Annotated in this window: 55 protein-coding genes (1 of these 55 cut by a window edge); 40 read left to right on the forward strand and 15 right to left on the reverse strand. The window is 43.5% G+C overall.

Annotation, left to right across the window (positions count from 1 at the left end):
• Window positions 1–61 precede the first annotated feature (61 nt).
• From HQR03_RS00715 to HQR03_RS00725, 3 genes are read left to right on the forward strand one after another with little or no spacing between them, the layout of a single operon-like run.
• Window positions 62–460, forward strand: coding sequence for a DoxX family protein (locus HQR03_RS00715; RefSeq protein WP_025652372.1), 399 nt, complete (start codon window positions 62–64; stop codon window positions 458–460).
• Between the two features lie 32 nt (window positions 461–492).
• On the forward strand, window positions 493–1,053 hold the full coding sequence (locus HQR03_RS00720; RefSeq protein ID WP_173238804.1) for an NADPH-dependent FMN reductase: 561 nt from the start codon (window positions 493–495) through the stop codon (window positions 1,051–1,053).
• A 13-nt stretch (window positions 1,054–1,066) separates the two neighbouring features.
• Complete coding sequence (locus tag HQR03_RS00725; protein WP_336217747.1) at window positions 1,067–1,798, forward strand: YoaK family protein; 732 nt, start codon at window positions 1,067–1,069, stop codon at window positions 1,796–1,798.
• Between the two features lie 224 nt (window positions 1,799–2,022).
• On the opposite strand, the gene HQR03_RS00730 is transcribed toward HQR03_RS00725, so the two are convergent.
• A complete protein-coding gene (locus HQR03_RS00730; RefSeq protein ID WP_025652375.1) occupies window positions 2,023–2,349 on the reverse strand; it encodes a GNAT family N-acetyltransferase in 327 nt (108 codons plus the stop codon).
• A 301-nt stretch (window positions 2,350–2,650) separates the two neighbouring features.
• Here HQR03_RS00730 and HQR03_RS00735 point away from each other — a divergent pair, with 301 nt between their 5' ends.
• The 3 genes from HQR03_RS00735 to HQR03_RS00745 all read left to right on the forward strand — a co-directional run bounded on the left by HQR03_RS00735 (window position 2,651) and on the right by HQR03_RS00745 (window position 4,414).
• Window positions 2,651–3,358, forward strand: coding sequence for a pirin family protein (locus HQR03_RS00735; protein WP_101212313.1), 708 nt, complete (start codon window positions 2,651–2,653; stop codon window positions 3,356–3,358).
• A gap of 56 nt (window positions 3,359–3,414) precedes the next feature.
• On the forward strand, window positions 3,415–3,579 hold the full coding sequence (locus HQR03_RS00740) for a pirin-like C-terminal cupin domain-containing protein (RefSeq protein ID WP_173238806.1): 165 nt from the start codon (window positions 3,415–3,417) through the stop codon (window positions 3,577–3,579).
• 226 nt (window positions 3,580–3,805) lie between these two features.
• Window positions 3,806–4,414 carry a nitroreductase family protein gene (locus HQR03_RS00745; protein WP_173238807.1) on the forward strand — a complete coding sequence of 203 codons (609 nt, stop codon included), beginning with the start codon at window positions 3,806–3,808 and terminating at the stop codon, window positions 4,412–4,414.
• Window positions 4,415–4,572: 158 nt separating this feature from the next.
• On the opposite strand, the gene HQR03_RS00750 is transcribed toward HQR03_RS00745, so the two are convergent.
• The 3 genes from HQR03_RS00750 to nadR all read right to left on the reverse strand — a co-directional run bounded on the left by HQR03_RS00750 (window position 4,573) and on the right by nadR (window position 7,078).
• On the reverse strand, window positions 4,573–5,013 hold the full coding sequence (locus HQR03_RS00750) for an Mpo1 family 2-hydroxy fatty acid dioxygenase (protein WP_173238808.1): 441 nt from the start codon (window positions 5,011–5,013) through the stop codon (window positions 4,573–4,575).
• Window positions 5,014–5,170: 157 nt separating this feature from the next.
• Window positions 5,171–5,911, reverse strand: a complete 741-nt coding sequence (gene pnuC / locus HQR03_RS00755) for a nicotinamide riboside transporter PnuC (RefSeq protein ID WP_173238809.1) — start codon at window positions 5,909–5,911, stop codon at window positions 5,171–5,173.
• Window positions 5,912–6,031: 120 nt separating this feature from the next.
• The gene (gene nadR / locus HQR03_RS00760) at window positions 6,032–7,078 is read right to left on the reverse strand and encodes a multifunctional transcriptional regulator/nicotinamide-nucleotide adenylyltransferase/ribosylnicotinamide kinase NadR (RefSeq protein ID WP_173238810.1); all 1,047 of its coding nucleotides are present in this window, start codon (window positions 7,076–7,078) and stop codon (window positions 6,032–6,034) included.
• Between the two features lie 569 nt (window positions 7,079–7,647).
• Between nadR and HQR03_RS00765 the strand changes: the two genes are divergently transcribed.
• From HQR03_RS00765 to HQR03_RS00780, 4 genes are all read left to right on the forward strand, one after another.
• Window positions 7,648–7,860: a PspC domain-containing protein gene (locus HQR03_RS00765; RefSeq protein ID WP_101212324.1), complete on the forward strand. Its 213-nt coding sequence runs from the start codon at window positions 7,648–7,650 to the stop codon at window positions 7,858–7,860.
• 539 nt (window positions 7,861–8,399) lie between these two features.
• On the forward strand, window positions 8,400–9,386 hold the full coding sequence (gene glyQ / locus HQR03_RS00770) for a glycine--tRNA ligase subunit alpha (RefSeq protein WP_025652383.1): 987 nt from the start codon (window positions 8,400–8,402) through the stop codon (window positions 9,384–9,386).
• 9 nt (window positions 9,387–9,395) lie between these two features.
• Entirely contained in the window at window positions 9,396–11,489 is a 2,094-nt protein-coding gene (gene glyS, locus HQR03_RS00775) for a glycine--tRNA ligase subunit beta (RefSeq protein WP_173238811.1), read from the forward strand.
• 108 nt (window positions 11,490–11,597) lie between these two features.
• Window positions 11,598–11,930, forward strand: a complete 333-nt coding sequence (locus tag HQR03_RS00780) for a hypothetical protein (RefSeq protein WP_336217744.1) — start codon at window positions 11,598–11,600, stop codon at window positions 11,928–11,930.
• 96 nt (window positions 11,931–12,026) lie between these two features.
• On the opposite strand, the gene HQR03_RS00785 is transcribed toward HQR03_RS00780, so the two are convergent.
• Entirely contained in the window at window positions 12,027–12,488 is a 462-nt protein-coding gene (locus HQR03_RS00785) for a cell division protein ZapA (RefSeq protein ID WP_025652386.1), read from the reverse strand.
• A 271-nt stretch (window positions 12,489–12,759) separates the two neighbouring features.
• A complete protein-coding gene (locus tag HQR03_RS00790; protein ID WP_025652387.1) occupies window positions 12,760–13,200 on the reverse strand; it encodes a hypothetical protein in 441 nt (146 codons plus the stop codon).
• Window positions 13,201–13,407: 207 nt separating this feature from the next.
• Between HQR03_RS00790 and HQR03_RS00795 the strand changes: the two genes are divergently transcribed.
• The 4 genes from HQR03_RS00795 (at window position 13,408) to HQR03_RS00810 (ending at window position 16,778) form a co-directional block, all read left to right on the forward strand.
• Window positions 13,408–14,073 (forward strand): UPF0149 family protein, encoded by a 666-nt coding sequence (locus HQR03_RS00795; RefSeq protein ID WP_173238812.1) that lies wholly within the window; start codon window positions 13,408–13,410, stop codon window positions 14,071–14,073.
• Between the two features lie 59 nt (window positions 14,074–14,132).
• A complete protein-coding gene (locus HQR03_RS00800; RefSeq protein ID WP_025652389.1) occupies window positions 14,133–14,615 on the forward strand; it encodes a nucleoside deaminase in 483 nt (160 codons plus the stop codon).
• A gap of 33 nt (window positions 14,616–14,648) precedes the next feature.
• The gene (argE, locus tag HQR03_RS00805) at window positions 14,649–15,899 is read left to right on the forward strand and encodes an acetylornithine deacetylase (RefSeq protein ID WP_244951945.1); all 1,251 of its coding nucleotides are present in this window, start codon (window positions 14,649–14,651) and stop codon (window positions 15,897–15,899) included.
• A gap of 141 nt (window positions 15,900–16,040) precedes the next feature.
• Window positions 16,041–16,778, forward strand: a complete 738-nt coding sequence (locus HQR03_RS00810; protein ID WP_173238813.1) for a LysE family translocator — start codon at window positions 16,041–16,043, stop codon at window positions 16,776–16,778.
• Between the two features lie 101 nt (window positions 16,779–16,879).
• On the opposite strand, the gene miaB is transcribed toward HQR03_RS00810, so the two are convergent.
• Window positions 16,880–18,373: a tRNA (N6-isopentenyl adenosine(37)-C2)-methylthiotransferase MiaB gene (gene miaB, locus HQR03_RS00815; protein WP_173238814.1), complete on the reverse strand. Its 1,494-nt coding sequence runs from the start codon at window positions 18,371–18,373 to the stop codon at window positions 16,880–16,882.
• Between the two features lie 667 nt (window positions 18,374–19,040).
• Here miaB and HQR03_RS00820 point away from each other — a divergent pair.
• The 4 genes from HQR03_RS00820 (at window position 19,041) to HQR03_RS00835 (ending at window position 24,188) form a co-directional block, all read left to right on the forward strand.
• Window positions 19,041–21,065, forward strand: a complete 2,025-nt coding sequence (locus HQR03_RS00820; protein ID WP_244951953.1) for a lytic transglycosylase domain-containing protein — start codon at window positions 19,041–19,043, stop codon at window positions 21,063–21,065.
• A 514-nt stretch (window positions 21,066–21,579) separates the two neighbouring features.
• Window positions 21,580–22,371, forward strand: a complete 792-nt coding sequence (locus HQR03_RS00825) for a T2 family ribonuclease (protein WP_244951946.1) — start codon at window positions 21,580–21,582, stop codon at window positions 22,369–22,371.
• A 373-nt stretch (window positions 22,372–22,744) separates the two neighbouring features.
• Window positions 22,745–23,734 (forward strand): malate dehydrogenase, encoded by a 990-nt coding sequence (locus tag HQR03_RS00830; protein ID WP_173238815.1) that lies wholly within the window; start codon window positions 22,745–22,747, stop codon window positions 23,732–23,734.
• Window positions 23,735–23,948: 214 nt separating this feature from the next.
• Complete coding sequence (locus HQR03_RS00835) at window positions 23,949–24,188, forward strand: DUF2789 family protein (protein ID WP_101212337.1); 240 nt, start codon at window positions 23,949–23,951, stop codon at window positions 24,186–24,188.
• A 149-nt stretch (window positions 24,189–24,337) separates the two neighbouring features.
• Here the strand turns inward: HQR03_RS00835 and ribF are convergent, their stop codons facing one another.
• Window positions 24,338–25,378, reverse strand: a complete 1,041-nt coding sequence (gene ribF, locus HQR03_RS00840; protein ID WP_173238816.1) for a riboflavin biosynthesis protein RibF — start codon at window positions 25,376–25,378, stop codon at window positions 24,338–24,340.
• A gap of 277 nt (window positions 25,379–25,655) precedes the next feature.
• On the opposite strand from ribF, the gene HQR03_RS00845 reads away from it, so the two are divergent.
• A complete protein-coding gene (locus HQR03_RS00845) occupies window positions 25,656–26,258 on the forward strand; it encodes a GNAT family N-acetyltransferase (protein WP_173238817.1) in 603 nt (200 codons plus the stop codon).
• A gap of 84 nt (window positions 26,259–26,342) precedes the next feature.
• Here HQR03_RS00845 and HQR03_RS00850 read toward each other — a convergent pair whose 3' ends face one another.
• From HQR03_RS00850 to ampD, 3 genes are all read right to left on the reverse strand, one after another.
• Window positions 26,343–26,975: a hypothetical protein gene (locus HQR03_RS00850; RefSeq protein WP_173238818.1), complete on the reverse strand. Its 633-nt coding sequence runs from the start codon at window positions 26,973–26,975 to the stop codon at window positions 26,343–26,345.
• 127 nt (window positions 26,976–27,102) lie between these two features.
• Window positions 27,103–28,653 carry a murein biosynthesis integral membrane protein MurJ gene (gene murJ / locus HQR03_RS00855; protein ID WP_025652401.1) on the reverse strand — a complete coding sequence of 517 codons (1,551 nt, stop codon included), beginning with the start codon at window positions 28,651–28,653 and terminating at the stop codon, window positions 27,103–27,105.
• A 175-nt stretch (window positions 28,654–28,828) separates the two neighbouring features.
• Window positions 28,829–29,419 (reverse strand): 1,6-anhydro-N-acetylmuramyl-L-alanine amidase AmpD, encoded by a 591-nt coding sequence (gene ampD / locus HQR03_RS00860; protein WP_173238819.1) that lies wholly within the window; start codon window positions 29,417–29,419, stop codon window positions 28,829–28,831.
• Window positions 29,420–29,596: 177 nt separating this feature from the next.
• On the opposite strand from ampD, the gene HQR03_RS00865 reads away from it, so the two are divergent.
• From HQR03_RS00865 to lpxC, 13 genes are all read left to right on the forward strand, one after another.
• Window positions 29,597–31,792, forward strand: coding sequence for an Lnb N-terminal periplasmic domain-containing protein (locus tag HQR03_RS00865; protein ID WP_173238820.1), 2,196 nt, complete (start codon window positions 29,597–29,599; stop codon window positions 31,790–31,792).
• Between the two features lie 108 nt (window positions 31,793–31,900).
• Window positions 31,901–32,740: an SDR family oxidoreductase gene (locus HQR03_RS00870; protein ID WP_173238821.1), complete on the forward strand. Its 840-nt coding sequence runs from the start codon at window positions 31,901–31,903 to the stop codon at window positions 32,738–32,740.
• Window positions 32,741–32,797: 57 nt separating this feature from the next.
• Window positions 32,798–33,811, forward strand: a complete 1,014-nt coding sequence (locus tag HQR03_RS00875) for a hypothetical protein (protein WP_173238822.1) — start codon at window positions 32,798–32,800, stop codon at window positions 33,809–33,811.
• A gap of 61 nt (window positions 33,812–33,872) precedes the next feature.
• Window positions 33,873–34,607, forward strand: a complete 735-nt coding sequence (gene pyrE, locus HQR03_RS00880; protein ID WP_472853193.1) for an orotate phosphoribosyltransferase — start codon at window positions 33,873–33,875, stop codon at window positions 34,605–34,607.
• Window positions 34,608–34,664: 57 nt separating this feature from the next.
• The gene (gene gshB, locus HQR03_RS00885; RefSeq protein WP_173238823.1) at window positions 34,665–35,636 is read left to right on the forward strand and encodes a glutathione synthase; all 972 of its coding nucleotides are present in this window, start codon (window positions 34,665–34,667) and stop codon (window positions 35,634–35,636) included.
• Window positions 35,637–35,892: 256 nt separating this feature from the next.
• Window positions 35,893–36,336, forward strand: a complete 444-nt coding sequence (locus HQR03_RS00890; protein WP_025652408.1) for a DUF2147 domain-containing protein — start codon at window positions 35,893–35,895, stop codon at window positions 36,334–36,336.
• A 221-nt stretch (window positions 36,337–36,557) separates the two neighbouring features.
• Window positions 36,558–37,643 carry an undecaprenyldiphospho-muramoylpentapeptide beta-N-acetylglucosaminyltransferase gene (gene murG, locus HQR03_RS00895; protein WP_173238824.1) on the forward strand — a complete coding sequence of 362 codons (1,086 nt, stop codon included), beginning with the start codon at window positions 36,558–36,560 and terminating at the stop codon, window positions 37,641–37,643.
• 79 nt (window positions 37,644–37,722) lie between these two features.
• Complete coding sequence (murC, locus tag HQR03_RS00900; protein WP_173238825.1) at window positions 37,723–39,159, forward strand: UDP-N-acetylmuramate--L-alanine ligase; 1,437 nt, start codon at window positions 37,723–37,725, stop codon at window positions 39,157–39,159.
• A gap of 31 nt (window positions 39,160–39,190) precedes the next feature.
• Window positions 39,191–40,291, forward strand: a complete 1,101-nt coding sequence (locus HQR03_RS00905) for a D-alanine--D-alanine ligase (RefSeq protein ID WP_217271507.1) — start codon at window positions 39,191–39,193, stop codon at window positions 40,289–40,291.
• 523 nt (window positions 40,292–40,814) lie between these two features.
• A complete protein-coding gene (locus HQR03_RS00910) occupies window positions 40,815–41,609 on the forward strand; it encodes a cell division protein FtsQ/DivIB (RefSeq protein WP_173238826.1) in 795 nt (264 codons plus the stop codon).
• A 162-nt stretch (window positions 41,610–41,771) separates the two neighbouring features.
• Complete coding sequence (gene ftsA / locus HQR03_RS00915; protein WP_198015442.1) at window positions 41,772–43,064, forward strand: cell division protein FtsA; 1,293 nt, start codon at window positions 41,772–41,774, stop codon at window positions 43,062–43,064.
• Window positions 43,065–43,369: 305 nt separating this feature from the next.
• Window positions 43,370–44,569 carry a cell division protein FtsZ gene (gene ftsZ, locus HQR03_RS00920; RefSeq protein WP_025652414.1) on the forward strand — a complete coding sequence of 400 codons (1,200 nt, stop codon included), beginning with the start codon at window positions 43,370–43,372 and terminating at the stop codon, window positions 44,567–44,569.
• 446 nt (window positions 44,570–45,015) lie between these two features.
• Complete coding sequence (gene lpxC, locus HQR03_RS00925; protein WP_025652415.1) at window positions 45,016–45,933, forward strand: UDP-3-O-acyl-N-acetylglucosamine deacetylase; 918 nt, start codon at window positions 45,016–45,018, stop codon at window positions 45,931–45,933.
• A gap of 298 nt (window positions 45,934–46,231) precedes the next feature.
• On the opposite strand, the gene HQR03_RS00930 is transcribed toward lpxC, so the two are convergent.
• Window positions 46,232–46,747: a hypothetical protein gene (locus HQR03_RS00930; RefSeq protein ID WP_101212361.1), complete on the reverse strand. Its 516-nt coding sequence runs from the start codon at window positions 46,745–46,747 to the stop codon at window positions 46,232–46,234.
• A gap of 253 nt (window positions 46,748–47,000) precedes the next feature.
• Here HQR03_RS00930 and HQR03_RS00935 point away from each other — a divergent pair, with 253 nt between their 5' ends.
• Entirely contained in the window at window positions 47,001–47,726 is a 726-nt protein-coding gene (locus HQR03_RS00935) for a CHAP domain-containing protein (protein WP_025652418.1), read from the forward strand.
• A gap of 385 nt (window positions 47,727–48,111) precedes the next feature.
• On the opposite strand, the gene HQR03_RS00940 is transcribed toward HQR03_RS00935, so the two are convergent.
• The gene (locus tag HQR03_RS00940) at window positions 48,112–48,885 is read right to left on the reverse strand and encodes a DOMON domain-containing protein (RefSeq protein WP_173238827.1); all 774 of its coding nucleotides are present in this window, start codon (window positions 48,883–48,885) and stop codon (window positions 48,112–48,114) included.
• Between the two features lie 246 nt (window positions 48,886–49,131).
• Window positions 49,132–49,443, reverse strand: coding sequence for a YhbY family RNA-binding protein (locus HQR03_RS00945; RefSeq protein ID WP_025652420.1), 312 nt, complete (start codon window positions 49,441–49,443; stop codon window positions 49,132–49,134).
• Window positions 49,444–49,792: 349 nt separating this feature from the next.
• Here HQR03_RS00945 and HQR03_RS00950 point away from each other — a divergent pair, with 349 nt between their 5' ends.
• The 7 genes from HQR03_RS00950 (at window position 49,793) to HQR03_RS00980 (ending at window position 57,641) form a co-directional block, all read left to right on the forward strand.
• On the forward strand, window positions 49,793–50,425 hold the full coding sequence (locus HQR03_RS00950; RefSeq protein ID WP_101212365.1) for an RlmE family RNA methyltransferase: 633 nt from the start codon (window positions 49,793–49,795) through the stop codon (window positions 50,423–50,425).
• A gap of 346 nt (window positions 50,426–50,771) precedes the next feature.
• On the forward strand, window positions 50,772–52,667 hold the full coding sequence (gene ftsH / locus HQR03_RS00955) for an ATP-dependent zinc metalloprotease FtsH (RefSeq protein WP_025652422.1): 1,896 nt from the start codon (window positions 50,772–50,774) through the stop codon (window positions 52,665–52,667).
• 166 nt (window positions 52,668–52,833) lie between these two features.
• Window positions 52,834–53,730: a dihydropteroate synthase gene (gene folP, locus HQR03_RS00960; RefSeq protein ID WP_173238828.1), complete on the forward strand. Its 897-nt coding sequence runs from the start codon at window positions 52,834–52,836 to the stop codon at window positions 53,728–53,730.
• A 149-nt stretch (window positions 53,731–53,879) separates the two neighbouring features.
• On the forward strand, window positions 53,880–54,161 hold the full coding sequence (locus tag HQR03_RS00965; protein ID WP_025652426.1) for an FAD assembly factor SdhE: 282 nt from the start codon (window positions 53,880–53,882) through the stop codon (window positions 54,159–54,161).
• A 141-nt stretch (window positions 54,162–54,302) separates the two neighbouring features.
• Window positions 54,303–54,761, forward strand: coding sequence for a hypothetical protein (locus HQR03_RS00970; protein ID WP_173238829.1), 459 nt, complete (start codon window positions 54,303–54,305; stop codon window positions 54,759–54,761).
• A gap of 205 nt (window positions 54,762–54,966) precedes the next feature.
• Window positions 54,967–55,680: a YidB family protein gene (locus tag HQR03_RS00975; RefSeq protein ID WP_173238830.1), complete on the forward strand. Its 714-nt coding sequence runs from the start codon at window positions 54,967–54,969 to the stop codon at window positions 55,678–55,680.
• Between the two features lie 503 nt (window positions 55,681–56,183).
• On the forward strand, window positions 56,184–57,641 hold the full coding sequence (locus HQR03_RS00980; protein ID WP_173238831.1) for an anion permease: 1,458 nt from the start codon (window positions 56,184–56,186) through the stop codon (window positions 57,639–57,641).
• Window positions 57,642–57,663: 22 nt separating this feature from the next.
• On the opposite strand, the gene HQR03_RS00985 is transcribed toward HQR03_RS00980, so the two are convergent.
• Window positions 57,664–57,671: the 3' portion of a regulatory protein RecX gene (locus tag HQR03_RS00985; RefSeq protein WP_173238832.1), read on the reverse strand. It continues 1,099 nt past the right edge of the window; only the last 8 of its 1,107 coding nucleotides appear in the window; the start codon falls outside the window, past its right edge; its stop codon occupies window positions 57,664–57,666.

A 57,671-nucleotide genomic window follows, 5' to 3' on the forward strand; every position in this document is an offset into this window, starting at 1 on the left:
ATATATACAATGGCGCTATTACTTAGTCAAACACTAACAAACACTTTACTGGAGAATACTTATGAACAATTTACAGAATCTTAGCGCACCAATTGGTCGCCTATTTTTATCGATGATTTTTATCTTTTCAGGCTTTGGTAAAATCTCAGGTTATGCAGCGACGCAAGGTTATATGGATTCGATGGGTGTGCCTGGTATGCTATTACCGCTAGTCATTGCGCTTGAATTGCTAGGTGGTATCGCTATTCTAATCGGCTTCAAAGCTCGTTTGTTTGCTGTCTTAATTGCAGGTTTCAGTATTTTATCAGCGTTTATGTTCCACCAATTTTGGTTGGATGAGTCACAAATGAACCCATTCATGAAAAACATTGCGATGGCTGGTGGTTTCCTAATGATATTTGCTCATGGTCCGGGGGCTTATTCAATTGATAATAGCCATACTCGCAAAACCTCAGTATAGTCATTGAAATTTCATCACAAAAAGGAGTCGCTATGAGCGCAGCAACGACCATTGCCTTAGTCATCGGTAGTTTGCGAGAAGAGTCGATTAACCGCAAGTTTGCAGAATATATTGTGTCGCAGTTGCCAGAAAGTGTCACGGTAAATGAAGTCAATATTGCAGACTTGCCCCTTTATAATCAAGACTATGATGACACAACGATTGAAAGCTATGAGCGGGTGCGTCAGCAAATTAAAGATGCTGATGCTGATGCCGTGTTGATGGTGACACCCGAGCACAACCGTACGATGCCAGCAGCGCTGAAAAATGTGATAGATATCGGTTCACGTCCGTATGGTAGTAGCGTCTGGACTGACAAAAAAGTCGCTGTGGTCACGGCTTCTCCAGGTACTTATGGTGGTAGAAGTAGTGGCCTTGATGTGCGCAAGAGTATGCAGATGCTATCCGCAAAAATGATGATTAGCCCTGAAGTTTACTTGAGTCATGCTACTGAAAGCCTTGATGAAGAGGGTGTCAGCAGTGAGCGCACGCAGAAGTTTTTGCAAAAATTTGCTAGTGAGCTGGCCAAATTTGCAGAAAACAGCGGTGTCTAATTCAGTACCTGACATCAGCGCCTCTAAGCATAGCGCGCACGGCAATAATCAACCAGCGCCGTTAAGTTTTTGGCAGCGTTATCAAGCGCCTGTTTTATTAACGCTGGTTGGCGGTGCTATTGATACGATTGGTTTTATCACCTTGTTCGGCTTTTTTACGGCCCATGTCACAGGTAACTTGGTGATGGCTGGTAGTGGATTGGTCAACGGTGAAGACGGGCTTTGGATCAAGCTTGCAGCTTTACCGTTGTTTATTTTGACGGTGATGGTAACCAAGGTATTTATCGATAAAAGTCATAAACCACAGTTGATGTTGAGCCATTTGTTTTTGGCAGAGGCGCTTTTCTTAACTGCATTTATGGTAGCCGGTCTATATTTCCAGCCTTTTACAGATGCTGGTGATATCACGGTTGCCATGACTGGCGGTTTAGGCTTGATTGCTTTGGCCATTCGCAATACAGCCAGTAAAACGGTGATCAAACATATGAGTCCGACGGTATTGATGACCGGCAACACCACACAGCTTGGTATCAATCTGACGGATTATTTGCGTAATCGAACGCCTGACAATGCCAAAAAACTGGTGAATAGCTCAGCGTTGGTATTGAGCTTTTTGCTGGGGGCGCTAGTGGGCGCGCTGTTATATCTCAAGTTGAGCTTTTGGGCCGTTGGCTTGTTCGTGCTACCCGTATTATATTTATCGGTTATGGCACGTGATAAAGACTTTTTAAGTCATATCGGTTAAGTGTTTTTACGCTATTAACAGTCGATCGCTGTTTGACTAATTGTTTTGAAGTCCATACCGTGCTAGCAGTATTGAAACTGTAAAAACAAAAAACGCCTTATCTAGCAGATAGGGCGTTTTTTGTTTTCAAGTTATAGTCAGTGAAAAGCAATATCGATATATCAGCAATACCGTCGCGCTTTTAAGATATTTTAACTATATATGGATTTCAGCATAGTAAACACTTAAGGCGTTGCGTTATGGAACACAGAGTTGTCTTGGTACTCTGGATGTTTATCAATATAAGCTTTTACATAAGGGCAAGTTGGTTTGACTCGTAGGTGCTTAGCCGCGGCATCGTCTAGGATAGTCTTGACTAAATAGCCTGCAATACCACGTCCGCCAAGCGCTTCTGGCACTTCAGTATGTTTATAATCAATGCCTTTTTCGCCTTGACTGGTAGTAAAAAACTCATAGTCTTCAAAGGCGATATGACCATCCACGTCAATTTCAAAACGTTGTTGTTCAGTGTTATCGACCACTTCATAATCCAATGGTTGCTTGGTTGACATACGTAAACTCCTTTGTATAGTAACGCTTATTTTTTTAGTGTTTTATTAATATTTTTGATTATCACTATTCAACAGACCCTAACGTTTCTGAGTCGCCCTCAATCATAGTAACAGTTAAAAATACTGTCTCTGTTATGATTATCTTACCTTATCTAAACCGCTTTATTGTTCTCTAAATTAGAATAGTCATTTGCGATTATCTTGGTTTATCTATGCTTAGACAACAATTATAATAGCTCCATTGTTTAAATACATTCACTAATAATAAATTTATAAACCTATTGATAACCAAGGATAACTTATGAAAACTATCTATCATGCAGCAGATTCTCGTGGCGACGCTAACCACGGTTGGCTAAAAAGCCGTCACACCTTTAGCTTCGCTAACTATCACAATCCAGAACGTATGGGCTTTGGTGCCTTGCGTGTGATTAACGATGACTTCGTTATCGGTGGTCAAGGCTTTGGCAAACACTCACACCGCGATATGGAAATTATCAGTATTCCATTGTCTGGCAAGCTTGGTCATGGTGACAACATCGGCAACAATGGCATTATTGAAACAGGTGAAATCCAAGTGATGTCGGCCGGTACTGGTATTACTCATAGTGAGATGAATGGGGATGACAAAGAAGACGTAAAATTCTTACAAATTTGGGTTATCCCAAACAAAATGAATGTTGAGCCTCGTTATCAGCAAGTACGCATGGATGAAATCATGCAGCCTAATGAGTTTAATCAAGTGCTATCACCAAATGCTGACGATGCGGGTGTCTGGATTCATCAGAATGCTTGGTTCAGCATGGGTGACTTTGATAAAAACGTGACGCAGACTTATGAGCTAAAAGACCCAAACAATGGCGTTTATATCTTTGTCATTAGCGGTAAAGTCGTCGTAAATGACAACACTTTGAATACTCGTGATGGTCTCGGTATCTGGGATACTAAGAACTTCACAATGGACGTCATCGATGACGCTAAAGTCCTATTGATGGAAGTACCTATGTAATTTTAGGCAACTTAGGTGGTTTCAGGTCGCCCTGAGTCTAGCTAAAAAAAACTAAATTGAATAACCAAGTACTACTGTGGTGGAACTTTGTTGCCGACAATAAAGCGGAAATTGAACAATCGATCATCGACTGGAACAATGGTCATGAACGCTTCGGTAATGTCGATTCTGATATGAAACGTCTACCGGCACCAGAACTACCAGAAGGTTTTAAAGGTTGAATTATGTAATAAAACTTATTTAATATTGACAACTATTAATTTTTTTTACAAAAAAGGAATAGGGATTTAATCCGTTGTTTCTTATAATAAAGCAGATTGGATTGGGGTATGATTGTTCACTAGCGCTCGTTAATGTGAATGCGACAATGTTAGTAAGTAATCACACCCATCTAACCTTTATCCTATTGGTCTCAATCAATTTATATAAACATCATGGAGAATGACTATGTCAGATTTACAGAAATTACATGAACTTGCTGAAAAGCGTCGTTCTATCTATGCGTTAAACGATCAATTACCAGTCGAAAAAGAAGAAGTGGTTAAATTGGTTGAGCATGCTATTTTACATACGCCCTCATCATTTAACTCACAATCAACGCGTATCGTTGTGTTGTTCGGTGACGATCACGAAAAACTTTGGGACATGACCGAAGAGACATTGCGTGATATCGTTGGTGACGATGAGAAGTTTGCCCCAACCAAGCAAAAAATCGGTGGCTTTAAAGCAGGCGCAGGTACGATTCTGTTCTTTGAAGATCAAACCGTGGTAAGAAACTTACAAGAAGCAGCGCCATTATACGCTGACAAATTCCCTATCTGGGCAGAGCACACCAGCGCAATGCATCAGTACGTTATCTGGACAGCGCTTGCTAGCATCAATGTCGGTGCGAACTTGCAGCATTATAATCCAGTAATCGATAACAAAGTTTCTAGCACTTGGAGTATTGACGACCATTGGGATCTAACGGCACAAATGGTATTCGGTGGTATCGAGCAGTCAGCAGGCGACAAAGAATTTATGCCTGTTGAAGCGCGTATGAAAGTATTTGGTTAAGCCATTGTATTTAGCTAAAATGTAGATAAATAAGAATAAAAAAGCGCCGCCCAACCATCCGTTGAGCGGCGCTTTTTCTGTTTGAAGATTATCAATTAATCGTCGTGCAAATGATTGATAACTACTAATGAGCTGCTACTTATACTTGCAGTGAATGACTATTTACGTCGCATCAGGCTGTTGGCGACCCACGCTGGACCAATTAATAAAAACTGTAAATCTTCAAAAAATGAGGGTTTTTTGCCTTCGATTTTATGACCGATAAACTGCCCAATCCATGCAACGATAAAGATAGCTGCCCAAATTTTAAAGCCTAAAGGGAATAACGTCATCACAGAAAGACAAATGAGAATAAACATGCTCATGGCCAAAAATAACGGTGTCGAGAGTTGCATATAAAACAGAAGCACTAAGGCGCTAAGCACTAGAGTAAACCAAACTGATAATGACATGCCCATTCCTAACAGGCTGACAAAAATAGTGGGGACACAGAGCCAATGGAGTTTTTTGTTCACTAGGTTTTGATGACTGACAGCATACTCACTGAGCCATTGCTCAAGGGTGCGTTTAGACATCTTCTTTTGATGAGTGCGAGACATACTAACCTTCGTGTTAGTAAATGGATGACTGGTAGTCGTTCAATGAATGAATCTAACGACGACTACCAGTTGTAGCACTAATCTGCGCAATCTACCATTTTATCTGGTAACCCGCGCAGTCGAGCCGCTTATGTTATCGAGTTTAAGCGGATCCATTTTATGCTAATAGTCGTTGCTCGCTGCGATACCATTCATAAAGACCAACGAAAGAGTTGACTTGGTAGATGATGGTTTGAATGGCAAAGATATAGTTGCCTGACATGAGGTTCACAATCAGCCAAACAAAATTCACGATAATCCATAGCCACCAGCTAAAAGAATAACGCAGAATCATTGCGGCTTGTGCAGTAATAGACAATACAAAAGCAATGACATTAATCCAAAAGAAGGAGATAAAGCCTAAGAATAGACTGTTATCATCCTCTACCACGGCATAGCCATAATTCGCCAGCAAATCATTGACGGTGGGGAAGAGTACCAAACCGATAACAATAAATGCAGCGGTAATCAACCAAACCACTTTGCTAGCAGATTTTGGGATCATGTCGCCATCAGGGTCAGTGTGCTTTGACCAATAAAAGATACCGTATACATGGGTAAAGAAGTTAAATAATGGTGCTAACATTAGGCCGACTGCCCCCGAAGTCGCTTGTACTACGACTTCGCCAGCGGTTGCGCCCATACCAAAACCATTGCCCATGACGTTTTTTCGGAACGACAGCGATACCACACAGATCAAACCGATAAATGAAACCGCCAAATAAAACCAATCAAGGGTGCGATGTTCGGTAGTGAGCCAAAACCCTGCTGATAAGGCAATAACGCCGCAAATAAACCACGTTATGATCCATTGTAGCGCCCATTTTCCAGTAATATTGTCTAATAGCTGAATGCGCATAACTGTTTTTTCCTAAAATAAATATGGCTATCAACAAGGTGCTGATAAAAGACGCTAGGGCACGCCCTAACAGCCGCAATGTTATTATAAATTCATGAATTTTTGGTATATTTTATTACTCTATGGTTTTTTACCATAAATATGCTGATCAATATATAGCAATGCTTGCTGGTAGCGCGCATCGTAATCAGGCTGCTCAACCATGTGCGGCTTAATATCATGACGGGCAAAAATATCGACGAGGCGCTGCTCAAAGCGTCCACGCGCCTCAGGCGTGCCTAATGAGCGCATGCCATCGTCCACCCACGGCGTATTATTATCTAGCATAATCGTATGATCTAAACGAAACTCATCGATGCAGGCGGCGACAAAAGGATGGCGGCGACCTTCGTACTCTTCACAAAATGCTTGAGTAGTCACAAAGTCGGTATCGACGATGGTGACAGGGGCCGTGGCCTCAGCCGCTGCTTCTCGTATGGCTTGCGCATGATTGAGAGAAATAGGGCCGTAATCGCTATACTGTAGCCCAGTCTCGCTGCCACCTAAGTCCGTGCCGACATACAATCTACCCATCTCAAGCGCAAAGCTGGCCCCATAATAATTGGCTAATTTGTGCACCAATGTCGTCTTGCCTGAGCTTTCACCGCCAACGATGGCAACGGTCTTGGTATAGTCGCCACGTGCTTGTGGATGCAGCGCTGACCAGTACGCCACAGGATTACGAGCGATAGCAAAAGAGTCAAACTCAGGCTGTAATGAGGTAGTGACTACTTGCATCTGCAGTTGCTCTTGGAGGTTGCTTGCTGCCAATGGGTGGTTGTCCGCCACGAATAATACCGTCTTTTCTGGTAGCGCTAATGCCTCTGCCAAACGTTGCAACTTGGCATTACTGACAGCTACATCAATATGAGCATCAGCGACATGCTCGTGCAATGGCAGCTCGATCTGATCAGTCGTATGGATATGAATAAATGGTAAGTCGGCGCAGGCCATTTGTAGCCAACGCGCTTTGTCTTGTAAGGTAATGGTAAAGTGTGGATGCGGTGATGGATGTGTCATGATGACGATATGCAAGGTCTTCGCTTGTCCTGCTGCTTCCAATATACTGCGCATCTGCCCCAAGTGTAGAGGCTCAAAATGCCCAATCATTAAACCCGTCTCGTACATAGCTGTCCTTATATATGTCTTATTTTGATTTTGTTATATTTTACTGATTATCTAATATGGGTCTGATGCGGCTTTATTAATTTATCAGCATGGTATAAAGGTTTGAACATAGTTACAGGTAGGTTATTGTAAACAGCCGTTTTATGCTTAGAAAAATACCATAAATCTACCAAATTTATCCTGCATGATTCAATGTTTTTCTGCTTTTATGGTTATGTTTACAATATGTCATAATTGATTGGAATATCAAAAGGTTAGAGTCGCTGTAGTAAAGCCGTAAGGTTATAGAAATAAACCTCACTCTGAAACATTTTGAAATATCTATTTAAAATCAGGGGTTTACGAGGCCTAATGACAGATTAGGGCAAGTTTAAGTAGCATAAACTCACAAAGTACGTCTACATACTCAACAGATAAAAATTTAAACATTGCTATAATTATTCATAAGTTGAGAACGCTAAGCATTTTTGAGAATAAGTGTTTTTAAGAAAATAAGTTTTTTTAACAATAAGTTCTCATATGAAACTAAAAATAAGTAAAAGATAAACTATATCAGAGAGGTATTTGATTTGGCTAAGTTAGCAAAATTACATCGCTCACAGAATAATCGCATGATAGCCGGTGTGATGGGCGGCATTGCAGAATATGTCGGCTGGTCACCTACTTGGGTCAGGTTGTTATTCGTCATTGTTTCTTCATTGAGTGCAGCTGTACCCGGTATTTTGATATACATTATCCTATGGATAATTATGCCAAAAGCCTCTAGCGAGTCGTACCAGTAATAGGTCTTTAACAAAGCAATCGTAAAATTATCAATGTAAATGTAATCAGTAATAGCGTTAAGAACAAAAAGGTTAATATCAAAGCTAGAGCCCATTAAAAACAAAAAGCCTGACCAATCAGGATACCAAAGACATACTTTTCCTCCTGCCCAAATGTTCACGCATTTGGGTATTTTTTTGCCATTTAAGGTTGGCTTCATCACCTCGTTAGTGATGTTTTTATTGCTCGATGAGCAAATATAGTGAGTGAAAAGTAATATCGATATATCAGCAATACTGTCGCGTTTTTAGTATATTTTGACTAGATGCAATATTTCTAGGTTGTTTCTTCAGTTGCCTGATAAATTTAGTTAATGTAAATATGGATAAAATAGTCATTTTTTAGTAAGGTGAGCAGGCGAATAGAGTCGTTGCCGAATAGGCTATACGAGTACTATCAATATTTTATTTCATAATACAAACTCCACAGTGGCTTTATGACGATGCCCCAAACTATGACAACTCAAACTATGACAACTGAAGCGAAAAACTCTCAACCGATGACTTTTCAAGATTTAATCCTAACCCTACAGAATTATTGGGCCGACAAGGGCTGTGTAATATTACAGCCTTATGATATGGAAGTCGGTGCGGGTACTTTTCACACTGCGACGTTTTTGCGCTCCTTAGGTCCTGAGCGTTGGAATGCTGCCTATGTACAGCCATCTCGCCGTCCTACGGATGGGCGCTATGGTGACAATCCAAATCGCTTGCAGCATTATTATCAATTTCAAGTAGTGCTCAAGCCGAATCCACCTAATATTCAAGAGCTATATTTGGACTCACTAAGAGCCATTGGTATCGATCCGTTGGTACATGATGTGCGTTTCGTCGAAGACAACTGGGAGTCGCCTACGCTAGGTGCGTGGGGACTTGGTTGGGAGATTTGGCTTAACGGTATGGAAGTGACCCAGTTTACCTACTTCCAGCAAGTGGGCGGCATTGAGTGTTTCCCAGTGACTGGCGAAATCACTTATGGTCTTGAACGCTTGGCGATGTATGTGCAAGGCGTTGATAGCGTTTACGATTTGGTTTGGGCAGATGGTGAATTTGGTCGTGTGACTTATGGCGATGTTTTTCATCAAAATGAAGTGGAACAGTCTACCTATAACTTTGAGCACGCTGATGTGCCAATGATGGGTCAGATGTTTGACTTTTATGAGCAGCAAGCAGATAAATTGGTTGCTGAAGGGTTGCCATTACCTGCCTATGAAATGGTATTAAAAGCATCACATGCTTTTAATTTACTGGATGCACGCGGTGCAATTTCGGTGACCGAACGTCAGCGCTTTATTCTGCGTGTACGTACATTGGCGCGTAAAGTTGCCATTGGTTATGTGGAAGCGCGTGCCAAGCTGGGCTTCCCATTAGCCGATGAGGCGCATCGTCAAGCGGCGCTCGATAAGTATTTGCCCAAAGAAGACGCTGCAACTGAAAGTGCAGAAAACAATCAAGCTACTGACAACAACCAAACTACTAATAAATAGGAGCATCCCATGAGTACTATTCTATTTGAACTGGGGTGTGAAGAGCTACCTCCAAAAAGCCTAAAACCTTTACGTGATGCGCTACAAGCCAGTGTCACCGAGCAGTTAAATGAAGCTGAAATTGGCTTCGATAATATTAAAGCCTTTGCCGCACCGCGTCGTTTGGCGCTTCAAATTGAGGGTATCAGCGACAAGCAACCGGATCGTAGCGAGCAAAAACGTGGTCCAGCGATTAAAGCCGCATTTGATGCTGATGGCAATCCAACGCGTGCGGCGATGGGTTTTGCTAAAGGCTTGGGTATTGAGGCCAGTGAGCTAATAACAATCAACACCGATAAAGGTGATTATGTCGGTTATGAGCAAACCATTCAGGGTCAAGCAACGACTGAATTGCTGCCATCCATTTTTCAGACGGCGCTGGATAATCTACCCATTGCTAAGCGTATGCGTTCAGGTGCAAGCCGCAATGAATTCGTGCGTCCCGTACAATGGGCGGTATTGATGCAGGATAGCACTGTCATTGATGCGACCATCCAAGGGCATCAGACCGGCACGCAAACCCGTGGTCATCGCTTCCACAGTCCTGATTATCACGATATTGGTCATGCCAATGACTATGAAGAATTACTAAGTGGTTTAAAAGTAGTTGCTGATTTTGATAAGCGTCAAATGCTCATCAAAAACCAAGTCAAAGCCTTGGCTGATGAAGTCAATTCTGATGCTATTGTGCCGCAAGACTTGTTAGATGAAGTGACTGCCTTGGTTGATTTTCCGATTGCCTTACGAGCAAGCTTTGAAGCACGCTTTTTACAAGTACCGCAAGAAGCGCTTATCTCGACCATGCAAGCGGATCAAAAGTATTTTTGCTTAACGGATAAAGCAGGCAAACTACAACCGTACTTTATTTTTATTACTAATATTGAGTCAAAAGACCCCAATCAAATTATTGAAGGTAATGAGAAAGTCGTGCGTCCACGCTTGGCCGATGCAGAATTTTTCTTCTTACAAGATCAAAAGCAGCCATTATTTGCGTTGACAGAGAGCCTGAAAAATCGTGTATTCCAAGACAAATTGGGTACGATTTGGGAAAAATCTGAGCGCATTGCCAAGCTTGCTGCATTTATCGCCGCCTTGATGCAACAGCAGGGTCAGCAGATTGATATCGATGAAACGGTACGTGCGGGCATTTTGTCCAAAGCCGATTTGGCAAGCTCATTGGTTGGGGAATATCCCGAATTGCAAGGTATCGCCGGTACCTATTATGCGCGTTTGAATGATGAGCCAGAAGCAGTCGCCGCAAGTTTAGAAGAGCAATATCTGCCCAAGTTCAGTGGTGATGTATTACCACAGACGCCAATTGGTATTTGCTTAGCACTAGCCGACCGTTTAGATACGCTCGTCGGTATTTTTGCCATTGACCAAGCACCGACGGGCTCAAAAGATCCGTTTAGCTTACGTCGCTCAGCGATTGGTATCTTGCGTATTTTGATTGAAAAGCAGTTACCGATTAATTTGGTAGCGCTCGTTGAGCAGGCGATTAAAGGTTATAGCACGAGCGATGCCAGCAAGATTGCCAAGATGGGCGATACCTTTACCCAAGTCATGGCGTTTCTAAATTCGCGCTATCGGGCGATGTATACCGAGCAAGGCGTTAGTGTCGATACCATTCAGGCAGTGCAAGCGATTAATCCGCATATGCCGCTTGATTTTGATCAGCGTATTCGGGCGGTACAAGCGTTTAGCGCATTACCACAAGCGTCGATGTTGGCTGATTCAAACAAACGTGTCGCCAATATTTTAGCCAAATCAGAAGTAAGTGTCGCCGACAATGTTGATGAAGCGTTATTGTCCGAGCCTGCCGAGCAAGCTTTGTACACGAGTGTGCTGCAAGCACAAACGGCAGTCACGCCAATGCTGGAGCAGGCTGACTATACGCAAGTATTGCAAACGCTCGTTAGTCTAGATGAGCCGTTGACGCAGTTCTTTGCTGATGTCATGGTCAATAGTGAAGATGCGGCGCTAAAGAACAATCGCTTGGCATTGCTTAAGCAAGTTCGTGCATTGTTCCTAACCGTCGCTGATATTAGTGAGCTGCAGCTATAGTTTGAAGACAATCTGAGTATCTATTCGTTCAGTATCTTCCGTATCTATGCGCTCAGCCTGCAGCGTTAAGTTTATAAAGTCTTAATCCATACTCTAAGGAGCAATGCTGTGTTCGCTGCTATTATGATGATAATTATTATCTGGATTGTGATGTGGGGCTTTTATAAGTTTATGTACCCGCGTGCGCCTAGAAGCATGATGCCAAAAGATGGTGATGTGACCACACCGCGTCACTGCGATTTTTGTGGTAACAGCTTGGCTGAATATCGCGGCGTCTTAGAAACTAAGCCGAACTTGGTGGCAAATAGTGAAAGTGCCAGTCATTTAAGTGACAGTAATTCAAGTGACAGCAATCCGCAAGTTAATAAAGAACTGTTCTTTTGCAACTACGAGCATCAAGCGGACTTTCATGCTGGCAAGGTTTATAGCTCTGCAGATTAACGCAGTGTTTACTGGTTATCGTCAAAAAATAAGCGCTTAGCTGTCATCAGCTAAGCGCTTGTCTTTTTAGAATGCTAATTTAATATCAGTACAAACTTACAAGATAGAGTGTGCATCTTTCATGATTTTATTGAGCAATGCTTCAGACTGTTTATCTCCTTGAATACGATCTTCATCGCTTCTTTGATAAGTATGAATTTTCTCGTATAAATTTAAGCAGCACAGTACTAGCAAGCTCTCTTGGCTTAGGCTTGGCGCATCGCGTTTTAGGTCGAGCGCATAATTATTGATATAAGAGACGGCTGAGTGTAGCTCTTCTTGCTCGTGCACTGGGCAATAGATGGGATAGGTCACCCCAGCAATCGCAATATCTACTTTTTTGATTTGTGGCTCAGGAGTGCTGTTTGTTTTAGGCGCAGGTTTAGCAGCGCCGCTCTGTGGAGCTGAAGTATTTGGCGCGATTCTTTGGGATTTAAGCCCATTGGTTGGTAGTTGGTTATTTTGTGATGGATTGTTTGGCGCTTGCTTGTTTAAAGGGTTGGTCTGGTCATCAGTCATGATAAATCCTACAATATGTGTCATTAAAGTGAGTAATATAAGAGATTATAAGTGTGAGTCTAGTGGCTTAATCAACGCTGTATTTTTAATAATGAAGGTACTTGATAACTAAAGCACTTAATAACTAAAGCACTTAATAACTAAAGCACTTGATAGCTAAGACAGTTGATAATAAAGGCACTTAGTCAACGTGGCTTTTATCGATAATAAAGTTATTTAAGCAAAAAGACTTAAGCCAAACTCACCACTGACTATCTCGTGCTGCTATGTATCAACCTTCTGCTTGATCGATACGGGTTAAGCGTTTTAACACCACTTGCGTCCGTTCAGCGGCCAACTGATTCTTCTTTTGTAAGTCGCTGTTTTGCTGTTTGATATCGCTGTACTGCTGCTTTAATTCATTATTATGCTGTAGCAGCTCGCTGTTTTCTTGTTGTAATTGGCTGATTTGCTTTTGCAGTTTATCTTGCTCTTCACCGATCATATGATGGGCCTCTGCCAGATTTTGATAGCGCTTATCGAGATCGTTCAGCTGTTTTTTGGCACCGTCACGTTCTGTATAACTGCTATCCAGCTTGCTCTGCAGTGCGGTAAGTTCTTTGGGATCGGTAACAGGGTGTTGTTTGAGGCTGCTAAGTTCAGCACTGACAAGCTGATACTGTTTTTTGATGTCGAGTATCATTTTTTCTAATATTCTAAGTTGATCATACATAGTCAGTTTTTATCCTTAACAAGTAAGCGTGAATGAATTTTGTTCTCTGCGTTTAATAATGCCATAGGTGACCGCATAATATCTATATCAACAAAGTAATTGTATGCCGCTTTGTTTCGTAACTTCTATCAGCCGCCGCTTTATTAATGATAGTGCGCGGCATCTGTTTCTATTTAACACTACTAATCAATTACTAGGACATCTATTATGAATGATAATATCTCTGGCTGGAATACATGGCTGGCCGCGTTTGACGATTGGACGGACGTGTCTATCAGTGAGGTACACGGCTTAATGACGGGACTGATGACCGCTTGCGATGCACCTGATGAAAAGGTATGGGCCAAGGTGTTTGAGGAGCTGAGTTTTGCGCCATTGCCTGATGAAGCACTAACCTTGTTGACTGAAGAAGCGGAGGACACCGTGTTTCAGCTGAAAGACAAAGACGATGCTTATTCTTATACGCCGTTAGTGCCAGATGATGAACATGATTTATACGAGCGCGTGATGGCGTTGAAACAGTGGGCCAATGGCTTTATGACAGGCTTTGGTATTACCGATTGTGGTCTCACTGCTGAAGAGAATGAAATGTTGTCGGATTTGGCTAAAATTGGCGCGATTCGATTAGAAGACGATGAAGACTTTGAAGGTGGGGAAGAGTCTTACCTGTATATCTATGAGTTTGCGCGTATGGTGCCAGTCAGCTTTGCGACTCGCAAGCGTAAGCCTGTCAAAGATATTGCGCTGATTTCGGGACTGGCTATCGATGCCAAAACCACCAAAGAGCTACAAGCTGAAGGTAAGGCTTCTAATACTAAGCCAAAACCAATGCCGCCAGTCGTTGATATTATGAATCAAAATCATCCATCATAAGTGATGTGATTGGCAATACAAATGATGTGTTGCGGTAAAAGAATAAAGAGGAGTCTGAGATGATAACTGACCATGATATGCAGCATTTGCGTCGCTGTGTGGCGCTTGCAGCCGAAGCGCTAGAAGCGGGTGATAAACCTTTTGGTAGCGTATTGGTCGATAGTGATGGTCAGGTATTACGCGAAGATCGTAACCGTGCTAATTCGGTCGACGCGACTTATCATCCTGAAATTGCTGTTGCACAATGGGCCGCGCAAAACATGACAGCGGATGCGCGTGCCAAAGCCGTGGTTTATACCTCAGGTGAGCATTGTGCCATGTGCTCGGCGGCTCATGCATGGGCAGGTCTTGGTCGTATCGTCTACGTTAGCTCCTCAAAGCAGTTAGGAAAATGGATGGAGGAGATGGGCGTGACCTCAACATCGCCCATCAACTCATTGAGTATTCAAGAAATTACGCCAAACGTACCAGTAGAAGGTCCGATTGCAGGCTTGGATGAAGAAGTCAAAGCGTTACAGCGTCGCTCATTGCAAAGAGGGTAGCTCTTTTATTTTATACCGTAATAAGGATGTTTTATGACTATAAAGAACAGCATCGATAATAATAGCACTGATAATAACAGACAAACCTTGGCAACTACTGCTTATCCCACCCAAAGTATTGATTGGCTAACGCGCTTAATTGGCTTTGATACCGTCAGTCGGTATTCAAACTTAGCATTAATTGAAGATGTGCAAGCTTACTGTGAGCAATTGGGCTTAACAGTAGACTTGACCTTTAATGAAGCCAAAAATAAAGCCAATTTATTCGTTACTGTGCCAGCAGGGGCAAATGCTGACGAAGTCAATCACGGTCTCGTGCTATCTGGTCATACTGATGTCGTGCCAGTCGATGGGCAAGAATGGACGTCAGAGCCGTTCACCGCGACGATACGTGGCGACAAGCTATACGGACGCGGCGCTTGTGATATGAAAGGCTTTATCGCCTGTGCATTAACTTTGTTGCCACAAGCTACCAAGCTATCTAAAAATGGTCAGCTACATCGTCCATTACATTTGGCTTTATCATTTGATGAAGAAGTAGGCTGTTTGGGTGCACCATTAATATTGGCAGATTTAAAAGCACGGGGTATCACCCCTGATTATTGTATCGTTGGCGAGCCGACCAAGATGACGATGGTGGTGGCACATAAAGGCATCGCGGTTTATCGTTGCCGTGTGCATGGCAAGTCTGCGCATTCGTCATTGACTGCACAGGGCGTCAACGCTATCAGCTATGCCAGTCGTTTGATTGGTTATGTTGATACCTTAGCGGAAGAGATCAGTCATCGTAGTGATAATGATGCACTGTTTGATGTGCCTTATTCGACACTGTCTGTAGGCACAATAAAAGGTGGCACGGCGACCAATATTGTCCCCAATCTATGTGAGTTTACCTTTGACTATCGCAATCTGCCGCATATGACTCAAGACGATATCCTTGCGCCGATTCAGGCGAAGGTTGCAGAGCTCAGCGCACAAATGAAAGCACGCGCGCCGGAGACGGGTATTGAGCTGATGCAAGAAGAAAGCGTACCAGCAATGACCGATAGCGACAGCGCCGAGTTACAAGCGTTAATAGCTGCTCTGACGGGTGATGGTAAACGTCATAAAGTCGCTTATGCGACTGAGGGTGGTCAGTTTACCAATAGCGGCATCCCCACAATTATCTGCGGTCCGGGTAGTATCGAGCAGGCTCATAAAGCCGATGAATATGTCGAGCTAAGCGAAATTGAACGTTGTGATGGTTTTTTAGGAAAGCTATTAGACAGCTGCACAGTCAACTGATGGATTAAATCAGAAACAGCTTTTTTCTATTATCAGTAAGTCGCGAGCTAGCATAAAATACACCGTCTTTATGGCGGTGTTTATTTTTTTAATTTTTTCGCGTATTCAATTTATTCTAAATAAAAGAGTAGGGGTTGGTCGATGTCTTGGCATCTGTTTACGGTATTTTTTGCAAGTACGTTTTTTATCTCGGCGACCCCTGGTCCCAACATGCTCTTAGCGTTTCAATATGGTATGAACTACGGCGTGAAGCGGACGCTATGGACGCTGGCAGGGTTAAGCCTTGGTTTGTTCATTCTGCTACTTTCTACGTTGCTCGGATTGGATGCGATCAGTCGCCAATCACCTTGGCTGCTCACTGTTATTAAAGCAGCAGGCGCAGCATATCTAATCTACTTGGGTATCAGCTCTTGGCGTGATGCAGGCGAGGGCAGCTTGATGAATGATGCTCGCGAAATGGGCGAAGAAGTGGCGGCTGACTATCCTGATACGATTGAGTCTGTTAATGATAAAAATACGCCGCAGCCACGCTCCCTTTCTAGTGCAGCAGTTAGAGTATCGCCAAGTAATACTACCTTGTTTCGAACTGGCATGTGGGTATCACTGTCTAACCCAAAAGCGATTTTATTCTTTGCCGCTTTTTTCCCCAAATTTATTAATTTTAGCGCGCCGCTGTGGCCGCAGTATATTATGCTGACTTGTGGGCTATTTTTGAGCGAGACGATTTGGCAACTTATTTATACCATTGGTGGTAAGAAGCTGGCGGGCTGGCTGGATGTTGGCGAGCGTTTGGCATGGCTAAATCGCGGCTGCGGGGTGATATTTATTTTAATTGCCGCGGCGTTATTGGCTGAAGTGTTGAATAGTTTTATGGGTTAAAAGTCTTTGGCAACTATTTAAAAAGCCTTGTACTTACTCACAAAAAAGCCGTTCGCTATAATAGCGAACGGCTTTTTCATTCATTCAATTTTTCTAAAAATTTAAGCCAATACCTCGACTAGCTCACCTTTCACCATATGCGGACTCACAAAGTCAGTAATACGTACGCTCACGATTTTACCCAACATTTCATCCATTGTATCAACGTTATAAGGGAACATGACCGTACGTGTATTATCCGCCGTACCGATTAAGCAATCAGGATGACGATTGGCGACTTGCTCAACCAATACACGAGTGGTAGTGCCAACCATTTCATGGGTTTTGGCGAGCGTTGAGTCGATGATGACTTTTTGGAATTCAGCCAAGCGCTCTTTTTTAGTCTTGAAGCTCACATCATCGGGTAATTCTGCTGCTGGCGTACCCGGACGTTTCGAATAGATAAAGCTGTAAGAGTGATCGAAATTTAACTCTTTTGCTAAGTTCAACGTATCTTGGAAGTCTTGCTCAGTCTCACCGGGGAAACCAATAATAAAGTCACTCGACAAATGGATATCAGGACGAATGGCTTTAAGCTTATTGATTTGATTGATATAAACGTCAATAGTATGGTTACGTTTCATCGCCGCCAAGATAGCGTTTGAGCCACTTTGAACCGGTAGATGCAAGTGCGATACCAGCTCTGGTAATTTGGCATAAGCATCAATGATATCGTCGGTAAATTCTAATGGATGACTGGTGGTATAGCGAATGCGCTCGACACCATCGACGTGCGAGACATAATGCAGTAGTTCTGCGAAACGGCAAATACTGCCATCATCTTTTTGGCCGCGATAGCCGTTGACGTTTTGACCCAATAGATTGATTTCACGCACGCCTTGCTCAGCTAAGCTGTCAATCTCTGCTAATACATCATCCAGTGGACGCGATAACTCTTCACCGCGCGTATAAGGAACAACGCAGAATGAACAATACTTTGAGCAGCCTTCCATAATGGATACAAAGGCCTTATAGCCTTCAACGCGCGGCTCAGGTAAAAAGTCAAACTTCTCGATACTAGGGAAGGATACATCTACCGTACCGATACGATTCTTAGGCGCAATTTCACGTTGCTCGTTTGATTGATCATAGAGTTCAGGCAAACGATGCAAGGTTTGTGGGCCAAAAACCATATCGACATAAGGTGCGCGCTTTTGAATGTTATCGCCTTCTTGCGAGGCCACACAGCCGCCGACACCGATCACGAGGTCAGGACGTTTTTCTTTTAACTTGCGCCAGCGACCTAATTCTGAAAAGACTTTTTCTTGCGCTTTTTCACGAATGGAGCAGGTGTTCATTAGCAGCACATCGGCTTCGTCGATATCGTGCGTCACTTCCATACCGTGTGAATCACCCAGCACGTCGAGCATTTTGCCAGAGTCATAGACATTCATCTGACAGCCCTGCGTGGTGACAAACACCTTTTTAGTCGGCGCTTTATTGACAGGCGTTTGGGCTGAACTTGGCTCGTTGAGTGCAGTGACAGCAGGCGCGGTGACAGTCGTCTCAGCAACGGCAGCGTCATTAATGCGGGGATTAAATACAGTAACACTCATAAGGATAAGTCCATGATTGACTAAAATGTAGCGGGGTAAGCGATTAACAGGTGGCGTATTTTATCACAACCCTGTGCCAATGTGAAAAGTAAGCGTGTGCTTTCGATTATAATCAGGATAAATTATTCATAATAGTATCAATTGCTTATCAATAATAGAGCAGAGATTGAAAATCGCTAACCTTTCATAAAGTATTTAGCTTGTACTGTTGTTGATGCTAAAGGTAGGCATGCATAAATTAGTGCTAAGGCGGATCAATATTACTACCGTAAGTAGTGGATATTGGTAAGGCGCAGCTAATTTGTCTTATTATGGAAAATTTTATTGTTTATCTCTACGAGTTAGCCATACTATTATCATTTTTATGCTTCTATCACTTTTATGTTTCGTGCTGCTGTCCTAATTATTAACAAATGGTAAGGATGCTGGTTGAAAGTTAAACAACTATAGTATGATGAGCCTATTCTAAGAGTGTCCTCGACAAAACATTATTCTTGATAAAACATTTCCTCAACAAAGATAAGCACCGACAAGCCAACGATTAAATACCACTACGATGATAAAGAGAGTAAGTATGACAAAGCGCCGCGCTGCCAAACGTAACCATAGCGACAGTTATGACGTCAATGCCATACCCACAGCCAAGACTAGCGAGCAAGCCAGTCCTATGAATACCAGATCGCTGCGCATTGGAGCGCTGAGTGTCGCCACGGCAATGGGCGCCTTAGGTTTGTCTCAGGTGGCGTGTGCTGAGCCAGTATCTTACGGCACTTATCAGCAAGACAGCAGTATTGACTCATTCACGGCAGCAGCCATCGCCGCCGATCGTGGTGATGTCAGTGCGCTCTATAATTATGAGCAAATGATGAGTGGCGGTTTGTTTGCGATGTATCCGACTTACTGGCGGATGAATTTAGATCTAAATTCCCAAAGCTCGGCAGCAGTGTCGCAGTTTGTGCGTCAATATCCAGATACGGTCATGGCCGAAAAGCTCGTGGCTGATTTTGCGGAAACCAAAGCAGGATCTAATGATTATGCCTCAGTACGCCAAGTGGCAAATTTGATCACCAATGCCGATGCCAGTGAGAAGTGCGCCGTTGCGCTTGGGTTTAATAATGGTGGCGATACCATGCGCGCCATGGCAGCCAAGCCGGATGTTTGGCTGACGACCAAAAAGCAACCCGCCTTGTGTGATCAGCTGGCGATGGAGATGAACAACAACCCTATGATTAGCAATCAAGATCGAGCGGCACGCCTGAAGCGCATGCTACGTAAGGGTAAAACGGGCGATATCATGGCATTGTCGTCACGTTTGGGCACGCCTATTCCTTATTCTGCACTCAGTGAGATTCAGCTGAGCCCGTCTTCATTTTTTACCCGTTTTACCCGTGAGCCAAACAGTCAAACCAATCAATACTTGTACTTATATGCGATGGGCCGCCTAGCAGATAAATCTTATCGTGAAGCCGCGTTGCAGTTAGATTTTGATATCAAGCAAGACAATCAGCGTTCAGCGAGATTGTTAAATGATGAGACGCGTCGCTATGCGTATCGTACCCTTGGGGTGCAACGTATGAACCATAATACCGATGATGGCTTTAATGCTGAGGCGGTTGATTGGTTCCGTAGTAGCTTAGACGATGACTTTAACTTTGAAGAAGCCGAAGACTACGCCATGGCGGCCATTCGCTTTGGGCGTTGGGATGATGTGGTCGAGGCCATCGCTCACATGGACAGTGAAACGCAAAAAGGCAATCAATGGCAATATTGGTTGGCACGTGCTTATGAGCAATCAAGCGATGCTAACAAGCGCAATACCGCTAAGAAGATGTATCAGAATTTGGCAAAAAGTAATGATTACTACGGCTTAATGGCAAAAGACAAAGCCGGTCAACGTTTTGATGCCAGTCGTTTGGGTGGTAGCAACTTGCCAAATGTCAGTACTGCCGATCGTGCACGCGTCATGCAAAACGCTAACTTCGCTCGGGCGTTTGCTTTATACAATGCTGATGCCAGTCGTGCCTATGCCAATCGTGAATGGAATTGGGCTGTCAAGCAAGCACGTGACAATCGTGATGATAATTTGATTATCGCTGCGGCGAGCTTGGCACATGACATGGGCTGGCTCGATCGAGCAATTTATGCTGTGGACAATACTGACAGAGTCGACAGCTTGGCTTTATCGCATCCGATGCCGCACCAAGATGCCGTCGTTCGCTACAGCCAATCAGCGGGGATTGATCCGGCATGGGCTTATGGCATCATGCGTCAAGAGAGTCGATTTGTAGCCTCAGCGCGCTCAGGTGTTGGTGCCAGTGGGTTGATGCAAGTCATGCCTGATACAGCAAAATATATCGCCCGTAATTTAGGTGAGACTTATAGTGCCAGTCGCGCTAACAGTGGCGATACCAATATCCGTTATGGGACTTGGTATATGGGTGATATCTTGGGCAAATTAAACTATCAGCCAGTACTGGCAACAGCCGGCTATAATGCAGGTCCTAATAATGCCAAGCGCTGGCAGCCAGTTTATGGTTCGCTCGATGCTGACCAATACGTTGAGTCAATTGCTTTTCCGGAAACGCGCAATTATGTGAAGCATGTCATGGAAAACGCCACGATTTATAGTAGCTTATTGGGTCGTAGTCAGCCTATTAGTCAACGCATGGGAACGATTCCTGCTGCATTCTAAAGTGCTCACTTAGCAAAAAAGAAACCATTAACGATAAACTGTTAATGGTTTCTTTTTTTTACCGATTTATTTTTAAATACAAATTGTATTTGCACCAATCAGTTGTTCTTCTGCAAGGCATAGTCAAAACATCCTAAAAACGCGACGCTATTGCTGATATCAATTTTTTGTCGCCTCCGTCTGCGCAGGCACAGCAAGCAAGAAAAATTGATATCAGCAGTGCGTGATGGTTCGATATTACTTTTCATTCCCCATAGTTGTTTGTCTTCTAAGCAGTTTTCATGCTAGTTCTTATGTTTAAGCGACACTTAAGTGATGTTTACGTTTCTGCTATAGATTAAAAAAAGCATTTTGCTACCATTGCTTTAGTTAGTGTCCGTATTTTTTGTTGGTTTATTTTTAGCTTGGTTTGATGAATATTGCTACTTTGATTACTTTTATCCAAGCTTACCCACTCTTTTATCATTGCTAGATGCCTTAATCCCTTATGATCAAAAAATATTTCAATCTGACTATGTCAGTGCACGCTAGATTATCGCAAACTAATCGTCAGTTACCGGATCAGACGCGGGTGGATGTGCTGTCGACATCAACGCCGATTAAGTCATCTGCATTGTTGAACGACGATGCAGTAAGCAAAAAGCCTGCGATAAGTAGAAAGTGTAAGGATAAAGGGTATACGGCGATGAGCGGTGCTGCCTTGCTAGTGCTACAAAGCGCGATGCTGATGCCAGCTCATGCGGCCAGCGCTGTTAAAAGCGGGCAGCGGGTACTGATGATTGAGATGACACCGGCACTGTGTAGCTTGCAGCCAACACGAGCGCGTATGCGTCAATGTTTAGAGGGTTATTCGTTAACCGTATCAGGTCTGGATATGGGTTATGGCGAGCGCTGCGGGCGTGGTGCCGAGCCACGTCTGACCCCATTGCAGCTAAAAGTTGTCAATCGCATCATGCCAGACACCACGGTACGTAGCCAAGTATGGCAACATTATGGTGCCTGTAGTCCATTGAGTGCCAGCAATTATTTTCGCCAAATCACCAACTATGCCAGCGCTCTAAAACTGCCTAACGAGCTGAATACGGGCAACAGTTATACTGTCTCAAAATCACGTTTTATTGGGCAGATGACCCGCCTTAATAGTGGTATGCCAGCTTCTAGCATCGACTTAATTTGCCAAGCGGGCAGTCGACGTCAGACAATATTGACCGATGTCCACGTTTGCTATGAAGGTAGCGAATTTGGTAGCTGTAATGAGGTAGTAGACAATTGCGGCAAAAAGTTCATTATTTCAGGTGGTAAGTAACGTCCTTTGCGACGGCTAATTGATTGATATGTGTTAATTTACAAACAGGATTGCTCTTAAATTATTGTTGCTAACACTGTTTTTTTTATCCCCTTCTCTTTATTCTTAAACCTTTATACCAAAGGCTTTGTTATCAGCTTTGTCTTGCTACCCGTATAAAATGTAACAATATAGTCGTGCATAGCCTTCTTGCTTTCTCTAGACGATTAATAGGCTGAGGTGCTACACTAGCTATCGGTTTATGACTGCTATATACAGTGAGCAGATCGCTATCTCAAACGATATTCATCAATCAGAACCATCCATTAGAATCATTAATCAGAACTATTCATTAGAATCGTGAATTATCTAATCTATAATTAGGGAGTATTCAATGTCAATGAAACAGCCTTTACGTGTTGCCGTCACTGGTGCCGCTGGTAATATCAGCTATGCTATGTTATTTCGTATTGCCTCTGGTGAGATGCTAGGTAAAGATCAGCCAGTTATTTTGCAATTGCTTGAAATCGCCCCAGCACTTGACGCCCTAAAGGGTGTGGTCATGGAATTAGAAGACTGTGCATTTCCATTATTGGCCGGTATCGTTCAAACTGATGATGCGACCGTTGCATTCAAAGATGTTGACTATGCTCTGCTAGTCGGTTCACGTCCGCGTGGCCCAGGTATGGAACGTAAAGATTTGCTAGAAGCCAATGCTGCGATTTTCTCAGCGCAAGGTAAAGCACTGAACGACGTTGCTAGCCGTGATGTAAAAGTATTGGTCGTCGGCAACCCTGCGAACACCAATGCGCTTATCGCTCAGCGTAATGCACCAGATTTAGATCCACGTAATTTTACGGCTATGACTCGCCTAGATCATAACCGTGCGATGGCACAGTTGGCTGGCAAAACGGACAGCACCGTTAATGACGTGAAAAAAATGATCATTTGGGGTAACCATTCATCAACTCAGTATCCAGATCTAACGGCTGCAACTGTAAACGGCAAGCCAGCACTAGATTTAGTCGATCGTGAGTGGTACGAAGGTACTTATATCCCAGAAGTACAACAACGCGGCGCTGCAATCATTAAAGCTCGCGGTGCATCATCTGCTGCTTCTGCGGCCAACGCAGCCATTGCCCATGTACGTACATGGGCGCTAGGTAGCGATGAGAATGATTGGGTCTCTATGGGCGTTTACTCAAACGGCGAATACGGTATTGCTGAAGGCTTGATCTACTCATTCCCAGTGACCTGTGCTAACGGCGACTGGTCTATCGTAGACGGCGTTGACGTGTCATCGGATTTCTCAAAAGAGAAGATGGCAGCCACTGAACAAGAGCTTAGCGAAGAGCGTGATGCAGTATCACATTTGCTACCATAAGCAGATAATCTATTGATACAGTAATATTAAAAGTAGTATAGAGAGAAGCCTTCTGTCATTAGAGGGCTTTTTTATGTCTTGAGTAACCATCAATACAATTGCTAACGTTAGCTAAACGTTGATTAACAGCTATTAGTATCAAGCTTGCTACAATGAAGTGGTGTATTCTAAATAATAAAGACAATTAAACTGGTAGTATTTAAGGAGAAAAAGTATGCTAGGTGAACCTGAATATAGTATGAATGAGTTATTCGCCCAATTAGGACTAGATAGCTCTGACGAAGCGATTAGTAGTTTTATTGAAAAGCATCAACTGACTAAAAACGAAGAGTTGATAAAATCTGATGTCTGGAATGACAGTCAACGGATGTTTTTACAAGAAGAGTGGACGCAAGATGCTGCATGGGTTGAGACTATTGATGAGCTAAATGTGCGGATGCATCCAGACGCATAAAATCAGCAATACCGTCGCGTTTTTAGGATATTTTGACTATAAGTTTAAAAACAAATAATAAGTCGATTAAAAAACCCACAATTCTATAAATTTAAAATTGTGGGTTTTTGCTGTTCTATATCTCAATTATAATAATTTTAGTTAAGATGCTAACTAGGCTGCTTGGCTCGCCATTCGAGTAACGCTTTTACATCGTTATGGATACCGACTTTTAGCGCCTCTAAGCCATCATAATGACGTTCACCATGTAGGTAATGTAAAAAGCGTACCTGTAGAGTTAGGTCATACAAATCCGCTTGCAACTCTGGAAAGTGCACTTCCAAACGCCAGTTATGCTCTTTATCAATAGAAGGTCTGATACCAATGCTGGCGGTGCCAAATAAGCTATGCGGACGCAAGCCTGCCACGCCTATTTTTCCATCAGTTGCTTGTGTAGTCAAACCATTGGTGATGACTTCGCCATCATCATCTAGACTCACCACATCGACGGCAAATATACCATGTAAGGCTGGCTTTAAGCGTTTTAAGTCAATATTCGCCGTAGGGAAGTCCATAGTGCGACCGATTTTATCACCGCCGACTACCAATCCTGTCATGGCATAATCGCGACCAAGTAGCGCATTAGCAGCGTCAAGGTCGCCAGCCAATAATAAGTCGCGAACGCGAGTGGAGCTAATACGTGCCGCTTTTTCACTACGATCAGTAACCGTATGTAGGTTGGTCACATCTAAGCCATAATCCCGCAAAAACTGACTGTCGCCAGTACGGTCATGACCAAATTTAAAGTCATCACCCAACACCAAGGATTTGACGTTTAAGCGCAGTGCCAAAATATCCGCAAAGGCCTTGGCCGATAGCGATCGAAAATCAGCATCAAAGCCTGCTACAATCAAAGTTTCAACACCATATTCGGCGAGCAATGCTTGTTTTTCTGCCAAATTGGTCAGGCGTGCAGGGGCAGTGTCAGGCGCAAAAAACTCACGAGGCTGTGGCTCAAATATCATGACGGCAGAGCCAAAGTTTTGCGCTTGGGCAATCTCCCGAACTTGGGCCAGCATCGCTTGATGACCTAGATGGACGCCATCAAAATTACCGATAGTCAATACACAAGGTGCTAGGTCTATCGGGCTAGTATTGGCAGGCAAAGCGCTCGGCGATGCAATCAGTTGCTCAAGAAAGTAGGTATTCATAAGTTTTCAGCTATGATAAGACCAGATAAAAAACGAAAAAACACACCTATACTAAAAATCGATGTGTCTAAAAGCAGCCATTATAAAGTAAAATAGCCCTACTAACATCCTATAGTCTGTCCATAATCGAAGTAAGGGTAATAAGTGTCATTATTTATCACTGCTATACCAATTAAATAGATATTTCATTTAATAATATTATTGCAGATGGACGACACTTAATGGTTATCACTTATCAGCAGCTATTACCAACCACGCCATTAACGATGGAGATATTATGACTGACGTTGCCTTGACTACTATACCGCCTATTTCATCAAAATATAAACTAAACGATCCGTTCGTTGTCGAGCGTGCAAGTCAGAACGATTTATCAGAGATTTTGGCTATTTATAATCAAAGTATCGCTGGCAAACAAGCAACGGCCAATCTGACAAACGTGACTTGTGAAGAGCGCGCGGCTTGGTTTGATGAGCATTTAAATAGTGCCACCCGACCTATTTATGTCGTGAGGGCGATGGCTACTGAAAGCGCAGAGCAAACAGCGTCAGCGCCGATAGTGGCGTGGGGCAGCTATAGTGATCTGTACGCACGTATGGCCTATCATATCAGCAGTGAGATTAGTATTTATCTGCATCAGGATTATCATGGGCAGGGCTTGGGTAGCTCACTGATGCGCTGGATGATGACACAAGCGCCAAGCCTCGGTATTAACAATATCGTCGCGCTCGTATTCGCCCATAATCAGCCAAGTTTAGGACTGTTCCGTAAGTTTGGCTTTGAGCAGTGGGGCTACATGCCAAAAGTCTGCGATATGGAAGGGTTTATCGCTGATGTCGTAATGCTGGGTAAAGCAGTGACAGCAGATGAGATGCTGTGAGATTAAGATATAGTGTTGCCAAAAAAGCCACTTTAAGAAAGTGGCTTTTTCTAAATTGCTCATGGAAGAAGACAGGGTGGCGGCTTAACCCAAGATTTTCCATTGCCCCGCTATTTTCTGCAATTCATAAGTCAAGGGTGCAGGCTCACTCTGGCCTTTTAGCATCAGCTCACCAGTGATGGTGGCACGGGTTTTGTCATCATTATATTTCGTATTAAGGATAGTAACGCCATCGACGGTTTGCTGAAAAGCAGATTGCGTCTTAGCAAGCTCTGCTTCAAAGTTTGCCATGTCTACTTTATAGTATCCGGCTGATTTTTTCACGTCACCTTGATATAAGCTATCTAATGCTTGCTTAACCGTGTCTTCTGGCGTACCAGATTGAGTCGGGTTAGTGACTAAGCTTGGCTGCTTGGCGTTTTCTTTATCTGCGCTTATCACAGGGTTAATATTGTCACTATCAATAGCTGTTTCGTCTTCAGCGCTATCAGTCATTTGCTCGCCTGCAACCGTGCTCTTCGTATCAACGCCTGCCGTTTGATTGGCTGCATCGATTTCAGGGTTGTCAGCGATGGCGGCTGTATCGCTTGCTGTGTTTGCGCCATCTGTTTCTACATTATCGTTGTTGCTACAACCACTGATGAGCAATCCAGTGCTCAATACACCAGCGGTTATTAGCATTGGTAAGCGTTGCAGCATCGAATGCTTGATTGTCATAGTAACCCTCAGATTTTATTTATTTATCAATAAACAATTATGGCAACTATCAGCGGCATTCACTGTCAATTCTCATATTAAGCTTGTTTTGGTTTAGTAAGTCATTTATTCAACATTCACAGATAAATTAGCCATGCTTTAGCTGACGTGGACGGAAGCCTGTTGCTAGTAATACCACCCCATAAACCAAAGCACCTACTGCACACATAATGAGCAGAGCCGCGATACGTCGCCACTGAGCCTCGTCGGCTGGGAAGTAGGGCAACATGATATAAAGGATGGCAACCATAGAGGCGGTAGAGATTGCAAACTGGGCAAACAGCTTTTTCCAATGGTTGCCAAAACGGAAAATATCGCGCTTATGTAAGAAATAATATAATAAGCCCGCGTTTACGAAGGCCGCTCCTGTGGTCGCAAGGGCAAGACCACCATGCAGAGGTATCTCTAAAAAGTAGAATATCCCGATAAAAATCACACTAAAAACCATATTGGCAAAGACCGATATGATACCGATTTTTACTGGCGTTCTAGTGTCTTGACGGGCAAAAAATGCGGGCGCAAATATTTTAATGAGCATAAAGCCTAAAATCCCACCGGCCATACTGCGTAACGCCAGCGAACTCATTTGCGCATCACGCAAGGTAAATTCACCACGCAAAAACAGCGCTTGCATCAGCACATCAGCCAGTATAAATAGGGCGGCTGAGGCTGGCACACCGACTAAAATAATCAGTCGTGCTGCCCAATCGATGGTCTTTTTAAAGCTAACGTCGTCTTTTTGCGCCTCACTCTTTGATAAGCTTGGCAAAATGACTGTACCAATCGCTACGCCAATCAGTCCTAACGGCAACTCGCTCATACGTTCTGCCGCGTAGAGCCAAGAAACCGATCCGCCAATCATTAATGAGGCAAAAATGGTATTGAGGAGCAGATTAATCTGAGTGACAGAGACGCCAAAAATGGCAGGTAGCATAAGCTTCAAAATACGTCTTACGCCTTCGTGCTGAAAGTCGACCTTGGGTGCGACCAGCAGCTTTTGTTGCCAAAGCTGCGGTAGTTGTAATAAGAGCTGTAGTAAACCAGCGATTGCAACGGCATAACCAAGCGCCATAATCGGTGTATCGAACATAGGGGCAAAAATTAATGCGCCGCCAATCATACACAAGTTTAGTAACACCGGTGCAAAAGCGGGCGCAGCAAAACGCCCGTAGCTTTGCAGAATACCGCTAGCAAAAGCGGTCATAGAAATAAATAATAAATAGGGAAAGGTAAGACGCAGCAGCTCGGCGGTGATGGCAAATTTACCAGGTTGATCAGCAAATCCAGGAGCAAATAAAGTCACTACCCACGGCGCCATCAAAATGACGACCACGGTGAGCATGGATAGAATCAACAACAGCGCCCCTGAGGTACGACTGACTAATATCTGTACCTGTTGTAAGCTATATTTTTCTTTGTATTCGGACAGTACTGGCACGAAAGCTTGGCTAAACGCGCCTTCAGCAAACAGACGCCGCAAAAAGTTTGGTATCTTAAAGGCGACTAAAAAAGCATCCATCAGGCCACCTGCGCCAAAGACACCTAATAACACAATATCGCGTACCAAACCCAAAATACGCGACAGCATGGTCATGCTACTGACCACCATGGTTGAGCGAAATAACCGACTTTTTGCCATGAGAACCTATTCTGCTAGTTTGTTTAGGGATGGTTGTTTGCTGATTTACTGTTGTCAAAAAACTGACGGATTATAGCATTTTCATGGCATATCTATAGCATAGATAAATGAATTGAATGTGGAATTGAATGCTGCTGTTATTATGAGTAATCGCTATCTTGCTAATTGTCATAGGTTAGTCGTTCAGCTTTCGCGCTACCAGCCCGCGCAACTTCGCCCAGTCAAAATAATCGCCAGGATCTGTCTTTCGACCCGGTGCGATATCGCTATGACCAGTTAAGTGTCGGCGGGTTTTGGGGTAGGCGTCATATAGTGCAGCGATAACGGCTGCAAGTGTGTCATATTGCACAGAGGTAAAGGACACAAAATCTGACCCTTCCAGTTCGATGCCAATGCTATAATCATTACATTCAGGACGGCCAAGATAGCTGGATCTGCCTGCATGCCATGCGCGCTCGGCAAAGTTTACAAACTGTGTGATAGCACCATCACGTTCTATAAATAGATGTGCTGAGACCTCTGCGCCCTGAATGGTTTGAAAATAAGGATGCGCATCCCAGTCTAATTGATTGGTAAATAATGCTTTTACATAATGAACACCATCACTGCCGCAGACGCCAAACTCATTCGGTGGTAGGCTAATATTGTGAATGATAATGGTGTCAATAGTCAGGTTGTCGGGTCGTTTATTATAGTTCGGCGACATAAGCCAAGTGGCTGAGGATAAGCGCCCGTCTTTGATAGTCATTGGCGGTGTCATGGACATAAGTGCTCTCTTTTATTATGGGGTTAATAAGTGCGTAGCAAATACTCGTGATTACCAATTTTTTATTAATTAATAGCGAAATTTTTTAAAAAACAGCTAATCATAACCTTCTTTTGACGATTAGATAGACCCAATAACGCGATAAGCGTATGGCTCTTACAGTGCGAGATATTACTCATGTCTATATATTCAAACCTTGTGGTGCACTCTAACCTGTTGACGACAGATTATACGCCAACGAAGATGAGCAGGCGCGCGCGTTTACCACTAATGGTTGCAGGTCTGTTGCTGACGGCACAAGCGCAGGCATTTTTGCCAACGCCAGCAGAGCTTGTGACCACAGGCGCGTTAGCGTTGGATAACAAAGCTGATGCTGAGCTAGATAATAACATCAAGCCAAATAGCACCTCAAATAAAGATGTCACTGATCAGCCACGCACCAATAAAACTACTAGCGGTGTCGATAATAACGTCAGTAGTATTACCAACATTACTGCCGAGCAGCTGCTAGCATCGTGGCGCGAGAAGGCAAAAACAGAAAACCTAGCCCAGCATACGACATGGCGACGTTTATTGTACTTCTTTGATGATCAAAAAAACTTAATTGGTAAGAAAAAAGACACAAGTCTCGTTGAGGATGCTAGCTTCTTTTTGAGTGAAAAAGGTCAACAAGACTCAGGTGCAGAGCTTGATGCGTTGCTGGTCGCCCTTGCTGAAGAATTAGCACCGACGCCTAACACGACCGTTAAAAAAAACACAGCGATTAAAAATAATACCGCTAATAACTCGGTGCTCTGTCGTTTCCCAGCGCGCGTTCAATGGCTGACTGATACGCTAAATATTGATAAGACAAACTGGCAAGCTGAGTGTCCAGAGCTGAATGAGTGGATGCAAACACTAGCGCCCGAGCAGCTGTCTATTATGTTTGCCGAAGAGTATTTGGACAATCCTATATCAGCCTTTGCCCATACTTTATTGCGTATTGACTCAAAGGCCAGTGTGGCTGATCCCAGTCAGATTCATCATGCCTACGCGTTGAATTATACGGTCGATGGTGATCCAGACGACAGCTTTTTGATTTATGCTTTCAAATCTATGACAGGTGGCTATGATAACGCCATCGAAATCGATCCTTATCCAGAAAAGCTGGCGAAGTATCTCAAAGACGATGAGCGTGATGCGTGGACGTATCAGTTGAATTTGACCCCAAGCGAGGTGCAGCAAATCATGTTGCATGTTTGGGAGACCAAAGGGTTAGAGTTACCGTATTACTTCACCACCGATAATTGCGCCTCTGAGGTTTTACGTCTTATCGACGTCGTGCGCCCACAGCAGCATTTATTAAGCCGACTGCCTTATGCCGTCGTACCTTCTGACGTCATTCAGCTGCTTAATGAAGAAGACTTACTGGCAAACCCTAGTTATACGCCAGCTGATGATACTGTGCGTCAAGCCGCGCTCAATCAAGCCAAGGTCGCCGCTAAGCTAGGTTATCAGCCATTGCCTAAAGAGGCAGCCCAAGAGATCAAATCTGCAGAGCGCAATCCAGCATCCAGTATGTCAGCAGATGGTCAAACCATACGCAACCTGCCTATCGTCGCTTCGAACAATAACCCAATAGATAGACATCCATTGCAAATGGTACAGATTGGTGTCGGACAACGCGGTGACAATAACTATATCGATGTGGGTGTGCGTGCAGGTTTTCATGACACCCTTGATCGTACCACTGGGTTTTCACAGTTTTTTAATTTAGAAGGGCTGGCAGCGACGCTACGCTTTTATGATAATGATGACAACAGTAACAATAAACAGCCGGACAGCGTAGTCTTGCAGAACATTACACTGCTGCGTGGCCGCTCATTTAACCCAGTAAATAGCGCTAAGCAAGGCAAAACTTGGGGTGTCAGTGTCGAGGCAACCCGAGTAAACGATGGCTCACAGCAAGCTGGCAGCGATCATTTGGTCGGGAGCGTGGGCTATGAGACGGGCTGGTCGTGGGCGTTTGGTACGCCAAGCGCTGGTACTGGCGAGATGCCGCCGCAGCTATGTTACGCATTGCTATCAGGCACGGGGCAAGCAGGGCGCGGTATCAATAAAGGCTTTCGAGTAGGTGCAGGCGTGAATGCTGGTTGCCGTTATCAGATTAACAATCAGTTACGCGCGCAGGCTGAATTGCAATTGCCATATTGGTATCATGGCAGCAGTGATGACTCTAACGCTCGCGGTCACTACTGGCAGCCGGTCTCAACGTTAGGTCTGCAATACGATATCGATAAAAAACAAGCATTACGTATTAATGCTAATTATGAATGGCAAGATCGCATCGATGCTAATGACGACGTGCAGCTGTCATACAGACGCTATTTCTAACCACTATTTCTAGCCGCTGTCTTCATAAGTAGTATTTTTAGATGGTGCGTGAAAGACTGGTAATGAAAAACTTGTGCCAAAAGGCTTTTGTTAAAGAAAGGACGCATTATGAGTACGCAAAATTTACTGATTATTGGACAAGGTGATATCGGTTTGCCCGTTACCAATAAACTTGCTGAGGAAGGCTCATCGGTCACAGGCCTTGCCCGCAATGAACGCGAGCATTATGATTTGAATAGTAATGCAAAGTTTATGCAAGCTGATGCGTTGACGCTTAGCGCTGCCCAACTGCAAGAATTTACTCATATTGCAATTATCGTCACTCCTGATGAGTATTCAACCAGCGGTTATCACGACAGTTATTTGGCGATTAATCAACACTTAGCAGAGTTTGCGGATAAGCTAACCAACCTTGCGCGCGTTGTTTTTATTTCCTCAACGGGTGTTTATGGTCAGGATAGTGGCGAATGGATTGATGCAGATACTGTGCCTGTCAGCCCTGAGCGCGAAGCATCAAAGGTCATCTTGCAAGCAGAACAAGTGCTGCAACAAGGCTTTGGCGATAAAGCCGTTATCATTCGTCCGAGCGGTATTTATGGTCGCGCGCGTCTCATGCGCCTACGCAAGGCCAAAGAGAAACAAAAAGAGCCAGTAGCCGCACAGCACTGGAGTAATCGTATTATGGATCGTGATTTGGTCAATATTATCATCAACATCCTGACCATTGAGGCACCAAAGCCACTTTATATCGCCACTGACTATGCGCCCGTCACCACTCATGAGCTAGGCGTTTGGTTAAGCGAGCAGATAGGTGAGACACCGCCTACTATTGATCATTCAAAAACAGCAGTTACGGGGAAGCGCTTGCATAGCAACATTCCGTTAGCTTGGCTGGATTATCCTGACTGGCAAGCAGGTTATCGTGATATTTTGAGTTATCAAGAGTAAGATGATAGTTTGATTTAATTAGAATTGTTTTTATGTTTTATAGTTTATGGAGACTTCATGACCCAGCCTTCTACTTCTGATGACCGTTTGTCTCATGCTAATCTGGCAGCAGAAGGCGGTAAGCTGGCAGAAAACCATGTGCAAAAAAAGGCTGAGCAATCATCCATGCTAGCTGATTCACAGCAGCCTGCAATCGTCCATCCCAATTTTGATCCCAGTCAATCGCCCCTTGATCCTGCACGTCCGTTAAGTGATATTCCAGAACCTGCTCGATGCTTAAATGGTCAATTACGACGGCTTTATGGGAATTCTGCGCGCTTTTATCAGCCTAATGAGGCGACACTATCAAAGTGGGCGCTTATTGCCTCAGAGGCGCTGACTGAGCATTTGTCCTTACTCAATGCCGCCCAACTTGTTGAGTTTCCCGACAGCTTTTATCACAATCATAGCGAGCAGCCATTATTATCGCCATTAACCGATATGACTTTGTTGGACATGTCAGATATTCAGCAAGCACTTCGTGCTTATCCAAAACTGCATCGTTACGGTTTTACGCTTGCGGATAGTCCGCTACAGAGCGATCCGAACAAGATTAATAAGAGCACCAAAAGTACTTCAGCGTCGCTGCGTGCATTGACCAAACACTATAATCCTGATGAATTACTCAGCAGCCTCTATGCCGATGATTGGCAAGTGGTTTTGCAGCCGCAGCAGTTTGAGACAGGCGAGGGCAGTTTGGCGACGGATATTATGGCGTGTAGTGTCGCCGTTCATGCCCTAAAGCAATGTAGTACGCGCAAAAGCATCAATCATAGCTATAGCGCTGCGCAAATCTGTCAGCATGTACGCAGCTATCTGCTTAGCCAAATTGTTTGTGAGCCCGCCCAGCGCCATGCTTATCGTCAGATGCGCATATTTGCTGGGCATATCATTGTTGCCGCTTATCATTTAGGCTGGGATATACAAGTGAGCCATGATGGCCAGTGTTATTTTAATTGTTCATCGCGCAGTGGCCTATTGACTCGTTATCCTAACATGCAGGATTACGACATCAATGGTTGGTCAAGCTGACCAATAATGCGTACAATAACGCCAATTTTTTGCTCTTCTTTTTGTCAATAGGAACGCTTCCATGCTTAATGCCTCAATGCCTAATGCGCAACACCCTTCTTTCTCCTCACATCAATTTATCCAACTGGCTTTAGACAATCAAGTTCTCAAATTTGGCGAGTTCGTGCTCAAGTCTGGTCGCATCAGTCCGTATTTTTTTAATGCAGGCTTGCTGGCGTCAGGTGAGATGTTGTCGTTGCTCGCGTGTGGTTATGCTGATGCCTTGGCTGAGCAAATGGCCGAACAGATGGCAGCTAACAATAACGGTGCAGAGCAGCAAGAGCTGGTCATTTTTGGTGCGGCCTATAAAGGCATTCCATTTGTGGCTGCAACCGCGCAAGCGTTATGGCTGCATCATGGCATTAATGCCGAATGGGGTTATAACCGTAAAGAAGCCAAAACCCACGGTGAAGGGGGTAATTTGGTAGGTGCTGATGTCAGTGGCAAAGCCGTTTGGGTACTTGACGATGTGATTACGGCGGGCACAGCGATGCGCGAAGTGGTCGATATTTTAGAGCAAGCAGGTGCTAGTGTGGCCGGTATTATAGTGGCCCTTGATCGTAAAGAAAAAGGCCAAAGCGATCATTCTGCTATTCAAGAGCTTGCTGCGACCCTAAAAGTACCAGTACGTGCACTCGTCGATATCGACGATTTAATCAGCTATTTAGCGGATGACCATGACGTACAAAGCGGTCAGTATAAAGATGCGACGCAACTGGCAAAAATGCAGCATTACCGCGCGCAGTACGGTGTATAGTTGGGTACTGAAGTTTGAATCTATTCTAATAATAATATAACGTAAGTGAGCCTTATCATGAGCCAAGAAAAGCAAAAAAAATCTCTAAAAATACTCGTCATTATGGATCCTATCGAGCGGGTTAATTATAAAAAAGACACCAGCCTTGCGATGATGTGGGCAGCACAAGATCGAGGACACACACTGGGCTATTGCCAAATACATGATCTATGGTTGGATCGTGGGCAGCTGATGATAGATGCGCAGCCAGTAACCGTTGCACGCAATCCTGAAGATTTTTATACGCTAGGCGACAAGGCGACAGTGTCAGTCAGCGACTATGACGTGATTTTGATGCGTAAAGATCCCCCGTTTGACATGCGCTTTATCTATGCGACTTATATGCTCGATCATGCCAAATCGGCAGGTGTGTTGGTGGTCAATGACCCACAAGCAATTCGCGACTGTAATGAGAAATTGTTTGCAACTTGGTTTAGCGACTATATGAGCCCAACGATTGTGACCAGTAAACAAGCGCATATTCGCAAGTTTATCGCTGAACAGCAAGACGTTATCGTCAAGCCGTTAGATGGTATGGGCGGTACTGGTATTTTTCGTTTGACTGCTGATAGCCCAAACATTGGAGTGACGCTGGAGATATTAACTGAGCTTGAGACCTTGCCAATTATGGCACAGCGTTATTTACCAGAGATCAAACAAGGCGATAAGCGCGTGCTAATCGTCGATGGCGTGGTAATCGATTATAGCTTGGCGCGTATTCCTACCAAAGGCGAGACCCGTGGTAATCTGGCTGCCGGCGGTAGCGGTGTGGCTATGCCGCTGACTGACGTTGAGCGTCAAGTCGCAGAAGTGGTCGCGCCAATCGTCAAAGAAAAAGGACTAATGTTCGTCGGCTTAGACTTAATCGGTGGCCGTATTACGGAGATTAACGTCACTAGTCCAACTTGCGTACGTGAGATTGATGACCAATGTGGCACCGATATTGGTACAGACTTTATCGTAGCGATTGAAAATAAATTGGCTGTCTAAGTTCAATAGCTATTTCAAATAAACAGTTATTTGAGCTAAATAGTCATTAACCTTTATAATTATTAAACTGTAAAGTTATCAAGCTTTAGTAGTAAGAAAAGAGTGATTGAAAAGAAACTTATGTTCATAAAAAACCTAATAATTATGCTAAGATATCTTGATTATTTATCATAATTTTATATGATAGGACAGTATTATCGAGCTATAAGATGATACCAAGCACTGTATCAACTCTTTCATAACACAAGGACGTACTATGAATACATTTGCAAAATCACTCTTACTTACCGCAGGCCTAGCATTGGGTTTTAGTGCCAGTGCAGCAGACCAACTCAACAATACCAAGTGGACCACTTACAACGATAGTGGCAAGCCTGATGCGGTGTTAAGGTTTTCTGAAAGCAACGGTAAGCTTTCGGCCAAAATTGTTGAGATTTTGGACCCTCGTGCCAAAAATAAAAAAGTCTGTGATGAATGTAAAGGTAAATTCAAAAACAAGCCTTTGACGGGAGCGACGGTGCTGTGGGATTTAGAGCCAGATGCTAACGATCCTAATAAATATGTCAATGGTAGCGGTATTGAGCCAGAGACTGGCAGAACCTTTTCTGGAAAAGCAGAATTACAAGGCGATACGCTGAAGCTACGTGGCTATAAAGGCATCTCATTACTGGGTAAAACTCGTATTTTAAAACGCCGTTAAGCATTGACGTTTTACCCTTCAATCTAAGTCATCAACAAAGCCAAGTCGCGATTGCTCACGGCTTGGATTTTTGTTATTGGTAAACCAGAAATTACTGTATATAAGACATTGATTTCCTCTATACTATGCGGGCTTTTACAGTGTCAGTATTCTCTAACGATCGATATGACTGCAGGCTGACAAACCCTTCATATAAATAAAGAAAAGATAGGCAGACGTTCATGAAAACACCGCATATATTGATGATGGCTGCTGGCACAGGTGGGCACGTATTTCCAGCGCTTGCCGTGGCCGAAGCACTAACCGAGCGCGGTGCTATTATCCATTGGTTAGGGACGCCAAACGGTATGGAGAATGGCTTGGTTGCGCCGACTGGGTATCAGTTTCATGCTATCGATATGCAGGGCCTGCGCGGTAAAGGGCTAGGGCGCTTACTAAAATTGCCGGTTACCTTACTCTCAGCTACCATGGCCGCCATCAAAGTCATTCGCAACAATCAGATTGATATTGTCGTTGGCTTTGGCGGTTATGTGACTGCACCCGGTGGGATTGCGGCGCGTCTGACCAAAACACCGCTGATTATTCACGAGCAAAATGCCATTGCTGGTATGAGTAATCGTTATTTGGCTAAGATGGCCACTAAAGTATTACAAGCATTTGAGAATACCTTTGCGAATAGTCAGCTTGATGCTAAGCTTGAAACGGTTGGCAATCCAGTGCGTAACGCCATTACGGGGGTTGCCGAACCGGCTGAGCGTTATGATGTCACTGATAGCTCACCACTTAAGTTGTTGGTCGTAGGCGGCTCACTTGGTGCGCAAGTTTTAAACGAAATCGTACCAAAAGCGCTGGCATTAATAGACCGTCCTTTTGAAGTGCGTCATCAGTGTGGCCGTAATAACGACGCAGCCACGCAAACGGCTTATGATAGCGAGAATTTAAGTGCGCATCACTTTACCGTACAGCCCTTTATCGATGACATGGCAGCGGCTTATAATTGGGCGGATATGATTGTTTGCCGCGCAGGCGCATTGACCGTTACCGAAATCCAAAACGTCGGTATCGCTGCGATTTTTGTGCCGCTACCGCATGCCGTTGATGACCATCAAACAGCGAATGCGCGTACCTTGACATCACACGAGGCAGCGATTTTATTACCGCAGTCTGAGCTGACAGCGAAGCGTTTAAGTGATGAGCTTGCTGTACTGGATCGACAAACCTGCTTGACGATGGCCAAAAAAGGCCATGCGCTCGCCAATCGCCGCGCCAGCCAGCAAGTCGCTGATATTATCTGGCAAGCATTATAAGCGTCGGTCTTAGCATTAATTTTGTCAGCGATTTTTTACTTTAGCAAATTTCATTAGTCTTATATAAAGAGAAAACCCTATGTCTATTCCTGCGAAAGCCTTACCTAAGCGTTTGATTGAAATACCAGAGATGCGCCGTATTCAGCACTTGCATTTTGTCGGTATTGGCGGCTCGGGGATGTGCGGTATCGCGGAAGTGATGAAGAATCAGGGCTATCAAGTCAGCGGTTCTGATATTGCTGATAGCCTGGTGACTCGCCGTCTACAGCAGATTGGTATTGAGATATCGATAGGTCACGATTCCAAAAATATTGCCAATGCGGATGTCATCGTTGTATCGTCAGCGATTGATCGCAGCAATCCTGAAGTAAAAGCAGCGCTTGAAGCGCGTCTGCCAGTGGTACGCCGCGCCGATATGTTGGGTGAATTAATGCGTTATCGTCATGGCATTGCCGTGGCCGGCGCGCATGGCAAGACCACAACGACCAGTTTGCTCACTACGATGATGGCAGAAGGGCAGCTCGATCCTACCTACGTGATTGGTGGTAAGCTGAACGCTTCTGGCAAAAATGCCGCACTGGGTAGCAGCCGTTTCTTAGTAGCAGAAGCCGATGAGTCTGATGCCTCGTTTTTGTCTTTGCATCCGATGGCTGCAATTGTGACCAACATCGATCAAGACCATATGGAAACGTATGAAAATAGTTTTGACAAATTAAAAGCCGCTTATATTCAGTTTTTACAAAATATGCCGTTTTATGGTTTGGCCGTCGTGTGCGGTGATGACCCAGAATTATATGCGATGATTGATGATATTGGTCGTCCCGTATTGACCTTTGGGCTTGAGCCTTTTAACGATGTACAGGCCGTTGACTTGGTGACAGAGGGCACAAAAACTCACTTTACCGTATTGCGCCGTGACCGCGAGCCTTTACGTTTGACCCTTAATATTCCTGGTACTCATAACGTCTACAATGCGCTTGCCGCTATTACCATGGCGACAGATGAAGGTGTCGATGACGAGGCCATCAAACGCGCCTTGCAAAAATTCGAAGGCGTGGGTCGTCGTTTTGAGCAGCATGCCTCTGTCAGTATCGATGATGGTGACGTGTTGTTGATTGACGATTATGGTCATCATCCAAAAGAAGTCGACGCGACGATTAAAGCGGCGCGTCAAAGCTTCCCTGAGCGTCGTTTGGTAATGATGTTTCAGCCGCACCGTTATAGCCGTACCCGCGATTGTTTTGATGATTTTGTCGAAGTACTCTCCAGCGTAGATGAGCTATTATTATTAGACGTATATTCAGCAGGTGAAAGCCCGATTACTGGTGCTGATACCAAGTCATTGGCACGTAGCATTCGGCTGCGCGGTGAAGTTGAACCGACGATTATTGACAAGGACAATTTAGCACCGGTCATGCAGCGTTTACTAAAAGCCAATGATATGCTGATTACCCAAGGTGCGGGTAATGTGGGCCAGATAGCAGTCGATTTGGCCGCCAATAACCTTTATATCTAATAAGCTAAAAAGAATTCTAGGAACTATCCTTATGACAAGCAATAATCACCAAAAAAATACAAACGACCTTCATAAAGCCAGCGATAATGTTGAAGGTAAAGCAACGATTACCAACCCAGAGACAGCACTAGCGGCGGCGGCTCAAGCGGAGCAAGACAAGCTTGCAAGTGATAAAGTCGCTAATGATAGGGCAGAACTAAGCAATAACAACAGCGAAGTAAAAGATGCTGGCCAGTTTGGTAAAGTAGCCGTTATTTATGGTGGCAGTAGCAATGAGCGCAGCGTGTCGTTAGACAGTGGCGCCGCTGTCTTGCAAGCGCTACAAAACCAAGGCGTTGATGCCACTCATTTTGATCCTAAGCATCAGGACATTACTGAGCTGCGTGATTATGATCGCGTGTTTAATGTGTTGCATGGTCGCGGCGGTGAAGATGGTTTGCTACAAGGCGTGTTGCAATGGTTTGATATTCCGCAGACAGGTTCAGGCATTTTGGCATCAGCGCTGGGCATGGACAAGGTTCGTACCAAGCAATTGTGGCAAGGCTGCGGCTTAGCGACGGCACCATTTTCACTATTGACGGCCGATACCGACTGGCAGCAAGTGGTCAATATGCTAGGTCTGCCACTCATTATCAAGCCCGTTCATGAAGGTTCGAGTATTGGCATGACCAAGGTTAATAACTTGGACGAGTTGCCAGCGGCTTATGCAACAGCGGTACAGTGCGGTGATGCTGTCATGGCTGAGCGCTGGATTACTGGTCGCGAGTTTACGATTGTTATTATCGATGACGAAGCCTATCCGGTCATTCGTCTTGAGCCTGCTGATATCACCAACTTCTATGATTTTGAAGCCAAATACAATCGTAACGATACCAGCTACTATATTCCGTGCGGCTTAAGTGACGCTGATGAAAAGCATTTACAAGATTTGAGCCTTGCTGCATTCCGTGCTGTTGATGCCAAAGGGTGGGGGCGTATCGATGCTATGCAGGACGAAGCAGGTAACTTTTGGTTGCTTGAGATTAATACCGTCCCGGGTATGACCAGTCATAGTTTGGTACCGATGGCAGCTAAGGCGCGTGGTATGGATTTCAATACGCTGTGCTGGCACATCCTTACGCAAACATTATAAACAGTTGGTAGATTCAGCTTAAATGTTCTTGTCTGGCTTAATATTCATAACGCAGTTTGTGATAATCGCTATTGATACTATAGAAGTTTGAAAAGTGATTATTAATGGGTAGAAATAAGCGTCAAATAGATACTGACATTATTGAATATTTATGAATATAAGCAGAAATGAATGTATCGCTAGCCCTGCTATACCACAGCTTCGTGTAAACTTGTGTAAATTCGTTGTTAGTAGTAAGGGTTAGGCTATTGTTTGACCGCAAAATACGTTAATATTGTAATTATTGAATCGTTTTAGTGATATTTATGTTGTTTTATGAGTATATGTTATAAGTTCTTCATAAAATGAGAAAAATGTTACGTTTGAAATCAGATAACAGGGTTATATCACTCATTTTCGCCAAATATTTTGCTAACATATTCAATCCGTCATTCTCTGCGTCCATGATGCAGATTAACTTTTAATAGAACGCACTATTGGCTTTATGCAAATAGTTTTATGCAAAATAGGGACAAAGGTCATTATGGCTCAAACTGTCAACGACGTAACTGACTTGATGAGTGATAAAACCCGTCGCCCAAAATCTAACTTCCAAGTACCGACTTCGGTCAGATATTTTTTTATGGTACTGGTGTTGGGTTTATTAGTGCTTATATTGATTATGGGTGGCAAAGCCCTACGCGATGCACCTCCAGCAGCTATTCATGTCAGCAATCAAGGTTTGACAGTCGCTCAGTATCGAGCACTACAGCAAGTGATGAACCAACAGAAAGTCAGCAGTTTTTTTACGTCTGATTTACAAGCACTAAGGGACATCACTACTGGCCTTGCTTGGGTTGACCAAGTGAGTGTGTCTCGGGATTGGCAACGTGGTATCGTCGTCACAGCACTTCCCAAGCAAGCAGTTGCTAATTTTGGTACCGAGCGTTTGGTTGATGCAAAAGGGGCTGTTTTTGTTCCCGCTGACAGTAGAGATTTGACACAAGCGCAATTTGCTACGTTACAAGGTGAGATAACGCAAGCACCGGTTATCATGCAACAAATGCAGCAAATCAATGATTGGTATGCGCCACTTGATATGCAAGTCGCTGATATTATTCTGTCACCAAGAATGACGTGGCTCATTCGTTTTGATAATGGTCAGCGCGTCATTGTTGACAATGAAAACACCGCACAAAAACTGCTGAATCTAAGTCGATTATTAGGTAATCAGTTAAGTAACCGCCGAAAAGAGATACAGTCGGTCGATTTACGTTACAAAAACGGTTTTACCATTGCTTGGAATATGGCACAACCCGAAGCCGAAGCAGCAAAATAATTGACAGTCAGAAAACACAGTCAATAATAAGTAAGCAGAAGTATTGTATAAGCATCAAAATTGAACGTACAGTAGGATATAACAGCGTAGTAATAGCGCTTTTTTAATGATTTAATGGGGACGTCATTTGGTCTCCTGTTTAGCGATAATTTGTCTGGTACCATGAAAAATACTGAAAATCTGGTTGTTGTCCATCTAAGTGCCACGGCAGTTTATGTCGTTATTGGCAGCGTTGTCTCTGCAAAAGACATTCGTATCATGGGTGTGGGGCAAGTTAAAAATAGTGACTTTTATCAAGGTCAAATAAAACATCGTGAACGCTTGCAAGGCGCTATCAAACAAGCCATTCAAGAAGCAGAAGATACTGCTAATTGCCGGGTGCATAGTGTGTGGTTGACCCTAGCGACGCCTGAGCTACTTAGCAAAAACAGTGCTGGCGAAGTGAGAGTAGAGGACGAAGTCGTCCGTGCCAAAGACATGGTACAGGCTTTATCCAATGCCAAATCACGCGACTTATCTTCAGACTATTATTTGATGCATTGTTGTCAGCAAGGTATCTATGTCGATGAACAAGACTTTATGGTCGACGATGCGATCGAAACGGTGGCGCATAATATCAGCGTGATGTATCACATGATGATGATGCCAGTCGCCAGCCGTCAAAATATCCAAAAATTATTACAGAGCTGTGATGTTGGTATCGATCATATTGTCTTCGATGCAGTGACCAGTGCAGAATATAGCCTGATGAGCGACGAGCGTCAGCAGGGTGTGTGCTTGGTCGATATTGGCGCGAGTACGACCAGTATTTGTGTCTACAAAGAAAACAAGCTGATCTTTACACATTGTATCGCCACAGGCAGCCATGAAGTGACGATGGATATTTCAGCAGATGTTGGCATATCAATGATAGAAGCTGAAAAACTTAAAAAATCGCATGGTACGGTTGATGTCAATAGTGTCGATCCTAGCTCGTTCTTTATTTTTAAACCGCAAGGGACCAGCGACGAGATTAATATCGGTATTTATAATTTAGCCCGTATTATCGAAGCGCGTTATGTGCAGATTTTTACTGAAGTGGCGCGTCAACTGCATGAAGCGGATTTGATTAGCTATATCGACAAAGGTATCGTGCTGACAGGCGGCGGTAGTGCTATCAAAGGTATGATACCCTTTGCTAAGAAGTTGCTAAAAATGCCAGTGGTGATGACCAATACTCATCCGGCGATCAGTGCTTATAATCATTTTGATAATGACGAGTCCTTTAAGCAGCTGAATATTCAGGTCAATGATCGCGCTTATCAAACAGCATTTGGTACATTACTATATAGTCAAAGCGAGCAGTTTCGCCACAGTGAAAAAAGCGAGCCGGAAGCGCTTCAAAAAAATAGAGTGACTGGCGTCTTTCAAAGCGCAGGGCAACGTTTTGCTAGTGTGCTCAAAAAGATACTATAGTTTAGCTATCAAACACGTTTGTATGAAGACGTTTATATAAAAACGTGTTTATACAAAGAATGGCTATACAATAAGCGTTGATTTTCTGAAATATATACCGAAATTAAATGCATAAAGTAGTATTAAAAGTAACATTGAAAGTAATACCCTGAGCAATGACGACATATTTTTGTCCCAGCTTAACGATTTAAGCCATAGCCCTGTTTTATTTAAATACATTTATATATAGTAAGTCGATAGCGCGTCATATGAGTGCGTTAGCATGTATCGACCATCACGCTATCTGCAACTGGAGAATCTTTTTTATGTCAAAATACACCATGCCAGATGATAACCAGCTTCAAAATAACGGCCAAGCAAGCTTCACAGTATTCGGTGTGGGTGGTGGTGGCGGTAATGCTGTTGAACATATGGTACAACAAGGGATTAGAGGTGTGACGTTCGTCTGTGCGAATACGGATAAACAAGCACTTGATCGTTTGACAGCACCGCATAAGTTACAACTGGGCGCAAAAACGAACCGTGGTCTAGGCGCTGGTGCCAATCCAGAAGTCGGACGTGAAGCAGCAGAGAGCGAAGAAGAAGCGATCCGCGCGTTACTCGAACATTCTGACATGGTCTTTATTACCGCTGGAATGGGCGGTGGTACGGGTACGGGCGCAGCACCAGTCGTGGCTCGTATTGCCAAAGAGATGGAAGTATTGACGGTCGCTGTTGTGACCACACCTTTCAAATTCGAAGGCGGTAAACGTATCAAGGCGGCCAAAGCAGGTATTGAGCAGTTGACCAACTTCGTTGACTCTATCATTACCATTCCTAATGATAAGTTGATGAGCGTTTATGGCAATATCTCTATGCAAGATGCGTTCAAAAAAGCGGACGATGTGTTATTACACGCCGTGCAAGGTATCGCTGAAACCATCGCCAGCGAAGGTATGATCAATATTGACTTTAACGATATTCGCACCGCAATGACTGCCAAAGGTCATGCGATGATGGGTATTGGCCGTGCCAGCGGTGACGATCGTGCGCGTCAAGCGACTGAAAAAGCCATCAGATCACCGTTACTTGATGATTTACGTTTAGAGAATGCCAAAGGTCTACTGGTTAACGTGATTTCATCTGAGTCTTTGTCATTGGATGAAATGAGCAAAATCAGTGCAATCGTCGAAGAAATTACTGATATCGATGATGCTCATATTTTCTACGGCTCTGTTATCGATGAAAAAATGGGTGATGATTTGCATGTCACTGTCATCGCAACGGGCTTGACCTTAGATGAACACGCGGGTGAAGAGCCTGAAGTTGTTGAGCAGCCTGTACCTTCGGTGAATAGCACGCAGCCTGTTGATCCTAACTTGCATACCAGCGCGTTAAACAGTCAAAAGCAATCGCAAGCCCAACTGCATCAAGATAGTCTGGCTCGCGCAAATCCGACACAAGAGCAACCTAAAACCAAGACCAACAGTATCCAAGACTATCTAAAGCGTCAACAAAACAAATAGTTGTTGTTTACTTCTAGTGATTATAAAAAGCCAGTGCTATGTCGCTGGCTTTTTTGTGCTTGTTTATAAGGTATAGTCAAAATATCCTAAAAACGCGACGATATCAGCAGTGCGTGATGGTTCGATATTACTTTTGACTGGCTATATGTTTTTTACGAAATCGAGATGTGCATGTGGTAGGGGTTTTATGAACATTAGCTACTAATACTAAAGCCCTTATTGATAATATGTCTCGAACAAGGTGCAGTGAAGCAAAATTTATTCTTAACAGACTGTTTCCTATAGTTATTTATAGGTTTATTAAATATAATTTGCTTGAATAACAAAGTTACGATAAGAGTTATCAATCAGAGACATAAGCAAATTAACGCTTTTTAACTATGGCGAATTGGGTACGGGTAATGGTACACTAGGTCAATTGTAACAAAATATGTGGGAAAACAGCCATGAACCAACGAACTATAAAAGCAGCGATAGCCGTTACAGGTACCGGTCTCCATAGTGGTCAGCCTGTTGATTTAGAGTTTCATCCACAGCCAGTCGATACTGGTATTGTTTTCGAGCGCTCAGATATCGAAGGTAGTCAACCGATTCCAGCCAGTGCTTTCTTAGTGCAGGACACCATGATGTCATCCAATCTAGTATTTGGAGGGGCACGGGTAGGTACGGTAGAGCATTTATTAAGTGCGATTGCCGGACTTGGCATTGATAACCTATTGATTCGTGTTTCCGCCTCAGAGATACCGATTATGGATGGTAGCGCTGCACCGTTTGTCGCATTACTAATGCAAGCGGGTTTCTGTGAGCAAGAAGGCTTAAAGAAATTCCTTAAGATTTTGAGACCAATCAGAGTAAAAGTAGAGGATAAATGGGCAGAGTTACGTCCTTATGAAGGCTTTGAATTAAACTTTGAAATTGATTTTGATCATCCTGCTATCGACAAGAATTTTCAACATGCCCAGCTGCAGTTCTCTACGCAAAACTTCATAGAAGAGCTGAGCTCAGCCCGTACTTTTGGGTTTTTACGCGATATAGAAGCTCTGCGTCAAAACAACTTGGCGTTGGGCGGTAGTATGGAAAATGCGATTGTCATCGATGAAGCCAATATCCTTAACGAAGAAGGTTTACGTTTCAATGACGAGTTCGTGCGCCATAAGATTTTGGATGCGTTAGGCGATTTATATCTTATTGGTTATCCAATTCTGGGTCGTTTTAATGCCTATAAATCTGGTCATGCCTTAAACAATTTGTTGATACGTGAAATATTATCCAATCCTGACAGCTTTGAAATTGTAACTTTTGATGACAATGTAACCTGTCCTATCGAATATTTACCCCTAAAAGGCCTAGCGGTTGAAGGATGAATACAGGAATATACACGAAGTATCGAAACATTTACGCAATATTACATAAAATGATTATAAGGATAGTTAATTTATATTCTTATAAATGAATATATAAGTTAGTATTTTTAAATAATATAACGTTAGCGTAGATAATACCGACGTTGTAGATAATCAAAAAAATCATCTGTTAGTTACCTTCACAACGTGAATGCGACTAACAGATGATTTTTTTTGTTTACGTCATTACAAAAACCTAGCGTAAGGGCGCTGTTTTCCGAAAATAGTTACATAACTTTACAGGTAGAACTCAGGATTTTTAATGATTGGCCAGACGTAAAAGTGCTTTTTTGAGCTTTTCATCAGTGGTGACATGCTCTGCAGCCTGTGATATAGTCCGCTTTGTGTTTTGGCTAAGAGCCTGATTTTCATTGGCTTTGCGAGACTTTGATGAGGTTGCTGATAACGCAGATAGTTTTTTAGAAGAAGGACTATCCGCAGATATTCTCGCTACAATGACGCGAATTTGCTTGAGTTGTTTAAATGTAATTGACTGCTCTGTTAATACTTGCAAATAAGCGTTCTGTAAATAGCGAATATGATTAGCAGCAGTCATTGAGCCCACACTGAGTGTTAATTGCTCAGCAGTTAAGCCAACGACCCAACAGGTATTAAGAATTTCCTCTGGTAGACAATCTACTAGCAGCTCTTTTATCTCAGCGGTCGCTTGAATATATAGACGCATATTGTCAGCAAGGGTTTGAGGTAGTGCGCTACCAGCAAAAGCTTGATGATCAATAAGCTGGGCAAGCCGATTAGGCTGTTTTTTTGACATCGTAATGACTCATCTAGTAGGTGACAAAATCGATATTCATATTAAACACAGTATATATGGGATGGATAGCAAACGATTTATAAAGCAGATGACCGCGCTGCCAAAGAAACCAGCGTTAGTGACTGTAAAAAGAAGAGTGAGCTGTTGTATTAAGGATTTTATCATGTTTATTTGATGATTATGTCCTCTAAACTAATTGATGCTTCGTTATGGATGACGAGCAGTCTTGTATTAACAAATAGGTAGTAAATTTATGAAACAAGCTTTATTAATTTTGTCAGTACTAGGAATGGGCATAGCACAAACGAGTGGTGCTGCCGAAACCACCTTTCAACCAAATAATACCTTGAGTCATACCATCACCAATATCTCTGCTTCTGCGAACTACGGTTCTAGTCGCAACATCTATAGCACCAATAGCGGTGCTTATGTCTCTAGCAATGACGAGATCAGTCAAGCCATTGACAATTTAAGCGCCCATGCCAAGCAAAAAGAATATCAGCTTGCCTCGCTAACCAGTCGCTTGTCTTATGAGCAGCGCCAGCAGCAAGCGAGTAAAATTCCAGATCGCTATTCTGCTCCTGCTATCGCAGCGGCACGTGCTTCAAGCGTGGCACTATCAAGAAGCTCTGGTTACTGTGCTCGTTATGTGCGTAAGGCTTTACAATCAGCCGGTTATGAATTCACCCCGAATCCTTCAGCGTATCAGTATGCTAGCCGTGGCACACTCAGCAGTGCAGGCTTTAGCAAAATCAGCAACAACATGCCACCCCAAGTTGGCGATGTTGTAGTATATGATCGCAGCTCAAAGCATCCGCATGGTCATATTCAAATATTTGATGGTTCTGACTGGGTTTCTGATTTCCGTCAAAGCAGTATCAGCCCATACAGCGGCGTCTATAACTATACGACATGGCGTGATTCGCAATACGTTGATGATGCATCAGACCGTGGTATCTACCTTGCGATGGCTGACTAATATAGTCAATCCTGTATAAATGAGAGACGGTATCAGGCTTGTTTAGGCTACTATTTGTAATACTTTTATGCGCCTTCCTGATATCCGAATTATCTTATCGACTACAAGCGTCAAGTACATCGAGTTTTAAGTAAATCGTTTTCTCCAGATCCAGTAATGCTCTTAATGACATTACTGGGTTTTTTTTGTTCAAAAATGGGATTAGGGCTTGTCCTCAATTTAACTGATAGGGCTCTAAATGAGCTAAAAATGGTTAAGTCTTACCAAAATATCGTCAAACAGCTTGGTAATATCTCGATATTATCTGCACTCTTTTCCTTGCTTGACTGCAATTTACCTCGTTTTTATCACCATTTTTAAAATGAGGACACGCCCTAGATAAGCATTATCGTTCAGTTGCTATCGATGACGCTAGCTGGTTAAGTAAGGCTGCTTTAGAATCAAACCTAGTCCAGTAGCGACGATTGTGAAAGTCAGGCGGAGAAGCATGACTGGGTGCGAAATATAAAGCAGTCTCACCAAACCATAAAATGACGCAGGGATGTATGTGCTCAACGACCATATTGCTAATAGCAAAATTTTGGCTAGACCGTTCTTTTATCGGTACACTAAAGGTTAGCTTATAATTATATAATGTGTGCGCTGCTGATGAATTATGAGCGCGGTTAACGCCGACTGACGGCATCTGTAAATCTGGGTGATCAATCCAGTCAATCTTTGCGCATGCACGCCCATTTGCTAATAATAAAGGGGGTGGCGGTAGCGTCGCAGGATTTCGATAGCTTTCGAACTGATAAAGCGCATAACGACCATCTGGGCTGGCATTGACCTCAATATAAGCCGCTGTACTGCTACTATCAGCACTATCCTGATCCAAAGCGCTACCAGCAATAAAACACTCAAGGCAGTTCTCCTCCCACAAATAATCAGTAAAGCCAACGCGTGTTTCCTCCCAAGTCGGCCAATGTAATTGATCGGCTAAAGACTGAGTGGGTAGGGTAATTTGATAGGCTAACTGTAGTTGCAACGTTGGCTGCTGTAGGATGGTCGCGTGCACGACCACTCGAATATCATGTAGGGTGTCCGTACTTACGCTAAGCTGCTGCGCATCATTGGCTAGGGTTTCAGTGGCGATACAAAGGTTAAAGGTCTGGCTCATAATTTTCTATGACTCAAAAAGTTGGTACGAGATAAAAGGTCTTTGATACTACCATATGATAAAGTACGTTCAAATAAAGGTATTACGAGGCTGATTTCAAGTCAGCTTTTAATTTAGCTTTCAAGAATATCAATAAAAAAAGCCGCGAGCAGATTGCATCGCGGCTTTTAGGCTGTATCATCATAGCTCAGCTGCTATTTTGGTGAAACGGTAGCCAGTTATTTAAACCAAGCTGAGCATGACATACTACTGCGCATGACGGGCAAGGTTTGATAGCTTAGGGTTGGCATTTGGGTTTTTGCGTAGTAATAGTGCCATACGCCCAATAGAATGAACCAAAGAGGCATTGGCTGCTGCTGCCAATTCAGCACCGATGACATCGCGTTCTTCTTTTGTGCCTGCAGGTAATTTTACCTTAATCAGCTCATGATCCGATAAGGCACGATCAATCTCTTCAGTGATGGTCGGTGTAATGCCTTTATTGCCAATCATGACAATAGGCTTGAGCTCATGACCGATGCCCTTTAGACGTTTAATTGTAGCGTTATCGAGTTCCATAGAATTCCTAGGTGTTGGTAAAAATAAAAGAGTGTACTATCAAAAACAGTTAATGATCATTATAGATAATCTGTGCCCATTTTGCATGAGATCAGCAGGATTTTGCACGATTTTACGTGATGAAAATGTTAAACTGAATGTATAAACACATTATAAACGCTACTGCCTGATAAAGCAGTGTTTAAACCAATAGAATTAAGGCAGTTTACGACTAAAAATGTATGAATCGCTCAATCAACAGAGTATTAAACCTGATTGGCTTGATATTAAGTATGTTTTATAAGCGTAATGGCTGTTGATTGGATGCTTATTGCAGCTTTGCAAAGTAAGAGTAATAGGAGCAGGTATCTTGGCCACGCGTATTGAGAACAAAAAACTGTCGAAAAGCAGCAGTGCTTGGATGAAAGAGCATATTGACGACCATTATGTCCAAAAAGCGCAAAAAGATGGCTATCGTGCTCGTGCTGCTTATAAGTTATTAGAAATAAATGAAAAGACCAACCTTATCAAAAAAGGCATGACGGTCGTTGATTTGGGTAGTGCGCCGGGCAGTTGGTCACAAGTTGCTGGCCAATTGGTAGGGGAACAAGGTATCTTGATTGCCTCTGATATTTTAGCGATGGATACTTTGCCTGATGTTACCTTTATCCAAGGTGATTTCCGTGAAGCTGAGGTGTTCGACAGCATTATGGCAGAAGTCGGTGACAGGCAGGTCGATGTGGTGCTCTCCGATATGGCACCCAATACCGCTGGTAATAGTGCCATTGATCAGCCGCGTATGATGTACTTGTGCGAGCTGGCGGTGGACTTTGCACTTGCAACCTTACCAGAAGGTGGCGCGCTTATTATGAAAGTGTTTCAAGGCGAGGGTACACAAGAATTACGCAAGCAGATGCAGCTTGATTTTAGTAAGATTCGTAGTATCAAGCCTGGCGCTTCACGACCACGCTCGAAAGAGATGTTTTGGATTGCCATTAAATAGTTTTACTTTCAATGAGTTGCTTTCGTTGTATTTGGAATAAGTCATCACAATATAGCTAGCTTCATGTAAGATTTAACACGCTACAATCGTTAACTGAATAAAAGGAAAACCTGCTTGAATTATGCAGGATAACACCACATATCATGGTATATTAACTTTGTTTCTAGCATATGTTTTAAGCAAAGTCGTCTGAGAATAAGCGCTTTACTGGCTCATTTACGATAGATTTATATGTCATTGATGAGGATAAGTTTCGTATTTGGCAGTTATTGAACTAATGAGCAATGCGTTTATAGACGTCACGTGTCAAGTTGACACACCAATAAGTAAGGGATGGGAATAACTAGTGAGCGACATGGTAAAAAATACCTTATTGTGGCTGGTGGTAATCGGCGTTTTGGTGCTGGTGTTTAGCGGCTTTGACCAATCGTCTGAGCCAGATAGCCTTAACTACTCTGAGTTTGTGACCGCTGTGTCAGAAAGTCAGGTAGCCAGTGTTGAAATTGATGGCGAACAGATCACCGGCGAAAAGAAAAATGGCTCATCATTTGAGACCATTCGACCAGCTGTGGCTGATGAGCAACTAATGCCATTACTGCGCGAGAACCAAGTTGAGGTTCAGGGCACAGCACCGAAACGTCAAAGTGTGCTGATGCAGTTGCTGATAGCCAGTTTCCCAATCCTACTGATTATTGGTCTGTTCTTATTCTTTATGCGTAATATGCAGGGCGGTGCAGGCGGTAAAGGTGGCGGCCCAATGAGCTTTGGCAAGTCAAAAGCCAAGATGCTGACTGAAGACCAAATCAAGGTCAACTTCGAAGATGTGGCAGGTTGTGAAGAAGCCAAAGAAGAAGTGGTCGAAGTGGTCGAATTCTTGCGTGATCCAGATAAATTTACCAAGCTTGGGGCGACGATCCCCCGTGGTATCTTGATGGTAGGTCCTCCAGGTACTGGTAAGACGTTGCTAGCAAGAGCAATTGCTGGTGAAGCCAAAGTACCGTTCTTTTCAATTTCAGGTTCTGATTTTGTTGAGATGTTCGTTGGTGTCGGTGCCTCGCGTGTGCGTGATATGTTTGAGCAAGCGAAGAAAAGCGCGCCTTGTATCATCTTTATCGATGAGATCGATGCAGTTGGTCGTCATCGTGGCTCTGGTATGGGCGGCGGTAACGATGAGCGCGAGCAAACGCTGAATCAACTGTTGGTCGAAATGGATGGTTTTGAGGGCAATGAAGGCGTTATCGTCATTGCTGCTACTAACCGTGCTGACGTACTTGACAAGGCATTATTACGTCCGGGTCGTTTTGACCGTCAGGTACAAGTCGGCTTGCCAGATATCAAAGGCCGTGAACAAATATTAAAAGTCCATTTAAGAAAACTGCCGAATACCGTTAGTGTTGATGCCAACTCTTTGGCACGTGGTACGCCCGGTTTTAGTGGCGCGCAATTGGCCAACCTTGTGAACGAAGCCGCTCTGTTTGCTGCGCGTCGTAACAAGCGTAGCGTTGACATGAATGACTTTGAAGATGCGAAAGATAAGCTTTACATGGGTCCTGAGCGCAAATCAATGGTCATCCGTGAAGAAGAGCGCCGTGCCACTGCTTATCATGAAGCAGGTCATGCGCTAGTGGCTGAGCTACTACCGGGTACCGATCCGGTGCATAAAGTGACGATTATGCCGCGTGGTTTTGCTTTGGGTGTCACTTGGCAGCTGCCTGAGCATGATCAAACCAGCATGTATAAATCAAAAATGCTCAGTGATATTGCGATTTTATTTGGTGGTCGTATCGCTGAAGAAGTCTTTATCAATCAAATGTCGACGGGTGCCTCAAACGACTTTGAACGGGCAACCAAAATGGCACGGGCGATGGTAACCAAATACGGCATGTCTGATGCCTTAGGTATCATGGTCTATGAAGATGATGACAACTCACAAGGTTACTTTGGTGGCGGTGGTCGTACGATTTCTGAAGCAACGCAGCAAAAAGTTGACGACGAAGTTCGCCGCATGTTAGAAGAGCAATACGATATCGCGCGCGAATTGATTGAAGGTAATCAAGAAAAAATGCATGCGATGGTTGATGCCTTGATGAAATGGGAGACCATTGACCGTGATCAACTGCAAGATATCTTAGCCGGTGAAGATCCACGTCCGCCTAGAGTATATCAGCACAATGAAGTTAATTTGGCTAAAGATAATGTGAAAACGACGGGTTCAACACCGCCACCATTACCAGCGATGTAGTTTATCGCGCATTAGTAGCCAATATAAGAAGCCCTTTTTAATAGAGGGCTTTTTTATTGTCATCATTTTACGAAGCATTTAGAACAGCAGCAGATTTACTGATATCATGAGATAAAAATAAAGTGCTGACCCAGTGTTTATCAACTTAATTTGCAACGGATTGGTTATGTCATTATTTCAGCCTTTACCTATTTATACGGTCTCTAGTCGCGAAAAAATGTTGGATCTATCGCGACCTCAGATCATGGGTATTCTTAACGTTACACCTGATTCATTTTCGGACGGTGGACAATTTAACGCTATTGATAGCGCGCTTGCTCATGCTAAAGAGATGATAGCGGCGGGTGCGACCATTATTGATATTGGCGGCGAATCTACGCGGCCAAATGCTGCTATTGTCGCGACTAGTGAGGAATTGCAGCGTGTTGTACCGGTCGTCAAAGCGATTAGACAGCAACTTGGCGATGTAGTTTGGTTGTCTATCGATACCAGTAATCCTACCGTTATGCGGGCAGCTTTTGAGGCGGGTGCTGATATTTGGAATGATGTACGAGCGCTCAAATGCGAGGGTGCTGCAGCGCTAGCGGCTGAGCTTGATATACCAGTTATGTTGATGCACATGCGCGGTGAGCCAACGACGATGAATAATCTGGCGCTCTATGACGACGTGATCGCTGACGTTAGCGCAGAGTTAATAGCCCGTATCGATGAGGTAGTCAGCATTGGTGTCAAGTGTGAGAAAATCATTATCGACCCAGGCTTTGGTTTTGCCAAAAACTACGAGCATCATTGCGCGTTATTGTCGCAGCTAGGAGAATTACAAAGTCTTGGTTTCCCTATGATGTTTGGTATTTCTCGCAAGCGTTTTTTAGCAGAAGTATTAACTAAAAGCGGTATCGAAGCAGTGGCTACAACTGAGGCAATAGAACGTGATACAGTCGGAGTTGCTGCGGGTATATTTGCCTTGCAACAAGGCGCTAGTATTATCCGTACTCATAATGTCGCGATGATGCAGCAAGCTGTGGCGTTATGGCAGCAGTTATCTGCCTACAATCAACACTAACAATCAACACTAAAAAATTAACACTAAAAAATCAATGCTAGAATAGCTCTAATCACTGCTATTGCACTATATGCATATTTGATAGTTAGCGCCAATGATTAACACTTAATATTAATCTGAACACCTATTAAAATAATGAGAGCATTTCTATGACCACTACGACCCAGCCTGAGCCAACCAATGAACAGCGCCGTATCATTTATCAAGCGCGTCGCGGCTTAAAAGAGTTAGACTTCTACATTGACCTTTATGTCAAAGAGATTTACTTAACCGCAGAGCCTACTGAACAAGAGACCTTTGCCCAAATGCTGACTCACGAAGATCCTGATTTACTCGATTATTTTACCAATCAAAACCGTCCAGAAGATGACCGCATATGGGCACTAGTAAATAAAATTAAGACATGGCGTCATGCTAAAGACGTGTCATAGCATTGACATTAATAATTTGATAATTTGACATTTTTAAAATCATTCATATTTTTAGGTTTCTTTTGCGTCGTTAAGTCTATATTGATAGCTGATAAAGTCTGATAGTTATAACGGCTTTCCCCATATGGCGGATTTGCATATATGACGATGATTACCTCCCTAAGGATTGATACTGCTATCAAGCCCGCCAGCTATTTGCGTACTTTACTATATCTTGGTTTGGCGTTAGTCATGCTTGGTTTGGCATGGCTGGCTGCGTTGGCGTTATGGCAGTATGTACTCATATTGATAGTAACGGCAGCCGTCGTCAGCTATCTGGCACTGTCACGGCCAGTTTTGTTGCATCTCACACAGCCGCCAATTGATAAGCGTATCGATCAACATTGGCAACTTATGATACGGACGAGCCAAGGCGATGGGCTATGGCAAGCACAACTGCTTGCTGTCCATCATTATCATTGGGCAATGAGCTTTGATTTTATGATTAAAGAGCCTTATCAGCGTTCCATGTCATTGACCGTATTTCGCGATCAAGTGAGCCTTGAGCAATGGTGCGAATTAAATGTTTTAGCAAATGTGAGCGCTGTAACGACTAATTGATACAGCGTGGTGTGGTTTATATAGAGTTATATTAGGTTTAGATGAGCCTTCATAAGCCAATATGGTCAATAACAAAACACCTATCTCGATGTTAAGATAGATTTGTTATATTAAAATATATTCAGCGTTTACGTTATCTGCTGGTTATAGTCAAATAACATAGCAGCTGAAGATAATAAACAAAACGACAAAAAAGGATGAGGTTATGAGCTTATTAGGGAATTTAGTGAGTCAAGTAGCGCGTAGTGCCATGGCGCCAGATGATGCACAGCGTAATCCTGTGAACCAAGGGTCGACATCACGTCGTACGGGTGGTCTGGGTGATATTTTAGGTAGCGTATTGGGCGGTGGTCAATCTGGTGGTTATAATCCACAGCAGTATAATCGTCAGGCGGATAATGGATTTGGTCTGGACGATATTATGGGCAGTCTCACCGGTGGCAATCAGCGCGGTGGTATGAGCTCTGGTGCTGGCGGCTTGGGTGATATCCTGGGCAGCGTATTGGGTGGTAAGAGTAATAGAAGCGGCTTTGGCGGTGGTAAAGGCATGCTGGTTGCTGCCCTCATGCCCATGGTATTGAGCTGGATTCAACGTAATGGTGGCTTAAGCGCTGCTCTATCGAAAATCACAGGTATGGGTCACGACAATCAAGTGCGCTCTTGGATGAGTAATAATGAAGATAACGACAATTTAGACCCCAACGAGATCAACCAATTATTTGATGAAGACGAGATTCAGCAAGTGGCCGCGAAGACAGGGGCTAATGAGACTGAAGTGCGTCAAGGGCTTGCCGAATTGCTCCCAGAAGTGATGAATCAATTGACTCCGAATGGTAATCTAGACAATGAAGCTGAAGCCAATCAAGAGATTGATCAGATCATTGGGCAGCTATCGAGTCGACTCAATACGTTAAAATAACCATGTTAAAATAATTTTTTAAACAAACCAGTATCGATCAAGTTTAATAAAAAAAGAGTGTGTCTAACGGCAGGCTCTTTTTTTTATCAATATAATAAAGTCAGTTTAAACGACAGTGTAAATATCTGTTCATTAATCTTTCTAAAATTTAAATAGATATATTAAAAAAGGTAAACAATAGTACGAGAGTAATATAAAATTTATAATAGAATTAAACGAGCCATCCAATCTCGTTTTATGACAGCCACCATATTGTGGCTGTTCCATATATAGTGAGTGAAAATTAATATCGATATATTAGCAATACCGTCGCGTTTTTAGGAGGTTTTGACTATAGTTGAATTTAAATAATTTCCATACAAGGAAACTGAGTGCAAGCTATACATGAGTATGGTCAGCGAGTATGACGATATAGCGGATTTATATGGATTTGGCTATAAGATATGACGATGTAATGATGTAAGCACTTTATAAAATCAATCACTCAATAAGGAAAACTACTCATGCCATTTAAGCCTGTCCAAGCGGCGATTGCTATTTTAGTAGGTTTGATTATTTGGTTTGTCATTCCAATTCCGACTGGCGTCACGCCTGAAGCATGGCACATGTTGGCATTATTTATTGCCACTATCGTCGCTATTATAGGCAAGGTATTGCCCATCGGAGCGATTGCTATTATTGCGGTCACTCTAGTGGCACTGACGGGTGTGACAAGTGATAGTCCAAAACAGGCCATTAGCGATGCCTTATCAAGCTACTCAAGCCCGCTAATTTGGCTGATTGGTATCGCGGTAATGATATCTCGTGGCTTAATAAAAACAGGTCTAGGTCGACGTATCGCCTATTATTTCATCTCTATTTTTGGTAAAAAAACGATCGGCGTGGCTTATTCTTTGACTGCGGCTGAATTGATGATAGCGCCCATTACGCCCTCTAATACGGCGCGTGGCGGCGGTATTATCCACCCTATTATGAAGTCCATTGCTCAGAGCTTTCATTCCACTCCAGAAGAGGGTACGCAAAATAAAATTGGTCGCTACTTGGCAATGGTTAACTATCATGCCAACCCTATCACTTCTGGCATGTTTATTACAGCTACTGCGCCCAACCCTTTAGTCGTAGACCTAGTTAATAAGGCGACTGGCGGTGACATTCAGCTGTCATGGACGACGTGGGCAGTAGCGATGTTTGTACCGGGGATACTGTGCTTGGTAATCATGCCCTTAGTTATTTATATGGTTTATCCACCTGATGTCAAAGTCACACCCGATGCAAAAGGTTTTGCCAAGGACAATTTGGCAGAAATGGGCAAAATAAGTCGCCAAGAAAAAATCATGCTCGGGGTGTTTGCTCTGATGCTGCTGTTGTGGGCAAATATACCGGCATTGATTTTAGGTGAAGAATATAGTGTTGATGCTACCACCACGGCCTTTATTGGTCTAACGACTTTAATATTAACGGGTGTGCTGACTTGGGATGATATCCTAAAAGAGAAATCTGCTTGGGATACCATTATTTGGTTCGGTGCGCTCATTATGATGGCAGCATATCTCAATAAGCTTGGTTTGATAGTCTGGTTTTCAAGCAATATTGAGTCTCTGATTGGTACAACTGGGGTAGGCTGGATCGGTGCCGTGACTATTTTGACTTTGGTTTATTTATATATCCATTACTTCTTTGCTAGTACCACCGCGCATATTACCGCACTATTTGCGGCTTTTTATGCAGTAGGATTGACGTTAGGTGCGCCGCCAATGTTGTATGCGTTAATCTTGGCCGCAGCAGGGAACATCATGATGACGCTTACCCACTATGCGACTGGTACCGCACCTGTTATCTTTAACTCAGGTTATGTCACGTTAAGAGAATGGTGGAGTATTGGCGCGATAATGAGTGTGGTCAATTTGGTGATTTGGATAGGTGCTGGTCTGATTTGGTGGAAGGTGCTCGGCTATTATTAATCAATCGTTATAAGTCACTATCCTAAAAGC

Source organism: Psychrobacter okhotskensis, from assembly GCF_013248965.1.
Lineage (GTDB): Bacteria > Pseudomonadota > Gammaproteobacteria > Pseudomonadales > Moraxellaceae > Psychrobacter > Psychrobacter okhotskensis.

Excerpts from the sequence above, each read along its gene's own strand:
- HQR03_RS00715 (WP_025652372.1), top strand. The coding sequence starts at position 62 with ATGAACAATTTACAGAATCTTAGCGCACCAATTGGTCGCCTATTTTTA.
- HQR03_RS00720 (WP_173238804.1), top strand. The coding sequence starts at position 493 with ATGAGCGCAGCAACGACCATTGCCTTAGTCATCGGTAGTTTGCGAGAA.
- HQR03_RS00730 (WP_025652375.1), bottom strand. The coding sequence starts at position 2,349 with ATGTCAACCAAGCAACCATTGGATTATGAAGTGGTCGATAACACTGAA.
- HQR03_RS00735 (WP_101212313.1), top strand. The coding sequence starts at position 2,651 with ATGAAAACTATCTATCATGCAGCAGATTCTCGTGGCGACGCTAACCAC.
- HQR03_RS00745 (WP_173238807.1), top strand. The coding sequence starts at position 3,806 with ATGTCAGATTTACAGAAATTACATGAACTTGCTGAAAAGCGTCGTTCT.
- HQR03_RS00750 (WP_173238808.1), bottom strand. The coding sequence starts at position 5,013 with ATGTCTCGCACTCATCAAAAGAAGATGTCTAAACGCACCCTTGAGCAA.
- pnuC (WP_173238809.1), bottom strand. The coding sequence starts at position 5,911 with ATGCGCATTCAGCTATTAGACAATATTACTGGAAAATGGGCGCTACAA.
- nadR (WP_173238810.1), bottom strand. The coding sequence starts at position 7,078 with ATGTACGAGACGGGTTTAATGATTGGGCATTTTGAGCCTCTACACTTG.
- glyQ (WP_025652383.1), top strand. The coding sequence starts at position 8,400 with ATGACTTTTCAAGATTTAATCCTAACCCTACAGAATTATTGGGCCGAC.
- glyS (WP_173238811.1), top strand. The coding sequence starts at position 9,396 with ATGAGTACTATTCTATTTGAACTGGGGTGTGAAGAGCTACCTCCAAAA.
- HQR03_RS00785 (WP_025652386.1), bottom strand. The coding sequence starts at position 12,488 with ATGACTGATGACCAGACCAACCCTTTAAACAAGCAAGCGCCAAACAAT.
- HQR03_RS00790 (WP_025652387.1), bottom strand. The coding sequence starts at position 13,200 with ATGTATGATCAACTTAGAATATTAGAAAAAATGATACTCGACATCAAA.
- HQR03_RS00795 (WP_173238812.1), top strand. The coding sequence starts at position 13,408 with ATGAATGATAATATCTCTGGCTGGAATACATGGCTGGCCGCGTTTGAC.
- HQR03_RS00800 (WP_025652389.1), top strand. The coding sequence starts at position 14,133 with ATGATAACTGACCATGATATGCAGCATTTGCGTCGCTGTGTGGCGCTT.
- argE (WP_244951945.1), top strand. The coding sequence starts at position 14,649 with ATGACTATAAAGAACAGCATCGATAATAATAGCACTGATAATAACAGA.
- HQR03_RS00810 (WP_173238813.1), top strand. The coding sequence starts at position 16,041 with ATGTCTTGGCATCTGTTTACGGTATTTTTTGCAAGTACGTTTTTTATC.
- miaB (WP_173238814.1), bottom strand. The coding sequence starts at position 18,373 with ATGAGTGTTACTGTATTTAATCCCCGCATTAATGACGCTGCCGTTGCT.
- HQR03_RS00820 (WP_244951953.1), top strand. The coding sequence starts at position 19,041 with ATGAATACCAGATCGCTGCGCATTGGAGCGCTGAGTGTCGCCACGGCA.
- HQR03_RS00825 (WP_244951946.1), top strand. The coding sequence starts at position 21,580 with ATGTCAGTGCACGCTAGATTATCGCAAACTAATCGTCAGTTACCGGAT.
- HQR03_RS00830 (WP_173238815.1), top strand. The coding sequence starts at position 22,745 with ATGTCAATGAAACAGCCTTTACGTGTTGCCGTCACTGGTGCCGCTGGT.
- HQR03_RS00835 (WP_101212337.1), top strand. The coding sequence starts at position 23,949 with ATGCTAGGTGAACCTGAATATAGTATGAATGAGTTATTCGCCCAATTA.
- ribF (WP_173238816.1), bottom strand. The coding sequence starts at position 25,378 with ATGAATACCTACTTTCTTGAGCAACTGATTGCATCGCCGAGCGCTTTG.
- HQR03_RS00845 (WP_173238817.1), top strand. The coding sequence starts at position 25,656 with ATGACTGACGTTGCCTTGACTACTATACCGCCTATTTCATCAAAATAT.
- HQR03_RS00850 (WP_173238818.1), bottom strand. The coding sequence starts at position 26,975 with ATGACAATCAAGCATTCGATGCTGCAACGCTTACCAATGCTAATAACC.
- murJ (WP_025652401.1), bottom strand. The coding sequence starts at position 28,653 with ATGGCAAAAAGTCGGTTATTTCGCTCAACCATGGTGGTCAGTAGCATG.
- ampD (WP_173238819.1), bottom strand. The coding sequence starts at position 29,419 with ATGTCCATGACACCGCCAATGACTATCAAAGACGGGCGCTTATCCTCA.
- HQR03_RS00865 (WP_173238820.1), top strand. The coding sequence starts at position 29,597 with ATGTCTATATATTCAAACCTTGTGGTGCACTCTAACCTGTTGACGACA.
- HQR03_RS00870 (WP_173238821.1), top strand. The coding sequence starts at position 31,901 with ATGAGTACGCAAAATTTACTGATTATTGGACAAGGTGATATCGGTTTG.
- HQR03_RS00875 (WP_173238822.1), top strand. The coding sequence starts at position 32,798 with ATGACCCAGCCTTCTACTTCTGATGACCGTTTGTCTCATGCTAATCTG.
- pyrE (WP_472853193.1), top strand. The coding sequence starts at position 33,873 with ATGCTTAATGCCTCAATGCCTAATGCGCAACACCCTTCTTTCTCCTCA.
- gshB (WP_173238823.1), top strand. The coding sequence starts at position 34,665 with ATGAGCCAAGAAAAGCAAAAAAAATCTCTAAAAATACTCGTCATTATG.
- HQR03_RS00890 (WP_025652408.1), top strand. The coding sequence starts at position 35,893 with ATGAATACATTTGCAAAATCACTCTTACTTACCGCAGGCCTAGCATTG.
- murG (WP_173238824.1), top strand. The coding sequence starts at position 36,558 with ATGAAAACACCGCATATATTGATGATGGCTGCTGGCACAGGTGGGCAC.
- murC (WP_173238825.1), top strand. The coding sequence starts at position 37,723 with ATGTCTATTCCTGCGAAAGCCTTACCTAAGCGTTTGATTGAAATACCA.
- HQR03_RS00905 (WP_217271507.1), top strand. The coding sequence starts at position 39,191 with ATGACAAGCAATAATCACCAAAAAAATACAAACGACCTTCATAAAGCC.
- HQR03_RS00910 (WP_173238826.1), top strand. The coding sequence starts at position 40,815 with ATGGCTCAAACTGTCAACGACGTAACTGACTTGATGAGTGATAAAACC.
- ftsA (WP_198015442.1), top strand. The coding sequence starts at position 41,772 with ATGAAAAATACTGAAAATCTGGTTGTTGTCCATCTAAGTGCCACGGCA.
- ftsZ (WP_025652414.1), top strand. The coding sequence starts at position 43,370 with ATGTCAAAATACACCATGCCAGATGATAACCAGCTTCAAAATAACGGC.
- lpxC (WP_025652415.1), top strand. The coding sequence starts at position 45,016 with ATGAACCAACGAACTATAAAAGCAGCGATAGCCGTTACAGGTACCGGT.
- HQR03_RS00930 (WP_101212361.1), bottom strand. The coding sequence starts at position 46,747 with ATGTCAAAAAAACAGCCTAATCGGCTTGCCCAGCTTATTGATCATCAA.
- HQR03_RS00935 (WP_025652418.1), top strand. The coding sequence starts at position 47,001 with ATGAAACAAGCTTTATTAATTTTGTCAGTACTAGGAATGGGCATAGCA.
- HQR03_RS00940 (WP_173238827.1), bottom strand. The coding sequence starts at position 48,885 with ATGAGCCAGACCTTTAACCTTTGTATCGCCACTGAAACCCTAGCCAAT.
- HQR03_RS00945 (WP_025652420.1), bottom strand. The coding sequence starts at position 49,443 with ATGGAACTCGATAACGCTACAATTAAACGTCTAAAGGGCATCGGTCAT.
- folP (WP_173238828.1), top strand. The coding sequence starts at position 52,834 with ATGTCATTATTTCAGCCTTTACCTATTTATACGGTCTCTAGTCGCGAA.
- HQR03_RS00965 (WP_025652426.1), top strand. The coding sequence starts at position 53,880 with ATGACCACTACGACCCAGCCTGAGCCAACCAATGAACAGCGCCGTATC.
- HQR03_RS00970 (WP_173238829.1), top strand. The coding sequence starts at position 54,303 with ATGACGATGATTACCTCCCTAAGGATTGATACTGCTATCAAGCCCGCC.
- HQR03_RS00975 (WP_173238830.1), top strand. The coding sequence starts at position 54,967 with ATGAGCTTATTAGGGAATTTAGTGAGTCAAGTAGCGCGTAGTGCCATG.
- HQR03_RS00980 (WP_173238831.1), top strand. The coding sequence starts at position 56,184 with ATGCCATTTAAGCCTGTCCAAGCGGCGATTGCTATTTTAGTAGGTTTG.